The 57,671-nt window shown below is 60.4% G+C and carries 49 protein-coding genes (2 of these 49 cut by a window edge); 26 read left to right on the top strand and 23 right to left on the bottom strand.

From position 1 onward, the window contains the following. Positions 1 to 280: the 5' end (the start) of a helix-turn-helix domain-containing protein gene (locus tag AB3G88_RS11340; protein WP_480454057.1), read on the bottom strand. 605 nt of this gene lie to the left of the window's left edge; 280 of the gene's 885 nt are visible here — the first part of the coding sequence; the start codon lies at positions 278 to 280; its stop codon lies beyond the left edge, outside the window. A 245-nt stretch (positions 281 to 525) separates the two neighbouring features. Between AB3G88_RS11340 and AB3G88_RS11345 the strand changes: the two genes are divergently transcribed. Together AB3G88_RS11345 and AB3G88_RS11350 are read left to right on the top strand one after the other, a co-directional pair. Beyond that, complete coding sequence (locus tag AB3G88_RS11345) at positions 526 to 1,821, top strand: NAD(P)/FAD-dependent oxidoreductase (RefSeq protein WP_480454058.1); 1,296 nt, start codon at positions 526 to 528, stop codon at positions 1,819 to 1,821. Between the two features lie 55 nt (positions 1,822 to 1,876). Beyond that, positions 1,877 to 2,290, top strand: coding sequence for an SRPBCC family protein (locus AB3G88_RS11350; protein ID WP_480454059.1), 414 nt, complete (start codon positions 1,877 to 1,879; stop codon positions 2,288 to 2,290). 139 nt (positions 2,291 to 2,429) lie between these two features. Here the strand turns inward: AB3G88_RS11350 and AB3G88_RS11355 are convergent, their stop codons facing one another. Then, entirely contained in the window at positions 2,430 to 3,824 is a 1,395-nt protein-coding gene (locus AB3G88_RS11355) for a sensor histidine kinase (protein WP_099585122.1), read from the bottom strand. Further along, on the bottom strand, positions 3,802 to 4,485 hold the full coding sequence (locus tag AB3G88_RS11360; RefSeq protein WP_010564812.1) for a response regulator transcription factor: 684 nt from the start codon (positions 4,483 to 4,485) through the stop codon (positions 3,802 to 3,804). Before AB3G88_RS11360 ends, AB3G88_RS11355 begins: the two co-directional genes overlap by 23 nt. A gap of 288 nt (positions 4,486 to 4,773) precedes the next feature. On the opposite strand from AB3G88_RS11360, the gene AB3G88_RS11365 reads away from it, so the two are divergent. Beyond that, positions 4,774 to 5,679 carry a hypothetical protein gene (locus AB3G88_RS11365; RefSeq protein ID WP_112194933.1) on the top strand — a complete coding sequence of 302 codons (906 nt, stop codon included), beginning with the start codon at positions 4,774 to 4,776 and terminating at the stop codon, positions 5,677 to 5,679. 151 nt (positions 5,680 to 5,830) lie between these two features. Here AB3G88_RS11365 and AB3G88_RS11370 read toward each other — a convergent pair whose 3' ends face one another. Together AB3G88_RS11370 and AB3G88_RS11375 are read right to left on the bottom strand one after the other, a co-directional pair. Continuing rightward, complete coding sequence (locus AB3G88_RS11370; protein WP_480454061.1) at positions 5,831 to 6,739, bottom strand: MurR/RpiR family transcriptional regulator; 909 nt, start codon at positions 6,737 to 6,739, stop codon at positions 5,831 to 5,833. Between the two features lie 82 nt (positions 6,740 to 6,821). Then, positions 6,822 to 7,025: a hypothetical protein gene (locus AB3G88_RS11375; protein ID WP_480454063.1), complete on the bottom strand. Its 204-nt coding sequence runs from the start codon at positions 7,023 to 7,025 to the stop codon at positions 6,822 to 6,824. Between AB3G88_RS11375 and AB3G88_RS11380 the strand changes: the two genes are divergently transcribed. From AB3G88_RS11380 to AB3G88_RS11440, 13 genes are all read left to right on the top strand, one after another. Further along, positions 7,024 to 8,961 carry a bifunctional 5-dehydro-2-deoxygluconokinase/5-dehydro-2-deoxyphosphogluconate aldolase gene (locus AB3G88_RS11380; RefSeq protein ID WP_099585119.1) on the top strand — a complete coding sequence of 646 codons (1,938 nt, stop codon included), beginning with the start codon at positions 7,024 to 7,026 and terminating at the stop codon, positions 8,959 to 8,961. The two genes, AB3G88_RS11375 and AB3G88_RS11380, sit on opposite strands and share 2 nt — an antisense overlap. Before the next feature lie 100 nt (positions 8,962 to 9,061). Continuing rightward, on the top strand, positions 9,062 to 9,952 hold the full coding sequence (gene iolE, locus AB3G88_RS11385) for a myo-inosose-2 dehydratase (RefSeq protein WP_480454065.1): 891 nt from the start codon (positions 9,062 to 9,064) through the stop codon (positions 9,950 to 9,952). Beyond that, positions 9,952 to 10,740, top strand: coding sequence for a 5-deoxy-glucuronate isomerase (gene iolB, locus AB3G88_RS11390; RefSeq protein ID WP_099585117.1), 789 nt, complete (start codon positions 9,952 to 9,954; stop codon positions 10,738 to 10,740). Before iolE ends, iolB begins: the two co-directional genes overlap by 1 nt. Before the next feature lie 23 nt (positions 10,741 to 10,763). Further along, the gene (locus AB3G88_RS11395; RefSeq protein ID WP_480454066.1) at positions 10,764 to 11,579 is read left to right on the top strand and encodes a TIM barrel protein; all 816 of its coding nucleotides are present in this window, start codon (positions 10,764 to 10,766) and stop codon (positions 11,577 to 11,579) included. A gap of 10 nt (positions 11,580 to 11,589) precedes the next feature. Then, complete coding sequence (iolD, locus tag AB3G88_RS11400) at positions 11,590 to 13,521, top strand: 3D-(3,5/4)-trihydroxycyclohexane-1,2-dione acylhydrolase (decyclizing) (protein ID WP_099585115.1); 1,932 nt, start codon at positions 11,590 to 11,592, stop codon at positions 13,519 to 13,521. A 19-nt stretch (positions 13,522 to 13,540) separates the two neighbouring features. Further along, positions 13,541 to 14,551 (top strand): bifunctional inositol 2-dehydrogenase/D-chiro-inositol 1-dehydrogenase, encoded by a 1,011-nt coding sequence (gene iolG / locus AB3G88_RS11405; RefSeq protein ID WP_099585114.1) that lies wholly within the window; start codon positions 13,541 to 13,543, stop codon positions 14,549 to 14,551. A 210-nt stretch (positions 14,552 to 14,761) separates the two neighbouring features. Continuing rightward, on the top strand, positions 14,762 to 15,790 hold the full coding sequence (locus AB3G88_RS11410; RefSeq protein WP_191959482.1) for a Gfo/Idh/MocA family protein: 1,029 nt from the start codon (positions 14,762 to 14,764) through the stop codon (positions 15,788 to 15,790). A 128-nt stretch (positions 15,791 to 15,918) separates the two neighbouring features. Continuing rightward, positions 15,919 to 16,095, top strand: a complete 177-nt coding sequence (locus AB3G88_RS11415; RefSeq protein WP_012723783.1) for a hypothetical protein — start codon at positions 15,919 to 15,921, stop codon at positions 16,093 to 16,095. 48 nt (positions 16,096 to 16,143) lie between these two features. Next, entirely contained in the window at positions 16,144 to 17,073 is a 930-nt protein-coding gene (locus AB3G88_RS11420) for a sugar ABC transporter substrate-binding protein (protein WP_480454069.1), read from the top strand. A 65-nt stretch (positions 17,074 to 17,138) separates the two neighbouring features. After that, the gene (locus AB3G88_RS11425) at positions 17,139 to 18,692 is read left to right on the top strand and encodes a sugar ABC transporter ATP-binding protein (RefSeq protein ID WP_112194944.1); all 1,554 of its coding nucleotides are present in this window, start codon (positions 17,139 to 17,141) and stop codon (positions 18,690 to 18,692) included. Between the two features lie 31 nt (positions 18,693 to 18,723). Then, positions 18,724 to 19,746 (top strand): ABC transporter permease, encoded by a 1,023-nt coding sequence (locus AB3G88_RS11430; protein ID WP_024076018.1) that lies wholly within the window; start codon positions 18,724 to 18,726, stop codon positions 19,744 to 19,746. Between the two features lie 406 nt (positions 19,747 to 20,152). After that, positions 20,153 to 20,557 (top strand): TraR/DksA family transcriptional regulator, encoded by a 405-nt coding sequence (locus AB3G88_RS11435; protein WP_010564800.1) that lies wholly within the window; start codon positions 20,153 to 20,155, stop codon positions 20,555 to 20,557. A gap of 545 nt (positions 20,558 to 21,102) precedes the next feature. Further along, on the top strand, positions 21,103 to 22,335 hold the full coding sequence (locus tag AB3G88_RS11440) for a methyl-accepting chemotaxis protein (protein ID WP_371929522.1): 1,233 nt from the start codon (positions 21,103 to 21,105) through the stop codon (positions 22,333 to 22,335). 48 nt (positions 22,336 to 22,383) lie between these two features. Here the strand turns inward: AB3G88_RS11440 and AB3G88_RS11445 are convergent, their stop codons facing one another. Together AB3G88_RS11445 and AB3G88_RS11450 are read right to left on the bottom strand one after the other, a co-directional pair. Further along, positions 22,384 to 22,620, bottom strand: a complete 237-nt coding sequence (locus AB3G88_RS11445) for a DUF2789 domain-containing protein (protein WP_480454071.1) — start codon at positions 22,618 to 22,620, stop codon at positions 22,384 to 22,386. Between the two features lie 72 nt (positions 22,621 to 22,692). Then, entirely contained in the window at positions 22,693 to 22,923 is a 231-nt protein-coding gene (locus tag AB3G88_RS11450) for a hypothetical protein (protein ID WP_099585108.1), read from the bottom strand. Between the two features lie 798 nt (positions 22,924 to 23,721). On the opposite strand from AB3G88_RS11450, the gene AB3G88_RS11455 reads away from it, so the two are divergent. Then, entirely contained in the window at positions 23,722 to 24,171 is a 450-nt protein-coding gene (locus tag AB3G88_RS11455; RefSeq protein WP_177411611.1) for a hypothetical protein, read from the top strand. Positions 24,172 to 24,304: 133 nt separating this feature from the next. Continuing rightward, complete coding sequence (locus AB3G88_RS11460; protein WP_480454073.1) at positions 24,305 to 25,306, top strand: ABC transporter substrate-binding protein; 1,002 nt, start codon at positions 24,305 to 24,307, stop codon at positions 25,304 to 25,306. Positions 25,307 to 25,378: 72 nt separating this feature from the next. Here AB3G88_RS11460 and AB3G88_RS11465 read toward each other — a convergent pair whose 3' ends face one another. Further along, positions 25,379 to 27,505 (bottom strand): TonB-dependent receptor, encoded by a 2,127-nt coding sequence (locus AB3G88_RS11465; RefSeq protein ID WP_480454074.1) that lies wholly within the window; start codon positions 27,503 to 27,505, stop codon positions 25,379 to 25,381. Positions 27,506 to 27,600: 95 nt separating this feature from the next. Beyond that, positions 27,601 to 27,990, bottom strand: a complete 390-nt coding sequence (locus AB3G88_RS11470) for a DUF2946 domain-containing protein (protein WP_099585103.1) — start codon at positions 27,988 to 27,990, stop codon at positions 27,601 to 27,603. Positions 27,991 to 28,081: 91 nt separating this feature from the next. On the opposite strand from AB3G88_RS11470, the gene AB3G88_RS11475 reads away from it, so the two are divergent. Further along, positions 28,082 to 28,519, top strand: a complete 438-nt coding sequence (locus tag AB3G88_RS11475; RefSeq protein ID WP_112194952.1) for a DUF3995 domain-containing protein — start codon at positions 28,082 to 28,084, stop codon at positions 28,517 to 28,519. A 28-nt stretch (positions 28,520 to 28,547) separates the two neighbouring features. Here AB3G88_RS11475 and AB3G88_RS11480 read toward each other — a convergent pair whose 3' ends face one another. Beyond that, a complete protein-coding gene (locus AB3G88_RS11480) occupies positions 28,548 to 28,958 on the bottom strand; it encodes a DUF6896 domain-containing protein (RefSeq protein ID WP_400526858.1) in 411 nt (136 codons plus the stop codon). Continuing rightward, entirely contained in the window at positions 28,955 to 33,577 is a 4,623-nt protein-coding gene (locus tag AB3G88_RS11485; protein ID WP_480454076.1) for an RHS repeat-associated core domain-containing protein, read from the bottom strand. The genes AB3G88_RS11480 and AB3G88_RS11485 overlap by 4 nt, the downstream gene beginning before the upstream one ends. Positions 33,578 to 33,841: 264 nt before the next feature. Here AB3G88_RS11485 and AB3G88_RS11490 point away from each other — a divergent pair, with 264 nt between their 5' ends. Together AB3G88_RS11490 and AB3G88_RS11495 are read left to right on the top strand one after the other, a co-directional pair. Then, the gene (locus AB3G88_RS11490; protein ID WP_480454077.1) at positions 33,842 to 36,343 is read left to right on the top strand and encodes a TonB-dependent siderophore receptor; all 2,502 of its coding nucleotides are present in this window, start codon (positions 33,842 to 33,844) and stop codon (positions 36,341 to 36,343) included. 133 nt (positions 36,344 to 36,476) lie between these two features. Next, positions 36,477 to 36,806, top strand: coding sequence for a hypothetical protein (locus AB3G88_RS11495; protein ID WP_026139966.1), 330 nt, complete (start codon positions 36,477 to 36,479; stop codon positions 36,804 to 36,806). Here the strand turns inward: AB3G88_RS11495 and AB3G88_RS11500 are convergent, their stop codons facing one another. Further along, complete coding sequence (locus AB3G88_RS11500; protein WP_480454078.1) at positions 36,807 to 37,706, bottom strand: LysR family transcriptional regulator; 900 nt, start codon at positions 37,704 to 37,706, stop codon at positions 36,807 to 36,809. Between the two features lie 106 nt (positions 37,707 to 37,812). Here AB3G88_RS11500 and AB3G88_RS11505 point away from each other — a divergent pair, with 106 nt between their 5' ends. After that, positions 37,813 to 38,868: an AbrB family transcriptional regulator gene (locus AB3G88_RS11505; RefSeq protein WP_480454079.1), complete on the top strand. Its 1,056-nt coding sequence runs from the start codon at positions 37,813 to 37,815 to the stop codon at positions 38,866 to 38,868. Between the two features lie 267 nt (positions 38,869 to 39,135). Here the strand turns inward: AB3G88_RS11505 and AB3G88_RS11510 are convergent, their stop codons facing one another. Beyond that, a complete protein-coding gene (locus AB3G88_RS11510; RefSeq protein ID WP_099582766.1) occupies positions 39,136 to 40,080 on the bottom strand; it encodes a sensor domain-containing diguanylate cyclase in 945 nt (314 codons plus the stop codon). A gap of 137 nt (positions 40,081 to 40,217) precedes the next feature. Further along, positions 40,218 to 40,580 carry an NUDIX hydrolase gene (locus AB3G88_RS11515; RefSeq protein ID WP_191947851.1) on the bottom strand — a complete coding sequence of 121 codons (363 nt, stop codon included), beginning with the start codon at positions 40,578 to 40,580 and terminating at the stop codon, positions 40,218 to 40,220. Between the two features lie 127 nt (positions 40,581 to 40,707). Here AB3G88_RS11515 and AB3G88_RS11520 point away from each other — a divergent pair, with 127 nt between their 5' ends. After that, positions 40,708 to 41,688 carry a Gfo/Idh/MocA family protein gene (locus AB3G88_RS11520; protein WP_191947852.1) on the top strand — a complete coding sequence of 327 codons (981 nt, stop codon included), beginning with the start codon at positions 40,708 to 40,710 and terminating at the stop codon, positions 41,686 to 41,688. 35 nt (positions 41,689 to 41,723) lie between these two features. Beyond that, the gene (locus tag AB3G88_RS11525; protein WP_480454080.1) at positions 41,724 to 42,353 is read left to right on the top strand and encodes a ribonuclease T2 family protein; all 630 of its coding nucleotides are present in this window, start codon (positions 41,724 to 41,726) and stop codon (positions 42,351 to 42,353) included. Here the strand turns inward: AB3G88_RS11525 and AB3G88_RS11530 are convergent. Then, positions 42,350 to 42,787 carry an Rrf2 family transcriptional regulator gene (locus tag AB3G88_RS11530; RefSeq protein WP_099582770.1) on the bottom strand — a complete coding sequence of 146 codons (438 nt, stop codon included), beginning with the start codon at positions 42,785 to 42,787 and terminating at the stop codon, positions 42,350 to 42,352. The genes AB3G88_RS11525 and AB3G88_RS11530 overlap by 4 nt on opposite strands. A 145-nt stretch (positions 42,788 to 42,932) precedes the next feature. Between AB3G88_RS11530 and AB3G88_RS11535 the strand changes: the two genes are divergently transcribed. Both AB3G88_RS11535 and AB3G88_RS11540 read left to right on the top strand, forming a co-directional pair. After that, positions 42,933 to 43,814: an NAD(P)/FAD-dependent oxidoreductase gene (locus AB3G88_RS11535; protein ID WP_112194969.1), complete on the top strand. Its 882-nt coding sequence runs from the start codon at positions 42,933 to 42,935 to the stop codon at positions 43,812 to 43,814. Positions 43,815 to 43,943: 129 nt separating this feature from the next. Next, on the top strand, positions 43,944 to 44,531 hold the full coding sequence (locus tag AB3G88_RS11540; RefSeq protein WP_099582772.1) for a LysE family translocator: 588 nt from the start codon (positions 43,944 to 43,946) through the stop codon (positions 44,529 to 44,531). Here the strand turns inward: AB3G88_RS11540 and AB3G88_RS11545 are convergent. The 8 genes from AB3G88_RS11545 to AB3G88_RS11580 form a co-directional block, all read right to left on the bottom strand. After that, a complete protein-coding gene (locus AB3G88_RS11545) occupies positions 44,473 to 45,348 on the bottom strand; it encodes a helix-turn-helix transcriptional regulator (RefSeq protein WP_158876181.1) in 876 nt (291 codons plus the stop codon). The genes AB3G88_RS11540 and AB3G88_RS11545 overlap by 59 nt on opposite strands. A gap of 71 nt (positions 45,349 to 45,419) precedes the next feature. Next, positions 45,420 to 48,905, bottom strand: coding sequence for a hypothetical protein (locus tag AB3G88_RS11550; protein WP_480454082.1), 3,486 nt, complete (start codon positions 48,903 to 48,905; stop codon positions 45,420 to 45,422). A gap of 153 nt (positions 48,906 to 49,058) precedes the next feature. Beyond that, positions 49,059 to 50,660: an ABC transporter ATP-binding protein gene (locus AB3G88_RS11555; RefSeq protein WP_400526874.1), complete on the bottom strand. Its 1,602-nt coding sequence runs from the start codon at positions 50,658 to 50,660 to the stop codon at positions 49,059 to 49,061. A gap of 1 nt (position 50,661) precedes the next feature. Continuing rightward, the gene (locus tag AB3G88_RS11560; protein ID WP_032885814.1) at positions 50,662 to 51,681 is read right to left on the bottom strand and encodes an ABC transporter permease; all 1,020 of its coding nucleotides are present in this window, start codon (positions 51,679 to 51,681) and stop codon (positions 50,662 to 50,664) included. A gap of 1 nt (position 51,682) precedes the next feature. Next, positions 51,683 to 52,759 carry a microcin C ABC transporter permease YejB gene (locus AB3G88_RS11565; RefSeq protein WP_099582776.1) on the bottom strand — a complete coding sequence of 359 codons (1,077 nt, stop codon included), beginning with the start codon at positions 52,757 to 52,759 and terminating at the stop codon, positions 51,683 to 51,685. Beyond that, complete coding sequence (locus AB3G88_RS11570) at positions 52,760 to 54,598, bottom strand: extracellular solute-binding protein (RefSeq protein ID WP_480454083.1); 1,839 nt, start codon at positions 54,596 to 54,598, stop codon at positions 52,760 to 52,762. Then, positions 54,595 to 56,424 (bottom strand): extracellular solute-binding protein, encoded by a 1,830-nt coding sequence (locus AB3G88_RS11575; RefSeq protein WP_480454084.1) that lies wholly within the window; start codon positions 56,422 to 56,424, stop codon positions 54,595 to 54,597. The genes AB3G88_RS11570 and AB3G88_RS11575 overlap by 4 nt, the downstream gene beginning before the upstream one ends. Positions 56,425 to 56,636: 212 nt before the next feature. Further along, positions 56,637 to 57,671: the 3' portion of a lytic transglycosylase domain-containing protein gene (locus AB3G88_RS11580; protein WP_099582779.1), read on the bottom strand. 372 nt of this gene lie beyond the right edge of the window; only the last 1,035 of its 1,407 coding nucleotides appear in the window; its start codon lies beyond the right edge, outside the window; its stop codon occupies positions 56,637 to 56,639.

Genomic DNA, 57,671 nt, shown 5'->3' on the forward strand with positions numbered 1-57,671 from the left:
TATTGCGGCTTTCGCCATTGAGCAGGTACAGCGCGTTGTCACTGCCATCGAAACAGAACGCCAGCGAGCCCGGGGGGGCATTGAAATGCTGCTCGACGCGCGTATTCATGCACTCTTCGTACACCTGCACGCCCTGCAGATCGAGGTAGCGGATGCGCCCGGCAAAGTGCCCGGGGGACATCTGCTGGTACTGCTGCACCCAGCCAGGTGTTGCATTGCATTGGGCGGCCACATCACCAGTGGCGAAGGCCTGTACGCGCGAAGCGGTTGCCAGTGTCATGAAGAATCCGTGCGCACTCTATTGGTGCGTTGTGCTGCGTGCAAAGTGGATAGATGCCGTTCGAAGGCTGGCCCAAGATAGACCTCAATGCGTCTTGTGAACAAGCTTCTCCCGCTGGCCCTTGAATATCGCCTATTCGATTCCCAAGGAAGGCTCCAACCTGTGGTTCGAGCTGCTGGCGATTCCACCGACCCCGGCGACCATGCGCCTGATGACCGCGCCTGGAGCAAAGTGAAGGCCCATAAATGATCCAGTCCAACGACCACGCCCGCTCCTATTACCGGGCCACAGCCAATGCCATGCCTGAGCGGCCGAGCCTGGACGCCGACCTGAGTGCCGATGTGTGCGTAATCGGCGCCGGTTTTACTGGCATCAACACCGCCATCGAACTGGCTCAGCGCGGGCTCTCGGTGATTGTGCTGGAGGCCCGGCGCGTCGGTTGGGGCGCCAGCGGGCGCAATGGCGGGCAGTTGATCCGCGGGATCGGCCACGATGTGTCGGGGTTCGCCAAATACGTGGGGGAGGAGGGTGTGCATTACCTGCAGCGCGCGGGCATCGACTCGGTGGCGCTGGTGGGCGAGCGCATTCGTGAGCATGGCATCGACTGTGATCTGCGCTGGGGTTTCTGCGAGCTGGCCAACACCCCGGCGCAGTTCGCGGCGTTCAAGGCGGAGCAGGAGGGCCTTGGGCGATTGGGTTATACCCATGAAACCCGCCTGGTTGGGCCGCAGGATATGCCGCAGGTAGTGGGCTCGACCGTGTATGCCGGCGGCCTGGTGGACATGGGCTCCGGGCATTTGCACCCATTGAACCTGGTGCTGGGTGAAGCGCAGATGGCCGAGTCCCTCGGCGTGAAAATCTTCGAGCACACCGAAGTGCTGGAGCTGATCCACGGCGACACCGTGCACGTGCGCTGCGCCGCTGGCACGGTGCGCGCCGCCAGCCTGGTGCTGGCCTGCAATGCGCACCTCGAAGAGCTGGAACCGCGCTTGAGCGGGAAGGTGTTGCCGGCGGGCAGCTATATCATCGCCACCGAGCCGCTGTCGCAGGCGCTGGCCAACCAACTCATCCCGCAGAACCTGGCGCTGTGCGACCAGAAAGTCGGCCTGGATTACTACCGGATGTCGGCCGACCGTCGCCTGCTGTTCGGCGGTGCCTGCCATTATTCCGGGCGCGACCCGGCGGACATTGCCGCGTATATGCAGCCCAAGCTGCTCAAGGTGTTCCCGCAACTGGCTGACACCGCCGTCGCGTTTCAGTGGGGCGGCAAGATCGGCATCACCGCCAACCGTTTCCCTCAGGTCGGGCGGTTGCAGCAGTACCCGAATGTGTTCTACGCCCAAGGCTATTCCGGCCACGGGCTGAATGTGACCCACTGGTGCGCGCGACTGCTGGCCGAGGCGATTCATGCGGGTCACAGTCAGGGTCTGGATGTTTTCAGCCAGGTGCCGCATATGACCTTTCCCGGCGGCAAGGCGCTGCGTTCGCCGCTGCTGGCGTTGGGGATGTTGTGGTATCGACTGCGGGAATTGATGCATTGACCGGCTTTGCGTGGCAGGCTGAACGACGTTTTCCTACGACTTTTGGAGATTTACCGTGCCAACAGCATCTGCAGTGATTGAAATCCCGGTATCGGCCGACACGGTCTGGCAATGGGTAGGCGGCTTCAACAGCCTGCCGGACTGGTTGCCGCTGATCGCCAAGAGCGAACCGGGCGAAGGCGGCCGCTTGCGCCACCTGACCACCGCCGACGGTGGTTCGATCGTCGAGCGTTTGCAGACCTTTGATAACGTGGCGCGCACCTACAGCTACACCATTGAGGGGGCATCGCCATTTCCGGTGAAGGCCTACCTGGCGACGTTGCAGGTTGAGGCGTTGAGCGAATCGTCGGCGAAGGTGACATGGTCCGGTGTGTTTACGCCGTCGGCCGGCACTACGGATGCAGCGGTGGAAGAGCTGTTCGCTGGGTTGTACAAGGGAGGGGTTGAGGCGCTGCGGGCGAATTTCTGAGCTGAACAGGTCTATTAGGCACCGCAGGGCCAATGTGGGAGGGGGCTTGCCCCCGATGGCAGTTTTTCAGTTATTGATCAGGTGACTGACACACTGCTATCGGGGGCAAGCCCCCTCCCACATTTGGAACCCAGTCGCCTTAGGCTTCGGGCATCAGTTGCTGGCGGCACTCCAGCACCAGCCTCGCACCGCCTTGCTCGCTGGTGCCGACGTCCAACTTGAACCCGTGCAAATTGATAATCGCCGCCACAATCGACAAGCCCAAGCCGAACCCACCTTGCTGGTCGCTCTCATCCACGCGATAAAACCGCTGGAACACCGCTTTGCGTTCCGCCGCCGGTATGCCTGGCCCGGAGTCATGGACTTCGATGCGTGTGCTGCCGCCGTCGTTGACCCCGCGCAAAATCACTTCGCCGCCCGCCGGGGAGAACTTGATCGAGTTGCTCAGCAGGTTGGCCAGGGCTTCAAACAGCAACGCGCGGTCGCCGGTGATCCACGGCAGGGAGTCTGGCACTTGCAGTAAAAGCTGCAACTCGCCTTCTTCGGCCAGGGGCAGGTAGAAGTCGTGCAACTCGCGCAGCAATGGCAGCGGGTCCATCACCAGAAAGCCTGAGCGACGTTGGTGATCTTCCAGTTCCGAGATACGCAACAGCCCGCGAAAACGCGCCATCAGGGTGTCGGTTTCAGCAATGGCGTCGTCCAGTTGCAGCGCATGGGCCGACTCGGCTTCGGCCTGCTGCTTGATGCGGTACAACTGCGCCCGCAGACGGGTGAGCGGGGTGCGCAGGTCGTGGGCGATGTTGTCGCACACGCCCTTGACCTCGTTCATCAGCTTCTCGATGCGGTCGAGCATGGCGTTGACGATGGCCGCGAGCATGTCGAGCTCGTCACGCCGGTTGGACAGCGGCAAGCGATGGGTGAGGTCGCCGGCGACGATCGCTTCGGCACTGGCCTGGATCCCGCGAATCCGCCGCAGCGGACGTCGGCGCAGTAAATGCCAGCCAGCAGCGCCGGGGATGATCGTCAGTGACAGCGCCCACAGCAAGGCATGCCAGATGATCCGCGTCACACCAAACAACGAGCCATTGGCGCGCACCAGCACCAGCCAGCGGCCGTCGTCGGTGTGGGTGGCCACGGCGTCGCAGCTGTCCTTGGGCAGTTTGGGGTCGTCGGAGTCGACGCAGTTGGACAGGGCGTGGATCTTGCCGTCCAGCGGCAGGTCCGGCGGGATCGCACGGATCGGCCCGCTCAAAGGGCGAAATTGCTCGTCGAACAAGCCGTAGGCGTCCACGCCCTTCATGTCGAAGGTCATGCTGGTGGTCAACGCTTCCACCAGCTCTTCGCCGTCAAAGCGCTGGAACAGATGCTGGCGCTGCATCAGCGAATGGCGCGACAGGTCGCTCAGGTAACCGGACACTTCGTAATACAGCACCCCCATGAGGATGCAGCTCCAGGCTACGAACAGCGAGCTGTACAGCGCCAGCAAACGGCTGCTGGAAGAACGCCAGCCTTTAGAGGGGTTCAGCAATGACATAACCCGAACCTCGTACCGTGCGGATCAACGGCGTGAGGCCCGGTGGATCGATTTTCTTGCGCAGGCGACCGATGTGCACGTCGATCAGGTTGGTGCCCGGGTCGAAGTGATAGCCCCAGACTTCCTCGAAGATCATCATCCGCGACAGGATCTGCCCGGTGTTGCGCATCAGGAACTCCAGCAGTTTGTACTCGGTGGGCAACAGGCTCAGAGGCTGATCGGCGCGGCTGGCTTCGCGGCTGATCAGGTTGAGTTCGAGGTCGGCCACGCGCAGGGCGGTTTCGAATTCCTTGACCGTGCTTTTGCGCCGCAGCAGCACTTCGACGCGGGCGGCCATTTCATCGGAGGCGAATGGCTTGGTCAGGTAGTCATCACCGCCGGCGCGCAGGCCGCGCACGCGCTCGTCCACGTCGGAGAGGGCGCTGATCATCAGGATCGGCGTCGACACCCCGATGGTGCGCAAGGTGGTGACGATGGCCAGCCCATCCAGTTCGGGCAGCATGCGGTCGAGGGTGATCAGATCGTAATCACCACTCACGGCGCGGACCAGGCCTTCGCGGCCGTTGTCCACCCAGTCTACGTCCAGTCCATGGCTACTCAGCTCGGCGACGATCTCGCGGGCCGTTACGGCGTCATCCTCGATGGTCAAAATGCGGGTCATAGGATTACCTGGTGAGCGATTCACACTAGAAGTGGGGGCATTTTGCCAAGAAATGGCTGAACGCTTCCTAAATAAAACTTCATGTTGGCAAAACCGATACTTTTCCAGGGGAATGCATAACGCACGCCTTCCTGCCGCCGCTCTTGCAACTTGCATGGCTTGAGTAAGTTCAACTTATTTAAATTATTGAAATATATAGGTATTTATTTTTATGCCGACTGGCATGGTGCCTGCACTGTCCCTTTTGAGACTTGTAACACTATTTTTCCTGCCGGGAGCACAACAACAATGATCACATCATCATCCACGCTGCAAGCGTCGAGCACGCACTCCGGGGTTTCCTGGGGAGCGATCTTTGCCGGGGCCGCTGCGGCGGCTGCACTGTCGTTGATCCTGGTACTGCTGGGTTTCGGCCTGGGTTTTTCGGCGGTGTCGCCGTGGGCCGATAGCGGTATCAGCGCCAAGGGGCTTGGCATTTCCACTATTGTCTGGCTGGCGTTTACCCAGATCGTCGCATCCGGGTTGGGCGGTTATATCGCCGGACGCTTGCGAGTGAAGTGGTCCGGAATGCATGGCGACGAGGTGTACTTTCGTGACACGGCCCATGGCTTCCTGGCCTGGGCGGTCGCGACGTTGATTACCGCAGTGCTGGTGGTCGGCTCGGTCAGCAGTGTCGTGAGCGGTGGTGTGAAAGCCGGCGCCAGTGTCGCAGCGGGCGCCGCCAGCGGAATCACCCAAGCAGCGGGCAGTGCGGCCAAAGGCGTCAACGGCGGCGACTTCGACTATTACGTCGACAGCCTGTTCCGTGACGACCGCCCGGTTGCCGTCAGCGATGACGCGGCCCACGGCGTGGTAGCGCGCATCTTCACTCGCACCCTGAGCAACGATGGCCAACTGGCCGCTGAAGACCGTGCCTACCTGGCGCAGTTGATCAGCCAGCGCACCAACCTCAGCCAGGCCGAGGCCGAAGCGCGCATCGACAAGGTCTATGGCGATGCCCGTAAAGCTGTCGAAGACGCCAAGCTCAAAGCCAGGCAGGCCGCTGACACGGCCGCCAAAGTGGCTGCCTACACGTCGCTGTGGACGTTTGTTGCCCTGTTGATCGGTGCGTTCTTTGCCAGCTTCGCTGCGACCTTTGGTGGTCGTCGTCGCGATGCGGTGGTGTACGTCGAAACCGAAAACTACGTTCGTTAATTCAAGGAGAACACCATGCGCTCATTACTTCTGTGGTTCCTCGGCGTGCCAATTCCGGTGATCATCCTGATCGCAATTTTCATGCACTGATGCCGGTCCAGTGTGGGAGGGGGCAAGCCCCCTCCCACATTTGGTCTGCAGTGTCAGGAAGTCAGTCGTCGAACCCGACCTGCTCGTGAATCTCATCCACCTTTAATTCCAACCGATACGCCACCGCGATAAACAGCGCCTGGCACAGGCACAAGGTGGCGCTCAGCGAGCGGAAAGCAAACGACGAACCTTCATTCACCAACAACACCGCGTTCGCCCGCTTGGCCAGGGGCGACAGGTTGCTGTCGGTGATGATCAGGGTCTTGGCCTGATGGTGCTGGGCGATGCGCAGGCAGTGTTGGGTCTCCTTGCCATACGGCGTGAAGCTGATGGCGATCACCAGGTCATTGGCGCGTACGCTGCGCATCTGCTCGCGGTAGCTGCCGCCCAGGCCGGAAATCAAATGGATGCGCTTGTTGGTGTGCTGCAGGTTGTAGACCAGGTAGTCGGCCACCGCGAACGAACGGCGCACACCCACCACGTAGATATTGTCGGCGTTGACCACCAGGTCCACGGCCTTGTCGAACGCAACGTCATCCAGTTCCAGCCCCAGACGCTCGATGCCCGATAGCGTGGCGTTCACGCATTCGCGCGCCAGGTCGCCGCCGCTGGCCTTCTGCGACTTGTTGGCAATCATGCTGCGAATGCGCTGCTGGTAGTTCTGTACCGGCGTGGTCTTGTGGGTGTAGGCCTCGCGAAACAGCGCCTGCATCTCACTGAAACCACTGAAGCCGAAACGCTGGGAGAACCGCACAATGGCCGACGGATGCACTTCGCATTCACGGGCAATGTCGCTGATGCGGTCGACCATGATCCGGTCGCTCTGCTGGCTCATGTAGCTGGCGATGCGCTTGAGCTGGCGCGGCAGGCTTTCGTATTCGTCGGTGATCAGCTGCAACAGGCGTTCGGCATTGACCGGAGTGCTGGCGAGTGGGGCTTCCAGGGTGATCTCGGGATCGGTGCGGGACATGGGCAATCCTTCTGGCGTGTTCGTCTGATGCGCTGATGGGTGGCGCAAGTCTACAGGGTAGGCGCAAAAAAATACCCCGGCATCACGGCGCCCGTGGGCTGCTGAAACGATGCACGCGGGCTGGGGTGCCATTATGCTGGCTTATTGGAAAAATTATTCCACTAAAAATAATTTTGGAATAAATATTGATTGCGGCCGCCGGACGTTCTAGTCTGCTCTCACCAAGAGCGTGTGCCGTCACCACGGCGGCACCACGCAGGCTGATAAAAATAACAGGAGCCAGCATGGGCCAGACTCGTTTTGCCAGTGGGCGTCAATTGGATCTGATTTGCCTCGGGCGCCTGGGCGTCGACCTCTACGCACAGCAAGTAGGTGCGCGGCTTGAGGACGTGTCCAGCTTCGCCAAGTACCTCGGCGGTTCCTCCGCCAACATCGCCTTCGGCACTGCCCGGCTGGGCCTCAAGTCGGCGATGCTGAGCCGCGTGGGGGACGACCATATGGGTCGCTTCCTGGTGGAATCCCTGGCCCGCGAAGGCTGTGATGTCAGCGGCATCAAGGTCGACCCGGAACGGCTCACCGCCCTGGTGCTGCTGGGCCTCAAGGACCGCGAAACCTTCCCGTTGGTGTTCTACCGCGAAAACTGCGCCGACATGGCCCTGCGCGCCGAAGACATCAGCGAAGCCTTTATTGCCTCCAGCAAGGCGCTGCTGATCACCGGCACGCATTTCTCCACCGATGGCGTGTACAAGGCCAGCATCCAGGCGCTGGACTACGCGGCCAAGCACAACGTCAAGCGCGTGCTGGATATCGACTACCGCCCGGTGCTGTGGGGCCTGGCGGGCAAGGCGGATGGCGAGACGCGGTTTGTCGCCGACCAGAATGTCAGCCAGCATGTGCAGAAAATCCTGCCGCGTTTCGACCTGATCGTCGGCACCGAGGAAGAATTCCTGATCGCCGGTGGCAGTGAAGACCTGCTCACCGCACTGCGCACCGTGCGCGAACTCACGCCCGCCACCTTGGTGGTCAAGCTCGGCCCGCAGGGTTGCACGGTGATTCACGGTGCGATTCCTGCGCGCCTGGAAGACGGCGCGATCTACCCCGGCGTGCGCGTCGAAGTGCTCAATGTGCTGGGCGCCGGCGATGCGTTTATGTCGGGCTTTCTCAGCGGCTGGATCAACGACGCCAGCGATGAACGTTGCAGCCAACTGGCCAATGCCTGTGGCGGCCTGGTGGTCTCGCGCCACGCCTGCGCCCCGGCCATGCCGACGCCGGCCGAGTTGGATTACCTGTTCAACAGCCCGGTGCCGATCACCCGGCCGGACCAGGACGTGACCCTGCAACGCCTGCACCGCGTCAGCGTGCCGCGCAAGCAATGGAAGCAATTGTTCATCTTTGCCTTCGACCACCGCTGGCAATTGGTCGACCTGGCGCAGCGCGGCGGCCAGGATCCGGCGCGTATCAGCGACATCAAGCAACTGTTTATCCAGGCCATCGAACGGGTGGAAAAAAAGCTCGCCGAGCAGGGCGTTGCCGCCGATGTGGGCCTGTTGGCCGACCAGCGCTTCGGCCAGGACGCGCTCAACGCCGCCAGCGGTCGCGGCTGGTGGATCGCGCGCCCGGTGGAAGTGCAGAACTCGCGGCCCCTGGCCTTCGAACATGGGCGTTCGATTGGCAGCAACCTGATCGCCTGGCCCCAGGAACAGATCATCAAGTGCCTGGTGCAATTCCACCCGGATGACGAACCCTTGTTGCGCCTGGAACAGGAAGCCCAACTCAAGGCCGTGTATGACGCGTCCCTGGTCAGCGGCCATGAACTGCTGCTGGAAGTCATCCCGCCCAAGGATCACCCGTCCACCTACCCGGACGCGCTCTATCGCAGCCTCAAGCGCCTGTACAACCTGGGCATCTACCCGGCGTGGTGGAAGATCGAAGCGCAGTCGGCCGAGGACTGGAAAAAGCTCGATGCGCTGATCCAGGAGCGCGACCCGTACTGCCGTGGCGTGGTGTTGCTGGGCCTGAATGCCTCGGCACAGTTTCTCGCAGACGGCTTCCAGCAAGCACGCCTGAGCACCACCTGCCGTGGGTTTGCCGTGGGTCGCACAATTTTCCAGGAGCCGAGCAAGGCGTGGATGGCGGGGGAGATTGATGATGAAACCCTGATCCAGCAGGTACAGGCGACGTTCGAGCAACTGATCAATGCCTGGCGCAGTGCCCGAACCTGAACCCAGTTCTAATTTGAAAGGCAATCCAATGTGGGAGGGGCAAGCCCCTTCCCACATAAAGCAGATCTCAGTGATACCTGAAAATAATAAAGGTGCAGCCATGCCCGCAATCCGAATTGGCATCAACCCGATCTCCTGGAGCAACGACGACCTGCCAGCCCTGGGCGGTGAAACGCCGCTGAGCACCGCCTTGAGCGAGGGCAAGGAAATCGGCTACGAAGGTTTCGAACTCAACGGTAAATTCCCCAAGGACGCCAAGGGCGTCGGCGATGTACTGCGCCCTTATGACCTGGCGCTGGTCTCCGGCTGGTATTCCAGCCGCCTGGCCCGCCGCTCGGTGGCCGAAGAAATCGAAGCCATCACCGCTCACGTCGAATTACTGAAACAGAATGGCGCCAACGTGCTGGTTTACGGTGAGGTGGCCGATTCGATCCAGGGCTCGCGCATTCGCCTGATCGAACGCCCGCGTTTCCATAGCGAGCAGGCCTGGCAGGCGTACGCCGACAAGCTCACCGAGTTGGCGCGCTTCACCCTGTCCCAAGGCGTACGTCTTGCCTATCACCATCATATGGGCGCCTACGTCGAATCCCCGGAAGACATCGACCAGTTGATGAAAAGAACCGGCCCGGAAGTCGGCCTGCTGTTTGATTCGGGTCACTGCTATATGGGCGGCGGCGAACCGCTGGAGGTGCTGCGCAAGCACATCGACCGCGTCTGCCACGTGCATTTCAAGGACGTGCGCAAACCGGTGGTGCAACTGGCGCGCAACCAGATGTGGAGCTTCCCGGACTGCATCGTCAACGGCACGTTTACCGTGCCCGGCGATGGCGATATCGACTTTGCCGAGTTGCTCGATGTGCTGCTCGCGGCGAAATACGAGGGTTGGCTGGTGGTGGAAGCCGAGCAGGATCCGGCAGTGGCGCCCAGCTATATCTACGCGAAAAAGGGTTATGACACCCTGCGCGCTCTGCTCACAGAGAGGGCCCAGTGATGAGCCTGTTGGTCAAAAGCAGCAAACGCGGGCAAACCATGGTTGCCCTGGAAGAGGGCCGACTGGAATACGTCGGGTTCAAAGCCTACCGCCTGAGCCTGGGCGAAACCCTGCCGGTCAGCGCTGGTGATAAAGAGCTGTGCCTGGTGCTGCTCAGCGGTCGGGTGAACATCGAAGGCGAGGGCTTCAACTGGCAGAACCTCGGCGATCGCCAGTCGGTGTTCGAGGACAAGTCCCCGTTCGCCGCCTACCTGCCGCCGGGCGCCGACGCCCAGGTGACCGCCTTGAGCGACGTGCAGATTGCCGTCTGCGCCGCCCCAGGTGCCGGCGGTTACGAACCACGCCTGATCCGCCCCGAAGACTGCAAGCGCAGCGTGCGTGGCAAAGGTGCCAACACGCGCTATGTGTGCGACATCCTGCCCGACACTTCGCCGGCTCATTCGCTGCTGGTGGTGGAAGTGCGCACGCCGTCGGGGCATTCGTCGAGTTACCCGCCGCACAAGCACGACACCGACGACCTGCCGCACCAGAGCTTCCTGGAAGAAACCTACTACCACCAGATCAACCCGCCCCAGGGTTTTGTGTTCCAGCGGGTCTATACCGACGACCGCAGCATTGACCAGGCCATGGCCGTGGAAAACAGCGACCTGGTGGTGGTGCCCAAGGGCTATCACCCGGTCAGCGTGCCGTACGGCTACGAATCTTATTACCTGAACGTGATGGCGGGGCCCAAGCGCGCCTGGCATTTCCACAACGACCCGCAGCACAGTTGGCTGCTGGACCTTTAAGCGGTTTTGGACGGAGAACAACAATGAAGTCGCCTCTACGCTTTGCCCTGAACCGCATGGTCGCACCCAACCTGTCCCTGCCGGATTTCATCCAGTTGGCGGCCGCGCTCAAGTGCGATGCCATCGAAATTCGCAATGACCTGAAAAACCGTGAAATCGAGTACGGCACCCCGGCCAGCCGCGTGCGTGAGTTGTGCGCGGTGCAGGGCATTACCGTGCTGTCGATCAACGCGCTGTACCCCTTTGATGTGTGGAACGACGAGCGCCGCGCCCAGGCGATCAAACTCGCCACCTACGCCCGTGAATGCGGCGCCCAAGGGCTGGTGATGTGCCCGCTCAATGAGCCCGGCGACACGCGCAACGATGCCCAGCGCGCCGCCGGTTTGCGCACCGCGTTGAGCGAGTTGGCGCCGATCCTGCGCGAGTACGGGATTCTCGGTTTCGTCGAACCCCTGGGCTTCGAAGAATCCGCCCTGCGCCGCAAGCGTGTGGCGGTGGATGCGATCAAGTCCATCGGCGGCCTGGATGTGTTCCGTGTGGTGCACGACACCTTCCACCATCACCTGGCCAATGAGCACGAGTTCTTCCCGGAGCTGACCGGCCTGGTGCATATCTCCGGTGTGGAAGATGCCGACGCGCCGCTCAACTCGATTCGCGACGGCCACCGTGTGCTGGTGGGTGAGGGCGACATCCTCGGCAATGCCGCGCAGATCGACACCTTGCTCAGCACCGGTTACAGCGGCTACCTGTCGTTCGAGCCGTTTGCGACCAGCGTGCATGAGTTGGCGGATATCCAGCACGCGTTGGGGGCAAGCATTGCCCACCTGCAAAATCGTTAAGGGGCGCGACATGACCACCACCCGACTGACCATGGCCCAGGCCCTGGTGAAGTTCCTGGATAACCAATACATCGAAGTCGATGGCGTGCAGAGCAAATTTGTCGCCGGCGTTTTCACCATTTTCGGTCACGGCAATGTGCTGGGCCTGGGCCAGGCGCTGGAGCAGGACAGCGGCGACCTGGTGGTGCATCAGGGCCGCAACGAGCAGGGCATGGCCCACGCCGCCATCGGGTTTGCCAAGCAGCATCTGCGCCGCAAGATCTATGCGTGCACCGCCTCCGTCGGGCCCGGCGCCGCCAATATGTTGACCGCAGCGGCGACCGCCACGGCCAACCGTATTCCGTTGCTGCTGCTGCCCGGCGACGTGTACGCCAGCCGTCAGCCGGACCCGGTGCTGCAACAGATCGAGCAGTTCCATGACCTGAGCATCAGCACCAACGATGCATTCCGTTCGGTGAGCAAATACTGGGACCGTATCAACCGTCCCGAGCAACTGATGACCGCTGCGATCCATGCGATGCGCGTGCTCACCGACCCTGCGGAAACCGGCGCCGTGACCCTGGCGCTGCCTCAGGACGTGCAGGCCGAAGCCTGGGACTATCCCGACTATTTCCTGCAAAAACGTGTGCACCGACTCGACCGTCGTCCGGCCACTGCCGCGATGATCGGCGATGCATTGGCCGCTTTCCGGGACAAGCGCAAACCGTTGATCATCTGCGGCGGCGGCGTGAAGTACTCCGGCGCGAATGCGGCGTTGCAGGCGTTTGCCGAGCGTTTTGATATTCCGTTCGCGGAAACCCAGGCGGGCAAGAGCGCGGTGGTCTCCAGCCATCCGCTGAATGTCGGCGGCATCGGCGAAACCGGCTGCCTGGCGGCCAACCTGCTGGCGCCCGAGGCGGACCTGATCATTGGTATCGGCACCCGTTACACCGACTTCACCACCTCGTCGAAATCGCTGTTCAAGCATGGCGAGGTGAGGTTCCTCAACCTCAATATCAGCCCCGCCGACGCCTTGAAGCTGGACGGCGTGCAGGTGTTGGCCGATGCCAAGCTGGCCCTGGAAGCGCTGGCCGATGCCCTCGGCGATTACCGCTCTGGCTGGGGCGGGCAGGTTGCCGAGGCCAAGGCGCAGTTGGACGCCGAAGTGGACCGTGTGCACCAAGTGGAATACGAAGGTGACGGCTTCGTCCCCGAGGTCGACGACCACCTGGACCGCGCCGTACTGCGTGAATTTATCGAGTTGACCGGCTCCTGCCTGACCCAAAGCCGCGTGCTTGGCGTGCTCAACGAAACCCTGGCCGACGACGCGATCATCGTTGCCGCCGCCGGCAGCCTGCCGGGCGATTTGCAACGCGCCTGGCGCAGCAAGGGCGTGAATACCTACCACGTCGAATACGGCTACTCGTGCATGGGCTACGAGATCAACGCGGCCCTCGGCGTGAAGCTGGCCGAGCCGACCAAAGAGGTCTACGCGCTGGTCGGCGATGGCTCCTACATGATGCTGCATTCGGAGCTGGCCACCTCGATCCAGGAGCGGCGCAAGATCAACGTGGTGCTGCTGGACAACATGGCCTTCGGTTGCATCAACAACTTGCAGATTGGCAATGGCATGGACAGTTTCGGCACCGAGTTCCGCTACCGCAACCCCGAGAGCGGCAAGCTCGACGGCGGGTTGGTGCCGGTGGATTTCGCCATGAGTGCGGCGGCCTATGGCTGCAAGACCTACAAGGTCAGCACCGTGGAACAGCTTGAAGCGGCCCTGGCCGATGCGCGTACGCAAACCGTGTCGACCCTGATCGACATCAAAGTGCTGCCCAAGACCATGATCCACGGCTATCTGTCGTGGTGGCGGGTGGGGGTGGCGCAGGTGTCCACCAGCGAACGCACGAATGCCGCAGCGAAAAAACTCAATGAACACCTGGCGAAGGCCCGGCAGTACTAATAACAAGAGGAGTGTTTGTATGTCGTTGAAGCTTGGAGTGATCGGTACCGGTGCCATCGGCCGTGACCATATTCGTCGTTGCAGCCAGACCCTGCTTAACAGCCAGGTGGTGGCGGTCACCGATATCAACCTTGAGCAAGCCGCCAAGGTGGTTGCCGATTTGAAGCTGGACGCCGAGGTGTATCCGGACGGCCATGCGCTGATCAACTCGCCGCAGGTCGAGGCCGTTCTCGTGACTTCCTGGGGCCCGAGCCACGAAGAATTCGTGCTCGCCGCCATTGCCGCCGGCAAGCCGGTGTTCTGTGAAAAGCCCCTGGCGGTGACTGCCGAAGGCTGCCGCAAGATCGTCGAGGCCGAAGTCGCCCACGGCAAGCGCCTGGTGCAAGTGGGTTTCATGCGCCCGTACGACGAAGGCTATCGCGCCCTCAAGGCAGTGATCGACAGCGGCCAGATCGGCGAGCCGTTGATGCTGCACTGCGCGCACCGCAACCCGACGGTGGGCGAGAACTACAAGACCGACATGGCGATCACCGACACGCTGATCCACGAGCTGGACGTGCTGCGCTGGTTGCTCAATGACGACTACGTTTCCGTGCAAGTGGTGTTCCCGCGCAAAACCAGCAAGGCCCTGGCCCATCTGCGTGACCCGCAGATCGTGCTGCTGGAAACCGCCAAGGGCACGCGCATCGACGTGGAAGTGTTTGTGAACTGCCAGTACGGCTATGACATCCAGTGCGAAGTGGTAGGGGAGACCGGCATCGCCAAACTGCCGGAGCCTTCACAAGTGCAGATGCGCAGCGGCGCCAAGCTGTCGAACGCGATTCTGATGGACTGGAAGGATCGGTTTATCGGCGCCTATGACGTTGAGTTGCAGGCCTTTATCGACAGCGTGCGCGCCGGGCAAGTCGGCGGGCCGTCGGCGTGGGATGGGTTTGCAGCGGCAGTAGCGGCAGATGCGTGCATCCAGGCGCAGAGCAGCGAGCAGATCGTCAAGGTGAGCTTGCCGGATCGTCCGCACTTCTACGGCTGACACTCGGTCGAGGTTGGAGGGGGCATGGGTATCTACACAATTCTCAAAGGCTTACACATAACACTGTGGTGAGCGGGCTTGCCCGCTCACCACAACAGCCCATTGCCATAGATTCAACATCCACTCGAAGTTGTGTAGATACCTATGCTCATCGGGGGCAAGCCCCCTCCCACATTTGATTGGGTTTGCACTTTAAAGAAGGAGTGAATCATGCGAATCGGACTAGTCGGCTACGGCCATGGAGGGCGCTTTTTTCATGCGCCGCTGATTGCCACATTGCCCGGCGCCACGTTCGTTGGCGTCGTCACCCGTTCTCCTGAGCGGCGCCTACAGTTGAATACCGACCACCCAGGCGTCCAGGCTTTCAACTCCATCGGCCAGATTGTCGAAGCCGGTGTCGACGCGCTGGTCATCTCCACCACCCTCAAAGGCCGCCCGGCCCTGGTGCTGGAGGCCATTGAACACGGCGTCGCGGTGGTCAGCGACAAACCCTTTGCCGCCAACGCCGAACAGGCCCAGGCGCTGATCACGGCCGCCGAGCGCCATGAGGTGCTGCTGAGCGTTTACCAGAACCGCCGCTGGGACTCGGACTACCTGACCTTGCGCAAACTGATCGACGCCGGCGCCCTTGGCACCATCACCCGTTTCGAATCCCGCGTGGAACGCTACAGCCCCCAAGCGGTGGGCAATGCCAGTGGCGGCGGTTGGCTGCGTGATTTGGGCAGCCATTTGGTGGACCAGGCGCTGCAACTGTTCGGCCCGGTGGAGCGGGTGTTTGCGCAATTGCACTACACCGCCGAACACCCCAGCGTCGACCACGGTTTTTTTGTCTCCCTGACCCACGCCAACGGGGTGATTTCCCACCTCTGGGGCAACGCCCTGCAAAACAGCCAGGCCCCGCGTTTTCGCGTCAGTGGCAGTTTGGGTTGTTACACGGTGGACGGCCTCGATGGCCAGGAAGAAGCGCTGATGGCCGGCAAATCGCCGAAAACCGAAGGCGAGCACTGGGGCGCCGAGGAGCACCGACGCTGGGGTTGGTTCGAGCAAGGGGATGAGCGTGAACGGGTGCCATCGGAAAAGGGCTGCTGGACGCAGTTCTATCGTCAATTGCAAGCCGCCGTGCAAGGGCAGGGACCTTTACCGGTAGACGCCTATGAGGCGCTGGAAACCACCCGTATATTGGACGCCGCACGCCTGAGCGCCGAGCGCCAGCAGGTGGTTTCAACAAAAATAGAATAAAATTCTAAAACAGGTTGATATGGAAATTATTTTCCAATAAAGTCTTTTCCAGGTTGCATAAAGTACGTCTTGGGCTCGACCCCGGCGACTCAACAAAAACAAGATCAAAAACAACCAGGTACCGTCAGATGAAAATCTTCAACGCTGTACTGCGAGTTTTACGCCCTGCTCACACGCCACGCGGTCTGCCCCGCGCCCGGCCGTTCTACTTCTCCTTCCTTAATGTGCTGTGCGTCGAAAACAAAGGCGCGCTGGTCTGCTGCATTCCTGGCGCACCGGTCGTACGACTGCCCGCCGAGCTCTGATAAACGCAACGTCCAAAAAACCAACAAGAAAGTGGAGACAGACCGTTCATGAAGACCCCGATCCGTTTTACCGCGCTGGCCCTGTCCATGCTGCTCGCCAGCGGTGTTGCCTCGGCTGCTGATCTGAAGATAGGCGTGAGCATGTCCGCCTTCGATGACACCTTCCTCACCTACCTGCGCGAAGACATGGACAAGCAAGCCAAGTCCTACCCTAAAGGTGATGGCGTGCAGCTGCAGTTCGAAGACGCCCGCGCCGACGTGGTGAAGCAACTGAGCCAGGTCGAGAACTTTATCAGCCAGAAGGTCGACGCCATCATCGTCAACCCGGTGGACACTGCCTCTACGGCGAACATCATCAAGGCCGCTACCACCGCAAAAATTCCGCTGGTGTTCGTCAACCGCCGCCCCGACAGCCCAACGTTGGCGCCAGGCGTCGCGGCAGTGGTGTCCGATGACGTCGAGGCCGGCAAACTGCAAATGCAATACATCGCCGAAAAACTCGGCGGCAAGGGCAACGTCGTGATCCTGTTGGGTGACCTGGCGAACAACTCCACCACCAACCGCACCAAGGGCGTGAAGGAAGTCCTGACCAAGTACCCAGGCATCAAGATCGAGCAGGAACAGACCGGCATCTGGTTGCGTGACAGGGGCATGACCCTGGTCAACGACTGGTTGACTCAAGGCCGCGATTTCGACGCGGTGCTGGCCAACAACGATGAAATGGCGATTGGCGCGTCCATGGCGCTGAAATCGGCAGGCAAGAAAGGCGTGCTGATCGCAGGTGTCGACGGCACGCCGGACGGCCTCAACGCGATCACCAAGGGCGACATGACCGTGTCGGCCTTCCAGGATGCCAAGGGCCAGGCGGACAAATCGGTGGAGACGGCGCGCAAGATGGCCAAGAACGAACCCATCGAGCAGAACGTGGTGATCCCGTTCCAGTTGATCACCCCGGACAACGTCAAAGACTTCAAGTAGCCCTGACATAACAACAATAAACCGGCAGGGCGGTCGTGCCCGCCCTGCTGATGGAGTACCTCCCTATGCTCGCTCAAGCCGCTGTCTCGCAGCCCCCCGGTCTCCAGCCGCTGGCGCTGGAAGAACCCTACCTGCTGGAAATCGTCAACATCAGCAAAGGCTTTCCCGGCGTCGTGGCCCTGGCCGACGTGCAACTGCGTGTACGCCCTGGCACCGTACTGGCGCTGATGGGCGAGAACGGTGCAGGTAAGTCGACCTTGATGAAAATCATCGCCGGCATCTATCAGCCCGACGCCGGTGAAATCCGCCTGCGCGGCAAGCCCATCGTATTTGAAACGCCCCTGGCGGCCCAGAAGGCCGGGATCGCGATGATCCACCAGGAACTCAACCTGATGCCGCACATGAGCATCGCCGAGAACATCTGGATCGGCCGCGAGCAGCTCAACAGCCTGCACATGGTCAACCACCGCGAAATGCACCGCTGCACCGCCGAGTTGCTGGCGCGCCTGCGCATCAACCTCGACCCGGAAGAACACGTCGGCAACCTGAGCATCGCCGAGCGGCAGATGGTCGAGATTGCCAAGGCGGTGTCTTACGACTCCGACATCCTGATCATGGACGAACCGACGTCGGCCATTACCGAGAAGGAAGTGGCCCACCTGTTTTCGATCATTGCCGACCTCAAGTCACAGGGCAAAGGCATCGTCTACATCACCCATAAAATGAACGAAGTGTTTGCGATCGCCGATGAAGTGGCGGTGTTCCGTGACGGCCATTACATCGGCCTGCAACGTGCCGACAGCATGAACAGCGACAGCCTGATCTCGATGATGGTCGGGCGTGAGCTGAGCCAGTTGTTCCCGGTACGCGAAACGCCTATCGGCGAGCTGCTGATGTCGGTGCGCGACCTGACCCTGGACGGCGTGTTCAAGGACGTCTCCTTCGATCTGCATGCCGGCGAGATCCTCGGTATTGCCGGGCTGATGGGCTCTGGCCGCACCAACGTGGCGGAAACCATCTTTGGCATCACCCCCAGCAGCAGCGGCCAGATCACCCTGGACGGCGCACCGGTACGCATTACCGACCCGCACATGGCCATCGAGAAAGGCTTCGCGCTGCTGACCGAGGACCGCAAGCTCAGTGGGCTGTTCCCGTGCCTGTCGGTGCTGGAAAACATGGAGATGGCCGTTCTGCCGCATTATTCGGGCAACGGTTTTATCCAGCAGAAAGCCCTGCGCGCCTTGTGTGAGGAGATGTGCAAGAAGCTGCGGGTGAAGACCCCTTCGCTTGAGCAGTGCATCGACACCTTGTCCGGCGGCAACCAGCAGAAAGCCTTGCTCGCCCGTTGGCTGATGACCAATCCACGCTTGCTGATCCTGGATGAGCCGACTCGCGGTATCGACGTCGGCGCCAAGGCCGAGATCTATCGCTTGATCTCGTTCCTGGCCAGCGAAGGCATGGCGGTGATCATGATTTCCTCGGAGCTGCCTGAAGTGCTGGGCATGAGCGACCGGGTGATGGTGATGCACGAAGGTGAACTGATGGGCACCCTGGACCGTGCGGATGCGACCCAGGAAAAAGTCATGCAGTTGGCCTCCGGTATGTCCGTGGTCCACTGAAGAATTGCACAGAATAAGAAGGTGATTGGCTATGAACGCAATAACAGACAACAAGCCTGCCACGGCACCGGTCAAGCACCGGCGTCGACTGCCCACCGAGCTGAGCATCTTCCTGGTGCTGATCGGCATCGGCCTGGTGTTTGAGTTGTTCGGCTGGATCGTCCGGGACCAGAGCTTTTTGATGAACTCCCAGCGCCTGGTGCTGATGATCCTGCAGGTGTCGATCATCGGCCTGCTGGCCATCGGGGTGACCCAGGTAATCATTACCACGGGGATTGATTTGTCGTCCGGGTCGGTTTTGGCGCTGTCGGCGATGATCGCCGCCAGTTTGGCGCAGACCTCCGACTTTTCCCGAGCCGTGTTCCCAAGCCTGACCGATTTGCCGGTGTGGATCCCGGTAGCGATGGGGCTGGGTGTGGGACTGCTGGCGGGGGCGATCAACGGCAGCATCATTGCTGTCACCGGTATCCCGCCGTTTATCGCCACACTGGGCATGATGGTGTCGGCCCGTGGCCTGGCGCGTTACTACACTGAAGGCCAGCCGGTGAGCATGCTTTCGGACTCGTACACGGCCATCGGTCATGGCGCGATGCCGGTGATCATCTTCCTGGTGGTGGCGGTGATCTTCCATATCGCCCTGCGCTACACCAAGTACGGCAAGTACACCTACGCCATCGGCGGCAACATGCAGGCGGCGCGGACCTCGGGGATCAACGTCAAGCGCCACCTGATCATCGTCTACAGCATCGCGGGCCTGCTGGCTGGCCTGGCCGGTGTGGTGGCCTCGGCACGCGCTGCCACCGGGCAGGCGGGCATGGGCATGTCCTATGAGCTGGACGCGATTGCTGCGGCGGTCATCGGCGGCACCAGCCTGGCGGGCGGGGTAGGGCGCATCACCGGCACGGTGATCGGCGCGCTGATCCTCGGAGTGATGGCCAGCGGGTTTACGTTTGTGGGGGTGGATGCGTATATCCAGGACATCATCAAGGGCTTGATCATTGTGGTGGCGGTGGTCATCGACCAATACCGCAACAAGCGCAAACTCAAGCGCTGACGCAGTACAAAATGTGGGAGGGGGGCTTGCCCCCGATAGCGGAGTGTCGGCCAGCAGATTTATTTACTGACCCACCGCTATCGGGAGCAAGCCCCTACCACATTTGAAAATCACCAGGCAGATCTAACCGTTTGTCTTCTATATAGCTCCACAAACTTGAATTTCTTGCTATAAACGCACTCCGATAACCGTTCGCCAAGCCCGTTCTGGTGCCTTTTGGGGTTGTATCGGTAAAAATGCCTGTCTTTTCAGTTGCTGCGCCCTCAAGTCGGCCTTAGACTGCCGCCCCTCGTAAATTGAGTGCCGGGTGGCGCTTGGAATGGATGGCGCCCTTCCGAGACCTGCAGAGGTCGGCCGGAACGCTCCCTTATTCGCCTTAATGCACGTATTTTTTATAGAGAAATCAATGACAAAGGAAAAGTTGCTGGCCATGCCGGCGGATGACTACATGAATGCCGAACAGCACGCTTTTTTTGAGCAGTTGCTGCAAGACATGAAAGTGGAGCACCACGAGCGCATTGAACAGAACCGTATCGCCATTGAAAGCCTGGACACCCCGGCTGACCCGGCCGACGCTGCTTCCGTGGAAGAAGAGCGCACCTGGTTGGTAAACGCCATCGACCGCGACCAGCGCATGCTGCCGCAACTTGAGCGTGCACTGGAACGCATCAAGGAAGATTCCTTTGGCTGGTGCGATGACAGCGGCGAGCCTATCGGCCTCAAGCGCCTGCTGATCAGCCCGACCACCAAGTACTGCATCGAAGCGCAAGAGCGCCACGAGCAGATCGACAAGCACCAGCGTCAAGCCTGATGCGGTGAAGCTGGGGGCCGTGTAGGCGGCTCCCCAGAGAAAAACCCGTTACACCCCGTCTATTGATCTGCTGCAAGCCACCCCACTAAAGGCCCATGGATAATGGCCCGATAGTGGCGTTTAATGCAGGCACAATAACGACAAGCAGCGGGGTAACGAAGATGGCTGGAGACGGAACTCTGATGGGCGCAGCAGTGCCACCCGATGCGGTGGTGCGCGGGTTGCCCGGCTGGTTGATGCCGCTCTTGCAGAGCACCGCCCTGGTGCTGGTCCTGCTGGGCCTTGCGTTGGCCAGCCTGCCGCTGTATCTCTGCCTGCCATTGACCTTGCTGGTCATCTGGTTGCCCCGCCTCAAAAGTCCCAAGCCTGTGATTGCGCAGTCTGATGCCGCCGATGCGATGGGCGAGCTGACCCGCGATCTGTCCTATACCACCAGCCATAACGCATTGTCCGCCGCCGGCGTGGCCTATTCGGTCAAGCAACTGGCTGCGCGTGTGCAGTCGCAATTGAGCGCGGCCAAGCAGATTGTCAACAATGCCGAAGTGATGATCGGCACCGAGAAGATCACCTCCCAACTCAGCCGTGAGGCCTTGGCGGCCGCCAGCCAGGCCCATCAGCGCAGCACTGAAGGTCGTGAAGTGCTGGCCCAGTCGATCATCCGCATGCACCAGCTCAGCCAGCGCGCCAACGCCAGCCGCGAGCTGATCGAAGCCTTGAGTCAGCGCAGCGAAGAAATCCAGCGCGTCACCCTGGTGATCCAGTCCATCGCCAGCCAGACCAACTTGCTGGCGCTTAACGCCGCGATTGAAGCGGCGCGGGCCGGTGAGCATGGGCGCGGGTTTGCCGTGGTGGCGGACGAAGTGCGCGGGCTGGCCGGTCGTACCGCCACGGCCACCGATGAAGTCGGGGTGATGGTGGCGGACATCCAACAACGCACGGCTCAGGTGGTGGAGCAGATTCGCCAGTTGTCGGCGGATCTGCACACCGGCGTCGAGCAAGTGGAGCAAGCCGGCGAGCAACTGCACAGCATCGCCAGCCTGGCGGCGGATGTGGAAGGGCAGGTCAGTGAGATCGCCCAGGGTACCGACACCAACCGCGCCCAACTCGATAGCTTGTTCCACGCCGTTGAGCAGATGCGCAGCGACCTGGACGTGAGTGACCAGCAAACCCGCCAACTGGCCGACGCCGCCGTGCAAATGGAGGGGCAGGCAGAAACCATCAGCGAACGCCTGGCGGAGGTCGGGCTGGATGACTATCACCAGCGTGTCTACGACCTGGCGCGCGAAGGGGCCAGCCGCATTGCCGCGCAGTTCGAGGCAGACGTGCAGCAAAGCCGCATCAGCCTGGACGACTTGTTCGACCGCAGCTACACGCCAATCCCCAAAACCAGCCCGAGCAAGTATCACACGCGCTTCGACGGTTACACCGACCAGGTGTTGCCGGCGATTCAGGAGGCGCTGCTGCCGCGTCACGAAGGGCTGGTGTTTGCGATTGCCTGCACGCCCCAAGGCTATGTGCCGACCCACAACAAGGCGTTTTCCCAGGCGCTGACCGGAGATGCCCAGGTGGATGCGGTGCAGAATCGCACCAAGCGCAAGTTCGAGGACCGCACCGGGATTCGTTGTGGCAGCCATCAGCAAGCGGTGCTGTTACAGACCTATACCCGTGATACCGGCGAGCTGATGCACGACCTGTCGGTGCCGATCATGGTTCTGGGGCGGCATTGGGGTGGCTTGCGTCTGGGGTACAAGCCTGAGGGCGCGAAGGCTCTGCGTTAGGCGCTTGTGCAAGCGCCTGCGAGCTGCAGGCGGTTTGCGGCGACGGGGTTACCGAGGTTGATGCAGGCGCTGGTTGAGCTCATCCACGCAGATGGCCCATTCGGCGTCTTCACGCAGTTCTTCCTTGAGAAACTGAGCCTGTTGCGGCGTCCAGAACGGGGCGTCGATCAATTTGACGTCGTCACGCAGCGGGTGCGCGGCAATGAAAGCGTCGATGGCTTGCGGCGACGAGTCCAGGCCCAGTTGTTCAAATAACGTTTCGAGTGTAGGTAGTGGCGCGTCCATATCAGTCTCCCTGCGGGTTTTAGGATCGTTACGCATGGGAGGCTTGTGGCGCGGTAGAGTTCGATCGGATTGTCAGGAGGTCAGCGCCCCTGAATCCACTGCGGTCTTGAGCGCCAGGGCGGATTCCTTGCCAGCGATGGCAGCGGTATCCAGTGTCTTGAACCAACGGTCCTTTTCCACCTGGTGCGTGGTGACGGTGGTCAACGGTGGCTTGGCGCGCATCACGATCACTGCTTGAAACTCACCGTCTACTTCCCTTGCGTCGCCGTGGATGAAAAATTCGCCAATATCAAATTCCGTCACGTATAGCCTTCCCTTCGAGGTAACCAACTGCACTGATGAAACCTGACCCAAGCGGGGCCAATTTCAATGGACGGGCCAGTATGGCAGTTGTTGAGGGGCGACGGCGCAGTAAAGTCATCCGGGTGACGAAACGATCCCGTCGTGCAGGGAGGCCTCCAGCCGCTTGGCCAGTTCGCAGGCCTGGACATGGTCGCTGCGAAAGCCTTTGACCCTGCCGCTGGTGACTTCGCGGATATGAAAGAAGTTTCTTCCGGCCGGTACTACCTGGTAAAGAATAGAATTGGGGTACCCGTTGGGACTGTGCAAGCAGTAGTATTGGTGTTCGTCCTGAAACGATGAGCGAATTCGGGAAGACGTAGCGTCGTTTGGGCGTCGGTGCATGGTCGGCTCCTGTCGATCGATCTTTGTTGACCCAGCAGCAGCGTTACAGGTGGTTTTAACCCGCGTTGCTGTTTTAGTATTGTCGTCGGCAGCCGGCCGTTGGTTCCATGCCAGGCTGTCCTGGCTTGTTTGAATTGTCGGAAACTACGTTTTTTAAGGGCGTTATTCTCTGAAGCGGGTCGACCGGTATTCTCTGGTTATTGAACCTGTGATCTCCTGTGATGGCTGATGACCTTGCACAAGGCTCATTGTGTACGTCGGTACTAGTCTTCGGACGCAGCCGCGAGATCTTCTTCAGTTTTTCTATGAATGTGTTGTGTGATCGTGCCGAGATGGCCGTTTTTTTGTGCTGCCCGCTCTGGCGGACAGCGCTCTTTTCGATGTGGGGGCGTTTCCTTGGCAGTCAGTAATCTGGATATGCACGCGTTGTTCGTGCTGGGTGATTTGCGCGCAAAGTTGGTCAAGCAGTTTCAATCCCGTTTCGTTTACATCACTGAGCAGACGCCAGAAGGCATCTACGTTGCCGAAATCGACACCGAGGCAGCGATGGTCGTGGATGACAAACCGCGCCTGGAGCTCAAGGTGGGTGACCATTTTCGTGCTGCGGTACTGCCCAGTCGCGAAGGTGGGAAGTTTGAACTCAAGTTCCGCGATATCAAGTTGACGGTGTATGGCCTGGGCGACTACGCCTTTGTGTCGACGGCCGATGGCTACGGCATCGTCTTCAAGGAAGGCCACAGCGTGATGCTGGTATTTGCGGCCAACGAACAACTGCAGGAAGGCCTGACCAAAACCCTCAAGGCCGTGACCGGCAAGGCCGCCAAATGGCGCAAGGGTGAGCTGGTGACATTCAAGGCCAGCGAATAACCAGCAAATACAGCGAACATCTCCTATCTCCCGGAACCTCTACTACAGTTGAGTTGACTTAACTATTCAGAGGCTTCGCGCTTAGTCAGCAAAGCCGTCCGCTGTTTGCTGTGATATCGCGAGGTGCAAGGGCATGAAAGGATTGAGAACGCTGTTGGCGGCGTCGTTGACGGCCATGAGCCTGTCAGTGTCGGCCGCACAGGCGCCGGTACACTTTGCCGACCTGAACTGGGAAAGCGGCAGCCTGATCACCGAAATACTGCGGGTGATTGTCGAGAAGGGTTATGACCTGCCCACCGACACCTTGCCCGGCACCACCATTACGCTGGAAACCGCTCTGGCCAAGGACGACATCCAGGTCATCGGTGAGGAGTGGGCGGGACGCAGCCCGGTGTGGGTCAAGGCCGAAGCCGAGGGTAAGGTTGCGGGCTTGGGCGATACGGTCAAAGGTGCCACCGAGGGTTGGTGGGTGCCGGAATACGTGGTCAAGGGCGATCCCGCCAAAGGCATCAAGCCCCTGGCGCCGGACCTCAAGAGCGTGACGGACCTGGCCCGTTACAAGGATGTGTTCAAGGACCCGGAATCCCCAGGCAAGGGGCGCTTTCTCAACAGCCCCATCGGCTGGACCTCGGAAGTGGTCAACAAGCAGAAGCTCAAGGCTTATGGCCTTGACGACAGCTACGTGAACTTCCGCAGTGGTTCGGGGGCGGCGCTGGATGCCGAAATTGCCTCGTCGATCCGCCGGGGCAAGCCGGTGTTGTTTTACTACTGGTCGCCGACGCCCTTGATGGGCCGCTATAAGTTGATCCAGTTGGAAGAGCCGCCGTTCGATGCCGAAGCCTGGAAAACGCTGACGGATGCGGATAATCCCGATCCAAAGCCTACGCGCTCCCTGGCGTCCAAATTGAGCATTGGTGTGTCTACCCCGTTCCAGAAGGAACATCCGCAGATTGCGGCAGTTTTCGAGAAGGTCGAATTTCCGATAGAGCCGCTGAATAAAGCCTTGGCGAGCATGAGCGAGAAGCACACACCGCCACGGGAGGTGGCTCAGGTGTTCATGAAAGAGCACCCTGAAGTGTGGAAGGCCTGGTTACCGGAGGATGTGGCGGGGAAGGTGGAGGCAAGCTTGAAGTAAGTCTTGCTAGCTGCTGAAGGTCAAACTGTGGGAGCGAGCAAGTCCGCTCCCACAGTTGATTGCATTCCAGGTTTAGAAACGGGTTTGCAGCGCGACCTCGAAGGTTCTCGGCGAGCCCAGGTAATAAGCCGGCGACACATGGGCAAACTCGGCATACACCTCATTGGTCAAGTTACGCACCCGGCCAGTGACCGAAGTGTGAGCATCCACCTTGTAGCGCAGGAACGTGCCAAACAGGGTGTAGGCGGGCACGGTCATCGTATTGGCGTTATCCGCATACACCTCGGCGACATAACGTGCGTCCACGCCCCCTTGCCAGTCCTCGGCGAAATCATAAGTCAACCACAGGTTACCTACGCGCTTGGGCACGTTGGTCGGTGTATTGCCCTTGCGCGAAACCACCGCACCGCTGGCGATCTTCTCGTTGAACTCGTCGTACTCCGCATCCACCCAGGCGAAGTTGCCCTCTGCCAGTAACCTCGGTGTGAGGCGCAGCGAACTGGCCAGCTCGATGCCCCTGGACGACTGCGCGCCGACCGGGATACTGCTGGTCGGGTCCTGCGGGTCGGTGACGGCAAAATCCTTGCGCTCGATCCGGTACGCGGCCACGGTGGCTGAGCCACGCCCGTCCAGGTAGTCGAACTTGCTGCCCACTTCCCACTGCTTGCCAGTCGATACATCGAACACCTGCGTGGTGGTGTTCGGTTGCTCGGCGGCGGTGCTGTACTGCACGTAAACATTTGCTGATGGGACAAACTGATAGGTCAGGCCCACCCGGCCGGTCACCGGCTCCCAACGGCGCTTGAAGTGCTGCGGGTTGGTGGCCGTGACTGCGCGGTGGTTGGTCACATCCAGGTCGATGGCGTCATAACGCATGCCGGTCAGCAACGAGAGCTTGTCGGTGAGGCCCAGTCGGTTCTCCACGAACAGCGCTTTGGTGGTGACTTCATTGGTCTTGTCCTTACCGAACTTCTCCTGGGTTCGCGGTAGGTCGTAGAAGTGGCCGGGGTTGAAGGCGTTCGGATCCGCCGTGCTGTTGCCCGGCACATTCCAGGGCGTGTTAGTGGTGCTGTTGACCTTGTACTCAAAGCCGCCGGACCACGTGGTCGACAGGCCAAAGACACGGGCGTCATGGCGCAGCTCGAACTGGTTGCCGTTCTGTTCACCTTGATGGCGCACCTGGTAGGCGGTGGAGCGGTTCACCGCGCTGTTATTGGCGTTGTACTGGTAGGTCTCCAGGTTCCGGTAGTCGCGTTGGCTGTCGAGATGATAGAGGGTGTTTTTCAGGGTGGTGCTGTCGTTGATCCGGTAGTCGATGATCGAGCGTGCCCACAGCGTGCGCTGCTCATAACGACCGTCTGCAACGTTGTAGTTGTTGAAACGGTTATGTGTGTCGATTTTCAACTCGCCGGCCTTGGGGTTGAGCACGGGCGTGCCCCAATACGGGCTGTCTTCATGCTCATCCTGATATTCCAGGGCCAGGGTGTGGGACAGGTTGGGGGTGAGGTCGCTGAGCAGGGAAAACGCCAGGCTCCAGGCATCGCGTTGAGCGCGGTCGATGTAGCTGTGATTGGTGTTGCGGCTGACGTCCAGGCGCGCATAGTGCTGCACCTCGGCGCCCGGTTCGGTCAGGGCATGGTTCACGCCGAAGGCCATGCCGGCCGTGTCGTAGCTGCCATAGGTCAGTTGGCCTTCGGCAGCGTGTTCCTCACGGGTCGCCAACTTGGTCACGTAGTTCAGCGAGCCGCCCACGGAGCCGGCCCCGTTGATCAGGGAGGAAGGGCCGCCGACCAGTTCCACCCGATCATAGATCCACGCATCCACCGGCCGCGCCAGGCCGGTGGCAACGTTGATCCCATTGAACATCTGGGTGATCTGGCTGCTGGTAAATCCACGATAAGACACAAAACCTCCAAATCCCGGCGGAGCGCTGGCATTGACGCCAGGCAGGGTGTTGGCGGCATCACGGAAGGTCTTGGCGCCGTGGCGTTCAATATCGTTGCGATTGGCAATGGCTACTGACGCCGGGGTTTCCCGCACGCTCAATCCCAAGCGCGAAGCCACGCCGCTGGATTGCTCCAGGCTCAGGCCGGGTTCGGTTGTTGACTCGCCATCAATGGTGGTCGGGGCCAGCTCGATGGCCCAGGTGCAGACAGGCAGGCAGCCGAACAGGCCCGCCAACAGGGGTAAATGTTTCATGGTTGAATCCTGAAAAACTTGGCTTGAAAGCAACGCACAGCCTTGCGTATTTCCTTGGGGAAACGGTGGCCGGTGCAGATCGGAAAGCGAAGAGATCAGGTGAAGGCAGGCGGGGCACGCGGATTAGCCGTGGGCCAGGTGACGCGGGCGGGGGTGTCAGCGCGGGTGACGATTGCTGGCGGTGGTGCGTGAGGTTGTGGCAACACCGCCACATTCAGGCTGGAGCTGAGCGCCGGCCCCATACCCCCGGTGGAACACAGTGGGCAACCAAATGCCTTGGACAGCGTGGGCAGGTTTTCATCGGTGGAGTTGGACGGCTTGGGCGCCTGGGTACGCGGGTCCACGGTACAGAACTGACCGCCGATGCCATTGAGCTGCATCCCGACCATCTGCCCATGCCCAATACTGCAGACGAACACATTGAACAGGACGCAGCAATACAGCATCCAGGCAATGAGTGAGCGGTCGGCACGGGCAAGTTTCATGGGGCGGCACTTTACCATCAGCCGCCGACGAAATGCCTGCAAAAAATCCCTGGGCGACTATCCTGTTTCGCACCTTTGAGGAGAGCCAGCCATGAGCTTTGTCATCGCACGGTGGATCGTCGGCATTTTTACCTGCATCAGCATGGTCCACCTGTACTGGGCGGCGGGCGGCAAACTCGGCAGCCTGGCGGCCATCCCGCAGCTCCCGGGCGAATTCGCCAGCGGGCCTCGTCCTGCGTTCAAACCATCGGCTTTGGGCACATTTCTGGTGGCAATGGGGCTGGTCGCGATTGCACTGCTCGTCTGCCTGCGAGCCGGGCTGTATTTCTCGCCGGTATCCCACGGAGCATTGCAGTGGGGGATCAGTGCGATAGCGTTGGTGATGTTTGCCAGGGCGATTGGGGACTCGGAGTTGGTGGGGTTTTTCAAGAAGGTCGGCGGGTCGCGGTTTGCGAGGATGGATACGTGGGTTTATTCGCCGTTGTGTTTGGGGTTGGGGGTGGGGTTGTTGGTGGTGGCGTGGGGGTGAGGCCCGATCGTTTTTTTAGCTTCCTGGGTCATGGTTGAATGAAGTACAAGTTCGACATAGAGCCGGAAATTCTCTTGGCTTTTCCCAACTTAAGATATTCGTTGAAGTCATTCTCCAGAGACGCTTTGTTTGTGTATTTCTTGTATTTGTTCGGCACCTCACATGCGTACATATACAGCCGCCAAGGGTCGAAGCCGTCGATCCTCTCATCAGGGCCATAATCGAAATCGACACAAATGTTAGATAGATAAACACTGCAACCAACACCATGCAGCTCGTAGGTAATGTCTTCGGTAAGGAGCCCGCATTGCGGAATCTTTTTGGCGCGCCATAGCCCCAGAATATTTTTGGTTCCGAACGTGCACTCAAGTAGGTCTGTTGCTTTTTTTACCTGTGATAAATATTCGGTTATCAAGTTTTCCAGGGTTTGAGTTTTCATCTTCTTGGCCTTTCCAATCTATCGAGCCCGACTGCGTTTGAAGCATCTACCACATCTTTGGTGCTGTTAAATGAGCTTCTGTGGCTATCTAAATCTTTGATCAATCTTATGGTGACTGGCGTGCGTGTGCGCCTTGCTGCCGAAGCTCTATGGTGTCCATCAACAATATAACGCTGCTCGTTATGTTCAAGCACGTCGATGGGGTATTTTTTGTCGTATCCATTGGTTCGCATACTAAGGGAGATCTCTTCAACGCGTTTGGTTGAGCGTTTTCCCTCGATGCTATGTGTCCGATTCAGTGTTTCAGCGTTAACGCCGTGAACCAGAGGAATTGGTGGGGACCCGTCATCCACTCGCACTTTGTGGGTGAGGTCATCAGGACGTGTTTGTGGTTTGCAGCTGTCCTCTCCGGGGCAGGCATTCAAGCCTAGTGGATCCACCCACCCCGTAGGATTGGGCACGTACTGGTAGGCATTGATCCCACCCGCCAACTTCACCGGGTCCGGCGTCAGGTAGCGACCAACATTCGGATTGTAGTAGCGATGACGGTTGTAGTGCAGCCCGCTTTCCTGATCAAAGTACTGACCCTGAAAGCGCAGCGGGTTGTCGATTTTGTTTTTGTCGAGACGGCTGATCTGGCCGTAGGCGCGGTAGTGCGCGGACCAGACGATTTCGCCGTCTGGGTCGGTGAGTTCCTGTGGCGTGCCGAGGTGGTCGAGTTGGTAGTGGTAGGGCTGGGTGTCGGTTGGGCCGAAGCCGTCCAGCAGCGCCAAGGGTCGAAAGCTGTCGGGTTCGTAAAGGTAGCTGCGGTGGCGATCTGCATGGTGCTCGGCAATCAGCTTGTCGCCTTGCCAGAAAAACTCCGTGGTGATGCCGTCTACGGTTTTACTGATACGCCGTCCAAACGGGTCGTAGCGGTAGCTGGCGGTTTGCCCGTTGGGTTGTGTAATGCCGATCAACCGGTGCTGGCAGTCGTAGCGGTATTCGGTGACCAGTTGGTGACCTTTGCCTCTGCGTTCACCGATCAGGTTGCCGAAGGCGTCGTAGTCGTAGTGCCGGTCGCCCTGGATCATCAGGCGGTTGCCGGCGACGATGTCGGGGCCGGGGCGGTCTTGCATGAGCAAATTGCCCGCCGGGTTGTGGTCGAAGCGTTCTGGCAGGTCTTGGGAGTGGTCGGCTCGGGTCAGGCGGTTGAGCGGGTCGTAGTGGTAGTGGTGTTCGCCTTTGCGGGTGTCGTTGAGGCGGGTGAGGTTGCCGGATCTGTCGTAGTCGTAATGGCGCTGGTAGAAGTGGTCGTGTTGTTGAGTGATCGCGTGGGAGTGCAGGCGCTGCTGGTCGTCATAGTGGTAGTGGCTGAGTAGTTGGCCTTGTTGGCGCTGGTATTCTTGACCGGCCTTGAACTGGTGCGAGGTCAGCAGCGTGCCGTTTAACTCAACCGTGGCGAGGTGGCCGCCTTTCGCATGATTAAAAACCAGCCGGTTGTTGTCCGGCAGGCGCAGGTGTTGAAGCTGGCCACAGGCGTCATAACCGTAACGCAAGGTGCCCCAGCCTTGGTGTTCGGCGGTGAGGCGGTTCTGGACGTCATACTCGTAGGCCAGCGCCCAGTGGCCGTCGTCGACGCTGAGGAGATTGCCTTGGCGGTCGTAGGCGTAATCGACCTGGTTGCCGTCTGGCAGGATTTTTCGTACGAGACGACCGGCATGGTCGCGCTCATAGCGGGTAACCAACTGACTGCCGTCATCGCCGTGTTCAGTTTTTTCCTGCAGGTTGCCGTTGAGGTCATAGGCGTAGGCGGTGCGTTGCCCATCAAAACCAACTTCCTGCTGGATCAGGCCGTTGGCGTGGTAAGCCAGCCGATAGGTTTCGCCGACTTCGTTTTCAATCTCGGTCAGCAGCAACCGCACGTTGTCGTAGCGGTACTTGACCTGGCTGCCGTCGGCATTGATGCGACGGCTGATCAGGTGCAGGCCGTCGGCGTATTCGTAGCGGGTGACGTGGCCCCGTTCATCGCGTTCGGCGGTGATTTTCCCGTAGGGGTTGTAGCTATATTCCCGCGTTGCGCCGCCGGGCAGTACGAGGCGAGTCAGCCGACCGGCTGCATCCCACTGGTATTGGGTCAGCGCGCCTTGTTCATCCTCACGGGCAATCTGGCGGCCCAGGTCGTCGTAGCGATAGCGCTTGATGCCCCCGTTGGGCAGTTGCTCTTCAACCAACTGGCCGCGTTCATTCCACACCAGCCGCTGGCAACTGTGATCGGGGTACCACACCCCAATCAGTTGCCCGTATTTGTTGTAGCTGTAGTCGGTGATGTGACCGTCTGGATCGGTCCTACGCGTCACGTCGCCCTGATCGTTGCGCTCGTACTTCCAAACCGCTAAGCCCCGCCTTACAACCCGTACGAAACCGTTGTCATGCTCGTAGGATGTCGGCTCATCGTCCCCCGGAAACAACGCCACCAAGCGTCCGGCCTCGTCGTACTGATACGCTGTCACTGCCCCGAGTGGTTCCTGCTCGACCGTCAGCCGGCCTTTATCGTCGTAGGATCTAAAATGCTCGGCACCGTCCGGATCAATGCGCTGCACCAGCCGTGCGCGGTCATCGTGGACATACACTTCCTGGCTGCCATCGGCGTTGTGCACCACAACGCTGCCGTCATCCCCCCACACATACCGCGTATCCATCTGCGAAAAACTGGCCCAATGCCGGACACATCGCGCCGCTTTGCCAGACCGTTCCCACGCCCAAAAGAAACTCGCCCCACCGGCCAACCCACGTTCAAGAATCACGTGTTGCTCGTCGTAGCGATAAACCTCGCTTTCGCCGACGGCATTGGTTGCTGAGGCCAGTCGGCCCATGTTGTCGTAGACGTAGGAAACAACGCTGTGCTCTGTGATCCAAGCGTAAGGCGCATGTCCCTTGGCCCGCTGAACCTGATAGTCCACCGCCACAATGCGGCCCGACTCATAGCGTAAAAACAGCGCACAACCGGCACCGTTATCCAGCCGCTCAATGCGCCCTAAAACGTCCCGGGAAATCCTCAACCGGTTGTCATACGCATCACTGATTGAAACCAGCACCCCATCGCGAAAGTGATAAAACCGCGACGCCTGTACCAACACCAACTCATCCGGAAAATCCCCCAGATAAATCGCCGCTTCAGCCAGGCTATTGGTGATTGCAGGTCGAGCAACTGTCGGCAGTGGAAACTCAGTCGAGCGGTTCTCATGATCCGTCCACACCACCGAATTACCTGACACAACAAGCCGATGCGCCAGCGAATGACTCCACCCAAACCCCAGCCCGACATCCATTTCCACCGCACTGGTGCGATACAAACGTGTCCACTCAAACGGCAGAATTCCGTCTAAAACACCGTCAGTCAGCGTAAGTAATTCTTCGCCGGTGACCATCGACACCGGGCAGCCGTTGGTCACGGTCTTATCCGAAGAAGCCGCCACATCCCTGTTCGGGTTTTTCCCCGAAACAGGCGCATCGTCCACAGACTCTTTTTGCTTCAACACCGCGTTCTGCCGCGCCCGCCAGCGCATCTGCATCGTGCCCTGCTTAAGCCCGCCCACCACCCCGCGAACCGCCACCGCCTTATAGCGATCCACGGCCTGCATAAACCGGGTCAGAATCTTCAGCAGAGCCTCAACAAAACCCAGCGCCGCCTTCAGCATCTGCGCGCCGTACTTGACTAGCCGGACACTCAAATACGCCACACCCGCTGCGGGCAGGGCGATGGTCAGCACTGCGCCAATCACCAGGTCAATCAACAACGCCACTACAAAACCTGCGCCCACCTGTGCGATCTGGCCGGGCGGTAAGGCGTCCAGCCACAGCATCGCCGTGCGCACCAACAGAAACAGTGCCGCTTCGTCACTGGCGAGCAACATCGCCTGTTCCATGACCTTGGGCGCATCGGTAGCGATTTGCGCCAATTTGGCGGCTTCTGCTCCCAGCTGTTCAGCATATTTCAGCGGGTCTTCAAGGATCGCCTGAACCAGCTTGATGCTGTCCCACACGTCCATGATTGCGGCCCAACTGCCCGCCAACAGGCCATTGCCAATCGCACTGGCGGTGGACACCTCCCAATGGGGTTTAAAACCGGTCCATTGCGACCTAAGCCACTGCTCCAGGTCCGCCGTCAGCCCTGCGTAGGAGGCAAACAGCGCCTCCACCTGCTGTTCCGAAACACCGCCCTGCACCCGCACCTGATAGCGTCCACCGGCAGTGCAGTAGTGGGAACCTCTGCCGTGCTCATCAAGCATGACTACCGTGGAGCTACCGTCATCCAGCCCGATCACCTCGACCGGGATGCCACCAATCGGCACGTCATACGCCGACTCGAACTTGCTCTCGATCTTCAGCTCGCCACCCAACTGGCAGATGGCAACGCTGCCCATGAAATCCGGGTCGGCCATGCTCGCTGTGGCGTGCGAATCACCCATCCGCACCACCCGATCCATCCCCAGCAACGACGGCATATCCGCCGCATGGCTCACTGAGTCCAGCGCCCGCGAATACCAGGCCCCCATCTGCTGGCGATACACCGCCAGGCTCTGATGAAAGCCATCCAGCTCATGTTCGATAGCGGCAATGTGGGCAGCGTGGGTCATCCGTGACGTCTCGGCAGAGGGCAAGGCGTCGGAGTCTGCCGCAGGAAAAAGCGGCTGGATGAACGGTTTGGAAAATCAGAATGGGCTGACAAATGCTGGAGAAAAACCGCGTAAACCCACCTCAAAGGGCTACACAAAAAAGCGAGCCGACTGATTGCAGCAAGGCCCGGATAAACTATCTCAAATAAAAACCGCTCTCATCCTTGCCCGATTTGCGGACATGGCCGTCATGGTTAATAGAACCTCCATGACCCAGGATTTCCCATGTCGCGCCTCGCTCGTCCCCTGCATCCACTGGCCCTGTCAGCGGCGGTGGCTTTTGCCGCCGTGCCGTTGCTGAATGTCCAATCCGCCTATGCCCAAGCAAGCAGCAGCACCGTGCGCAGCTTCCAGATCCGGGCCGGTGACTTGAGCCAGGCCCTCAATAGCCTGGCCGAGCAGGCGGGGTTGGTGCTGGCGTTTGATGCAAGCTTGACCCGAGGCAAGGTCAGCAATGGCTTGAGCGGGCAATACGACACAGATGTGGCACTGAGCCAGCTGCTGGCCGGCAGCGGCTTGCAAGCCCTGAATATTTCCGCCGACCGTTACCGCTTGGAAGCCATCCCGGATAACGGCGGCGCCATGGAGTTGCAGGCCACCACGATCAGCGGCGCCTACCAGGCCGAAAGTCCCACCGGGCCGGTGTCCGGTTATGTGGCCACGCGCAGCCTGTCCGGGACCAAGACCGACACCGCGCTGATCGAAACGCCGCAGTCGATCTCCATCGTCACCAAGGACCAGATGCGTGCGCAGAACGCCGAGAGCCTTAACCAGATCCTGCGCTACAGCGCCGCCGTGGTCCCGGAAACCCGTGGCGCTACCGCTTCGCGCCTGGACCAACTGACCATCCGCGGCTTCGCTCCGGCCACTTATCTTGATGGCCTGCGCATGCCGTCGAGCCGTGACGCCTTGCCGCAAAAAGACGCCTTCGACCTGGAGCGCGTTGAAGTGCTGCGCGGCCCGGCGTCGGTGCTGTACGGCCAGGGCACGCCGAGCGGGGTGATCAACATGGTCACCAAGCGCCCGCTGGACACGCCGTTTCATGAAGTGGGCGTGGAATACGGCACCTTCAACAAGAAGCGCACCACCTTCGATTTGAGCGGGCCGATTGACGATCAGGGCGTGTATTCCTACCGCGTCGCCGGACTGTTCGACGACGCCGACGGCCAGGTCGAACACACCGAGACCCGTCGCCAGTCGCTGTCCAGCGCGTTCACCTGGCGCCCGGACGACGCCACGTCGCTGACCCTGCTTGGGCATTTCCAGAAGGACCCTAAAGGCGCGTCCTACGGCTCGGTGCCGGCCTGGGGCTCGGTGTTGCACAGCCCGACCGGGCGCAGCATCGATGTGGATTTCTATGATGGGGAAAAGAGTTTCGAGAAGAGCGACCGCGAGTACTATTCCATCGGCTACGCCTTCGAACATCACTTCGATGATGTGTGGACCGTGCGCCAGAACGCGCGTTACCTGCGCAGCGAAGGCCAGTACCGCAGCCTCTACAGCAACTACCTGATGACGGATTATCGGACCATCCGCCGTTCGACCATCGCCACCGATGTGGACATGGATGCGTATACCCTCGACAACCAGGTACAAGCCAGATTCGACACCGGCCCGGTGCAGCACACCTTGCTGATGGGGCTCGACTATCAGAACACCAGCACCGATACCCTGTCCGGTTCAGGCATCTACACTGCCGGGCCGACCCTGGATATTTTCAACCCGGTCTACGGCGCCGCCGTTGCGGTACCGGCGTACACCACCGACGGCACGTCGCGCAGCGAACAGACCGGCGTCTACCTGCAAGAACAGATGAAGTGGGACAAGTGGGTGTTGCTGCTGGGCGGTCGCTATGACTGGGCCAGCACTGACAGCACCACGAAGACCCTGCGTACGGCGACCAAGAGCCAGTCCTCGCTGGACAGCAAAGCCTTCACCGGGCGCGTCGGTCTGGTTTATCTGTTCGATAATGGCCTGGCGCCGTATGCCAGTTACTCGGAGTCGTTCAACCCCCAATCAGGCACTGGGTATGGTGGCTCGGTGTTCAAGCCGACCGAAGGCAAGCAGTATGAAATCGGCATCAAGTACCAGCCGCCGGGCAGCAATAGCTTTATCACCGCGGCAATCTTTGACCTGCGCCAGAGCAACGTCCTGACAACCGATCCGGACCCTACGCACCTGTGCGGCACCGGACGCTGCCAGAGCCAGGATGGCGAAGTGCAATCCCGTGGGTTTGAACTGGAAGGCAAGGCCAGCCTCAATGACAACCTGGACATCACTGCGGCCTACGCGTACCTGGACAATCGCATCAGCAAGTCCAACAACACCGTGCGTTATGCGCCCATCAGCGACATCGGCGTAGGCCCGGCGATCAATGCCGAGGGCACCACCACCTACGCGGTTCCGCGCCATACGGCCTCGGCGTGGGCGGATTACACCTTCCATGACGGCAACCTCAAGGGGTTTGGGGCAGGGGCAGGGGCGCGTTATGTCGGTTCCTCGTGGGGCGATACGGCTAACACTCTGAAAGTACCGGGCTACACCTTGTTCGATGCGGCGGTGCACTACGACATCAAGAACATCGTCAACCTCAAGGACAACCTGCGCCTGGCGCTGAACGCCACTAACCTGGCGAATAAAGAGTATGTCGCGTCGTGCTATTCGTACTCGTGGTGCTGGTATGGCTCGCAGCGTACGGTGCAGGCGAGTGCGACTTATCAGTGGTAAACGCCTGAACTTCCTGGGTGAGGGGCTTAATTGTGGCCATAAAGTTTTGTCGATAAGGCAATTTAATGGCCCCTTTGTAACAAAATCCTCGCCAGAATCGCTTTTATTTTCAGGCGGTTAGGTGGGGATGCAAATGCGCAATGTTGGAATCATGCTGATCGCCTGCTCCCTGGCCGGCGGCGCGGCTGCCGTGCAGGCTCGGGAACTGCGCGAGGGTGACAAGTACATGTGCAGTTGGGGCGCCGGCACCGCCGCCAGGGCCCAGGAACTCAAGCTTTCAGGGGTATCGCTGTACGCTGCGCGGCAGAAGATCCAGACGATCAAGTTCAACAAGTCGTGGATGCGCATGATGGCCATGGGCATCACCGAGCAGACCTACGACAGCCGTTCACGCCTCAAGCCCGAGGCGATCCGCCAAAGCTTCTATCAGGACTGTGTTCGCTACAAAGTCGCACGCAAGTGATCATCGCGACAGCGGCGAGCCGGCATCTTCCTGAAAGAACAACTTGGCCGTTTCAATAAACCGTCGATTGGCCTGGGACAGGTACTCACTGGCGCGCCAGCACAGGTTGAAGTGCATGAACTGGGCGGGCTTGAAAGACACGCCGGCGATTCCCGGTTCTTGCTCCTGGACCGAACGCAGCAGGGTGGAGACGCCCATTCCGCTGCGGGTAGCGGCAATCACCAGCGGCACGAAGTTACTCTCCAGGGCGATATTGAAACGCACGCGGGCATTGCTGCAAAAGGTGTCCAGCAGGTGGCGTTGCAGGAAGGTGTTGTCGAACACCAGCATTGCTTCGTCCTGCAACTGGGGCGCCGAAATCGACGCCGCTCGCGCCAGCCGGTGCTGCTCAGCCATGCACAACACCATTTCATCGCTGCCAAGCAACACCGACTCCCAGCCCGGATCGACGCGCCGCGACTCCAGCAGCGCGACATCAATGTCCCGTGTGGCCAGGCGCTCGCTGATGTCATCGGCGCTGCCTTCCACGACATGCATCGCGATGCCGGGGTAGCGGGCACGGAACTGCATCAGCAACTCGGGAATATGGCGGATGCCATACATGGGCGGCACGCCGACGCGGATCTCGCCGCTGTGCAATTGGGTCAAGTCTTGCAGTTCGCGCCGCGCGCCTTGCAACCCCTGCAGGCAGGCTTCAGCACGCGCCAGAAACAACTGGCCTTCTGCCGTGACACTGATCTGTCGCGTGGCCCGGTTGAACAGGGCCACCCCCAACTCATCCTCCAGCCGACCCACCGCCATGCTCAACGCCGGTTGCGCCACATGCAGGGCCTGAGCAGCTTTGGTGAAGCTGCCTTGACGGGCGATTTCGACGCAATATTCCAAGGCTTTCAAGTTCATAAAAGCTCGCATAACAAAGAGTGATGAGTTGCTTAACAAATGGATATTTTCTGTGATGAGGTCGAGTCTATAACCTGTCGGCACTCTTCTCCATGCCGGATTTATCATGTTCCTCACTCTTCGCCCGTATTGGCTTATCACTCTGATCATTGGAGCCTTGGGCGCCAGCCTCGCCAGTTGGGCGGGATGGCCGTTGCCATGGGTCATTGGCTCGCTGCTTGCGGTGCTGATAACCCGTTGCACCGGCGGCCCAGCCCCTGAAATCCCCCACGGCCGCCAAGCCGGGCAATTGATCGTGGCGGTCGCCATCGGCTGCCATTTCACCTTGCCGGTGATGCAGCAAGTGGCGGCCCATCTTGGATTGATCGTCACGGCGGTGTTGCTGACCCTGGTGTTGGCACTGTGTTCGGTGTTGATCCTTAATCGCTGGGGTGCGCCGTTCGGCACGGCGTTCTTCGCACTGATGCCGGCCAATTCCAGCGAGATGGTCCACTTGGGCCGTCAACGCCAGGCGGACCCCGGTTTTATCGCGGCTGCCCACAGTGTCCGCTTGTTGCTGATCCTGCTGGCCGTGCCAGCTATCGCGACCTTTGGCCTATCGCCTGGGGTTGCACAGGCCCCTTTGCCGGTGATTTGGCCCTGGCTGGTTTTCATCCTGGCCATGGGCTGGTTGGCGGCGCTGGGTTTCAAACACTGCAACGTGCCTAACCCGTGGACATTCGGGCCGTTCGTGATCTGTGCGGTGGGGGTGGGCTGCAATAACTTGTCGATGAGCATGCCGGGATGGCTGAGCGGCGCGGGTCAGCTCTTGATTGGCTGCGCTCTGGGCGCTGCGTTTGACAGAGGTTTTTTCCGTCGTGCGCCGGGCTTTCTACTGAAGGTAGTGGTGTTGATTGCAGGTTCGGTGATTGCCACCGGGTTGGCCGCTTGGGGGCTGGGGACGTGGCTGGGCCTGTCGTGGCTGTCGCTGGCCCTAGGCATGATGCCGGGCAGCGCCCCGGAAATGAGCCTGACTGCCGAGGCGCTGGGGCTGGCGGTCACGTTGGTGACGGCGATGCAAGTGATCCGCATGCTATTGATCCAGGCCGCGTGCCTGCCGTTGTATCGTCTATTGAACCAAGTGCCTGATGAACGAACTTCAAAGCGTGCAGCGTTGTGGTAGTCAATAACCCCTTTTTATAAGTGGAAATATGCCCGGTAGTTGCACCAAAAAGTGGCACTGGAATTTCTCACCACCTTAAAAAACATGTGGTTATTGAAGGACTTACGCAACTTTTTAATCCGACGAATGGATTGAAATAGTCTTGTTACACGTTTTTACAATCGTTACTATAGCCGGGCGTTCACCTCCCACGGTTTATGCATTTTTAAATCCCAAGTTTCCATCAGCTACTTGGGATTTTTTTTGCCTGGAATTTGACCGCCAGCGTCAAACTTCACCCTCTGCAAACTCCGCGCGCATCCGTCCATTGCGTTTGGCTTGATAAAGCAATTTGTCGACATCCTCGACAAAACCCAGCATCGGGCTGTCGGGTGTGACGATACGTGTACCGACGCCCAGGCTCAGGGTCAGCAGGTTCGACACTGCCGAAAAACCATGCTCGATCTGCTGCTGGCAGATCAGGTGCAGGCAACGCCGCGCCACCTGTTTGGCTGATGCCGCGTCGGTCTCCGGTAGCAGCCATACAAACTCTTCACCGCCTATACGCGCAATGAAATCCCTGGGTCGATTGGCCGCCTGGGACAGCGTGCGTGCGACCTGGCGCAGGCATTCATCACCCTTGATATGGCCGTAGTGATCGTTGTACTGCTTGAAGAAATCGATATCCAGGATGAGCAACGATAGCGGCAACTGGCTGCGCAGGGCGCTGGCCCATTCGCGCTCAAGCACGGTGTCGAACATGCGCCGGTTGGCGATGCCGGTGAGACCGTCCTGATAGGAATATTCCTCAAGTTGTTTTTGCAGGCGTATCAAGTGCTCTTCGGTTTTCTTGCGTTCGCTGATATCGAACATAAAGCCGATCAGGGCTTCGACCTCGCCATCCTTGCGCACCACGTGCACCACATCACGAATCCACACGTAGTCGCCGTTGACCGTGAGCGCTCGGTAATCCGCCTCGTGGTCCACGCCGGCGCGGGACTGCGACACACAGAAATTCACCACGTATTCCCGGTCATCCGGGTGCATGCGCTCGACCCAGTCGTCCACGCTGACCCAGCTTTGCGGGGTCCAGCCCAGCAATGTCTCGATCTGCGGGCCGATATAGCTGAAGGTCATGGTCTGCCAGTCGATGCGCCAGGGGATGGCTTTGGTCGACTCCAGCAGCGTTCGGTACACGTCACTGTCGGGCTGGCTCGGGGGATCGATGCTCATGGGCGTGCTCGGGGATGATGGCGAATAGCCAAGAGCCTCTTTTGATTGACACCTTGAGTCAAGCGTAAGCAGGGGCAGCAGACGAGAGGTCGTGACAGGCGCTTTTTGGCGCCAAGATGTCGGCCAACCACCGGGGGTTACAGGCGACGCAGAAAGGATTTGACGATGTGTCTGGTGGCATCGGTGGTGTCCAACTGGTCCAGTGCGCCAAAGGCGTACCACTGGCAATCGGCGATCTCGTTGCACGGCCGCGCCTGCGCAATATTCACCACTGACGCTTCGAACACGTGATGCAGCGTGTCGCGGGCCTTCAGTTCCTGCAGGTACAGCAGGCCATCCACGTTCAACCCGGTTTCTTCTTCCAACTCGCGTTCGGCGGCGCCCACCGGGCGTTCGTCACGCTCGACCTTGCCGCCGGGCAAGGCCCATTTTGATCTGGCCTTGCGCACGAAGAGGATATGCCCCTCGTGTTCGCAAATGACCGTTGCCCTGATTTTCATCGTCTGTGCCCCCGCCCCGGGATGATTGTCATAAAAGTGTAATGCAATTGTCATGCTAACTGTTTATGGCGTGTCGGCGCAGCTATGTGGATACTGCCCGACTGAACAAAACGCACGAGGGAAAGAGATGAGCACCGTACGTTGGGGCATGATCGGTTGTGGCAGTGTCACTGAATTGAAGAGTGGACCCGCTTTCTACAAAGCGCCAGGTTCGGCCCTGGTGGCCGTGATGGGGCGCCGCGAAGCCGCCGTGCGCGATTATGCGACACGCCATGGGATTGCCCGTTTTTATACCGACGCCCAGGCGCTGATCAACGACCCCGAAGTGGACGCGGTGTACATCGCCACTCCGCCCGACAGCCACCTCGAATACAGCCTGATGGTGGCTGCGGCCGGCAAGCACTGTTGCGTCGAAAAACCTATGGCACTGAATGCCGAGCAAAGTGCGTTGATGCAACGCACCTTCGAGCGCGCCGGGCTGCATCTGTTTGTCTCCTACTACCGCCGTTCGCTGCCGCGCTTTGTGCAAGTACGCGACTGGTTGCGCGACGGTCGCATCGGCGAACTGCGCCAGCTCACCTGGACCCTGTGCAAACCACCGGCTGCCGAGGACGCCAGCGCCGCCAATTGGCGTACCGACCCGCTGGTCGCTGGTGGCGGTTACTTTGCCGACCTGGCCAGCCATGGGTTTGACCTGTTCCAGTACCTGGCCGGCGATATCGTCGAGGTGTCGGGCTTTAGCGCACGTCAGGCCGGGCGCTATGTGGCCGAGGACGCGGTTACCGCCTGCTGGACCTTCAGCTCGGGCGCATTGGGCATGGGGTGCTGGAACTTTGTTGCCGACCGCCGGGAAGACAAGGTCGAGCTGATCGGCAGCAGGGGCCGCATCACGTTTGCGGTCTTCGAAGACCAACCGCTGCATCTCGAAGGTGAGATCAACCAAGTGCTGGACGTGCCGTGCCACACGCATATCCAGTGGCACCACGTGTTGGCCATGAACGCGCATATACGTGGTGAAGCCGAGCATCCGTCGCTGGCCATCGAGGCGTTGAAGACCGACCGGATCCTGGACAAGGTGCTACAACGCAACCCCCATCATCCCGGCTAGGCGCGATATACCTGCTTTTTCAAGGAAATAGACGGATGAAATACTGGATAACGTTGTGCCTCGTGTTCGCTACAGGTGCTATGGCGGCCCCACGGAGTCAGGGGACGCCTGGAGAGTTTGATTTTTATGTGTTGTCGCTGTCATGGTCGCCGACGTTTTGCCTGACGCACCCGGACAATGAGCAGTGTTCGGGCAAAGGCTACGGATTTGTGCTGCACGGCCTGTGGCCGCAATACGCCAAGGGCGGGTGGCCGGCGTCCTGTAACCCGCAGTCGTCCTTGTCCCGCGAAGAGCTGGACAAGGGCGCCGCATTGTTCCCCACCCGTTCGCTGCTCAAGCACGAGTGGGCCAAGCACGGCACTTGCAGCGGGCTTGAACCGCTGGCCTACCTGGAGAAAACCGACGCGGCACTGGGCGTTGTTGCCATCCCAACGCAACTGCAGCCGTTCAATACACCGCCATCGTTGCCTGCCTCTGAGATCGAGGCGTTGTTTCGCGAGAGCAACCCGCGCATGGGCAATCATGGGGTGGCCGTGATTTGCAAAGGCAAGGTGCTGTCGGAAGTGCGCGTGTGCCTGACCAAGGACCTGGCGTTCGCCGGCTGCCCGCGCAGTGTGAAAACCCAATGCCGCGAGGGCGATATCCGCATTCCTGCGCAGCGCTAGGGCAGCATTGCCAGTCGATAACGCTCGTCAAAGTCTTCGGCCAATTGTGCCAGTGTCACCTTGCCCAGACGCTTCAAGAGCAGCGCCTGGGCCTGTTCGAAAGCGTCGGTAAGGGCAGCATTCACTGCTTGTTCCACCAGGCACTCCGGGTGATCGGTCGAGAGGCCGATCGCGAAGATCGATGGCGTGCCCAGCGCGCTGTGAATATCCAGCAGGGTAATCTCACTCAGGGGTTTACCCAAGCTCCAGCCGCCCTGGTGGCCCTTTTCCGAGCGCACATAGCCTTTCTCCTTGAGCCGGCCGAGGGTGCGCCGCACCACCACCGGGTTGGTGCCGAGCATTTGCGCAATCGTCTGCGACGTGGCGCGTTCCTCGTGGCGCCCCATGTGGATCAACACGTGCAGCATGCGCGAAAGCCGGGTGTCATTTCTCATCGATAAACCTCAGGTTGAGCCGGCGCAAAGTATCGTTCGTAACCCGATAAGTTGCGAGACACTTGACGGCGTATTTTTACGTAACTTATGGTGTGTCGTGAAAGCGCGCGGATAACCGCGTGCGTATCACATGAGGTCACCTTCCATGATGCATGACGTCATTATCATAGGCGGCAGCTATTCCGGCCTGTCTGCGGGCCTGCAACTGGCGCGGGCGCGGCGCAAGGTGCTGGTGATTGATGCGGGGCAACGGCGTAACCGGTTTGCAGCCACCTCCCATGGCTTTCTTGGCCAGGACGGCCAACCGCCGCAGGTCATCGCCGCCGAAGGGCGCAGCCAGTTGATGGAGTACCCGACGGTCACATGGGTGCAGGACAGTGTGGTTCAGGCCAGCGGGCACTTGGACGGATTCAGCGTGCGCACCCCATGCAACGGAGCGTTCAAGGCCAGGCGCCTGATCCTGGCTACCGGCGTGGTCGATGAGTTGCCAGCGATCCCGGGCTTGAAAGAACGCTGGGGCAAACGGGTGTTCCATTGCCCGTACTGCCATGGCTACGAGCTTGAGCAGGGCCGCATCGGCGTCCTGGCGACTTCGCCCTTGGCGATGCACCATGCGCTGATGTTGCCCGATTGGGGCACCACCACCTTGTTCACCAATGGCGTATTCACGCCGGATGCCGAGCAAAAGCTCCAGCTGGATCGGCGCGCAGTCCGTGTGGAAAGCACCGCCGTCAGCGCTATCAGCGGTGAACGTGCAGACCTGGAGTTGGTTGACGGTCGCGTCATTGCGTTGGATGGCGTGTTCACGATGTCTCGCACACAGATCAGTCCGCTGGTGGAACACCTGGGCTGTGAGTTGGCCGACGGCCCCACGGGCCCTTATGTGCACACCAACGAAACCCGCCAAACCTCGGTGCCCGGTGTGTTTGCCTGTGGTGATACGTCCCTTGCCGCCGGTTCGGTAGCGCTGGCGGTGGGCGAGGGCGTACGTGCTGGCGTGGGTGCGCATTTTTCCTTGATCATGTGAAGGCCAGGGAGCGTGAGCTGTTTGTGAAGCAGTCCCGTGCGTTGCCAGGGTGATTTTGTTCAATACCGTTTCGGCGCGGCCTTATACCGTGGAACCCTCTTTATGCATCACCATAAAAAGGGAACCGCAATGAGCTTGATTATTTCCATGGCCGCCTTCGCCCTGGCCACTTCCATCACACCGGGACCGGTCAATGTCGTGGCGCTGAGTTCTGGTGCGCGCTTCGGCTTTGTCGCCAGTCAGAAACACGTGTTTGGCGCTGCCGTCGGCTTCACTTTGCTGCTGGTGCTGATCGGTCTGGGCTTGCATGAAGTGCTGCTGCGCTGGCCGGTCCTGACCCAGTTGATCCAATGGGGCGGCGTGGCCTTTTTGCTGTACATGGCCTGGAAACTGGCCGTCGATGATGGTCGCCTGGACGCCGTTGGCACGGCCACTGCACCGTCGATGCTCTACGGCGCGATCATGCAATGGCTCAACCCCAAGGCCTGGTTGGCCTGCGTGGCGGGGATGGGGCTGTTTGTGGCCGATGGCGACGCCGGGCAAGTGTGGCTGTTTGCGAGCCTCTACCTGGTGATCTGCTATCTGTCGGTGGCGTGCTGGGCTTACGCGGGCACCTTTCTGCGCCGCTACCTGAGCAACCCTCAAGGCGTGCGTGTGTTCAACCGCTCAATGGCCGCGTTGCTGGTGGCCAGTGTGGGTTATTTGCTGATGGCTTGAGACGGTCGCGGTACTGCCCCGGGGTGGCGGCAAAATGCAGTTTGAAGGCACGCTGAAAATGCGCCTGGTCGGCAAAGCCTGCGGCAAGCGCTACATCAGCGATCAGACCGCCCTCACGCAGTTGGCTGCGGGCAAACTGGATACGCTGGTTGACCAAAAACGCATGGGGCGTCAGCCCGTAATACTGCTTGAATGCTCGGATCAGGTACGACGGCGACAACTCGGCCGCCAGGCAGATGTCTTCCAGTTTCAATGCCAGCGTGCAGTGCGCTCGGATGTACTCGGCAGCGCGCTCCAGCTTGTAGTTGACCTCGCGCAAAGGCGTATCGGACGGGTTCAGGCGTTGCTGTACATCGCTGAAGTAACTGACCAGCGCGCTTTGCTTGTGCAGGTGCTCGGCCTGTTCATCGACGACGATGCGGTACAGCTCCAGCAAACCCTCGTAGAGCACCGGATCACGGCTGTACGGCGTACTGAACGGGCGAAAACCCTGATCGGCGCTGAAGCCCAACTGGTGCTGCAGATCGGTCAGCCAAGGCGTGTCGATGTACAGCATCTGGTACGACCACGGCTCGTTTTCGATCGGATTGCAGGCGTGGACATCGCCGGGGTTCATCAGCACCAGCGTGCCGGCGCTGATTTCGAAAGTCTGCGCGCCGTAGTGGTAATAACTGCGGCCTGCCGTGACCGCACCGATGGAGAAATGTTCGTGGGCATGCCGCGTGTAAGTGACCTTGCGCCCGTCGGCGATGCTGCGCGCTTCGAGAAACGCGAGCGCCGGATCACGCCAGAACAGCGGAGCGGTAGAGGCGGGCATGGAGGCAACTCCCTGACGTGAACGAATGAGCAAGCCTGCAGCCTTATACAAACGCGGCGATTGTTCAAGCTTCAGCCGGACTTCAGCGCCATGCTGCGCAGGAAGTCAGCCCAGGGATCGTGCTCGCTCACGGCCGCTTCCAGCGTGATCGGCAGCCTGGCCTTTTCGCTCAAAGCCTGACTGTCTTCCAACTGATGGGCGAGGATCGCGTCTGCCACGGCGTGGGAGCGCGCTGAATCAAGGGTGCGCGGCACACGGCGGCCCAGCATGTCCGGTGGCGCAATCTCATCCGGTTCGGGTAGCTCGTTCCCCAGCGCCTGGATGACCACCTCGGTGTTCTCCGGCAGCAGGGCAGGTTCCACCGGCCAACTACCCTTTGCATAGGCCGTCCAGTCAAAACGCATCCACGGCTGCCGTGTGGCCGTATCGACGGCACGCCTGAGTTGCTCGTCGTCAATGTCGCGACGCGTCATTATCACTAGCTGACAGGGGAAGCACTCATAAAAATCCAGCTGGCTCAGATAGGCGACACGCATTAGAACACCAAAGCGACCGACGCTGAGTGGCGTGCCTTGCGCGGTGGCTGGCCGAACCAGACGGAAGAACCGCACTCGGCCATTTTCCAGGGCCTCACGCTGAGGCAGCGTGAGTTGCGACAGCCAATAGCAAATGGACTCCCGGTAAGCGGCCTTGAGCTGCTGGAGTTTCTGGTCGAACGCCTGGGAAAATACGTTGAAAATGCGTCCCAGCAGATGAAAACGCCTGGTCATCTGCTGGTATTTGATCTCGGCTTGTGACGAGTGCCATTTGGTTTCGGTGACGTCGAGGCGGTCGGCCATGTGCAGGTCGATGAACGAGTATTTGGGGCCGTTATACACATTCTCGAAGCGACCGCTTTCGGAGAACGGGGAGTTTTCCGGCAGCCACATCAGAATCCGCGCGTCGAGCCAGGGATTGTCCGGGTAGACCCTGCGCAGATCATTGCGCGCAGTCTCGCGCAGGCTCACCACGGGTTCGGCGAATGCTTCGAGGGTGGAACGCAAGCGCGCGCATTGCGTGTTGAGGGCGTCTACTGCCGTATTCACCGCAAACGTGCCGTAGCGTGACTGGGGCTGCAGAATGCCATTGACCACTGCCCAGTCGATGATCGGCACGGCCGCGTGGGCGCTTGCGAGGAAAGTTTTCCAGGCACCCTCTGGTGGCAGATTGGCAAGAGACATGATCTGGGCGTAGGTCAGTTGGCGCGAGGCACCCGGCAGCAGCCGTTCGAGGTACATCACGTATTGGCGAAACAACACCCACGTATGGGAACTCAGGTGTGCGGCGGCGTCGTGAATCTCGCGCACCAGCATATGTGGACCTTTCCCACTGAGAATCAAGTGTGCCGCCAGTGCAGCAACCGGCTTGTCCAAACTGGGCAGGACGCTTTCGAGGTAGTCCCGCACGAACGTGATGGGTTCCCCCCAAAAATAGTCATCCTGCCAGTCGAGGTAGACGAGGCGCGTGGGGTGCGCGTCGAAGTGTGGGTCGATGCTCAGGATCAAGGCTGCTGCTATCAGCGCTGTCCGGCTGCCACGCTCCGAGCTGTCGCGGGCATGGCTGTCGTGCCAGTGCAGGGTGTCCGACAATGTTTCGCCCAACGCCTGGGCCAGCGGCGAATCGAGCACGCGCACCAGCAGGTAATCGGCCTCTGCGCGCACCTCGGCCGTCGACTTGCCGGCCAGCCAGGGTTGGCACAGGCAGGTGAACAGTGCGTCGCTGCGGCCTGCGATGAAAGCGTCACTCAATTCCACGATCTGTTGGCGTTGCCGCGGCGTCAGGACCCCGGCCGATGGTTGCGTGCCGACGGGCGTCAGTGCGCGCCAGTAAGAGCCATGGCTGGCGGGCAAGGGCAGTGGAGTTTCCAGGCGCTGCACCAGCGTGCGTACCTGGGCCAGCGTTTCCGGCAAGCCAAACTGATAAAGCCGCAACCCTTGTGCAAGGCTCACCGCACCGTTGGTGCGCAACTGTCCACCGGTTTTGGCGGCCAGTTTCATCAACGCCAGTTTCAGCGCAAACAGGTGGTCGTTGGCAGTGACGGCGCGCTCCAGGGATTTCCAGCTGCCATCCATGGCGTACGCACCGATCTCACCGGAAACCGACAGCAACACGTGGCTGGCCGGGTCAATCCCTTCGCGTGTGCGCAGGCTCACGAAGGCCGGGTCGTCGGTCAACTGGCGCAGGTGAACATAGGCCTTGTTGACGAACGGCTGCAGGCCGTCCGGGTCGACGGCGATGATGCGGTCAAGGCCTTCAGGTCCATGCAGCTTGCCGTCGGCGATCACCTCTGAGAGCACGGTGCAAAGCGTGTAGCGATCATTCAACTGACCGACCAGGCGCCGATAGCGCAGCAACTGCTTGTACGAGTGCTTCGTGTGCAGGATCGACGGTGCAGCGGGGACTTCCCAATCGCGCAGGCGTTGAATCAGGGCACGGATCTCTGCCCGCCCCGATGGGCGCTCAAAGCCGTAAGCCTTCAACACGGCCGCGAGGCTCACGCTGTGGCCGGGATAAAGGTGTGTGCGCAGTTGCGTACCCAGCAAAGTCAGGCGCTCCCAGCGCGTATCAGGTGACTCGTGGGCCCAGGTGCTTTGCTCCTGCTCACTGCCGTGGGCCAGCACGCAGATGCGATTGCGCTGCGCGTCGAAATGCGCACGGGTTGGCGCATCGGCCGGACCGGCGAGATCGTTCTCGTTGATAACTGCCTGCAACAGCATGGCTGCTTCGCGCAGGCTTCTGGCCAATTTGGAGTCTGAGTTCAGTTGCAGGCTGGTGAGGTAGATGTCCCGTGTAAACAGCAACCTTCCACCGCTGATCAGCGATTCCAGGGCCTCGGCCAACTGTTGGAAGTCGCGCTGTTGGTGAGTCAGTTCCGCCTCGATGATAGACGTGCTGCGTCCGTTGTCGTCGAATACCGGGAACCCTCGCAGGGCTTGCAGCTCCTCGACCATGCTCCACGCGGTAAAGCGATTGGCTGGCAGCGGATAACCATGGAAGGCCAGAACCAGGTTCAGCGGCAACGTGAATGCATCGTCATCGGCGAGGGGGGCGAGGTAGTGAACGCCCAGGTCCGAGGGGTCGACCATATGGCTGATGGCAATAATGGGGTTGGCCACTGACCACCACGCTGACGTATCGCCCAGGGTGTAGACCTTGGGCTGTCCGCGAGCGCTGACGCGGAGTGTGCTGGTACACACGCTCAGGGTCTTGAGGTCAACGTTCCGATCGGCGGCCCAGGCCTTGAAGTGGCTGGCATGGATCGCCTTGCTGAACAGCCCGGTCCACTGTCCCAACAATGAAGATGCGGCAACCCGCACAGGCTGCGCGGGCGTTGGCAACGGCGCCTCTGCCCCGTCGGAGAACAGGCCGATCAATTGCCTGATCAAGGCGTTGTCGCCCACGGCGTGCAACGCCTGGGGCTCACTCAAAGACGCGTGCATCGGGCCGGGGGTGATTGACTCTGCGGTATTGTGCGGCAACGTGTCCCACATCAGGCCGAAGCTAGTGGAGTCTTCCATGAACGTATGTCCGAGTTAAGGGGAACCCGGATCATCGACGCCCATGGCGCTGGCGCAGTAGCAGGCGCTTCCTGGAATGCCGTGGCGTGTGTCGATCACGGCGGCAGGCCATTGGCCTGCGGTCAGAAGTCCCAGCGGGTGGCCAGCATGCATTCAGGCCGGTACGAGGAACGCAGCCTCAAGCAACTGCCGGGTATACGCATGCTGCGGGTCGGCAAAAATCGCCCGTGCATCGCCCTGTTCCACTACCTGCCCATGCTTGACCACCATCAGTTGATGACTCAGTGCTTTCACCACCGCCAAGTCATGGCTGATAAACAAGTAAGTCAGGTTGTACTTGGCCTGCAGGCTGCGCAGCAGTTCGACCACCTGGCGTTGCACCGTGCGGTCCAGGGCCGAAGTGGGTTCGTCGAGTAAAATCAGGCGCGGCTTGAGCACCAGTGCACGGGCAATGGCGATGCGCTGACGTTGGCCGCCGGAGAACTCATGGGGGTAGCGATGCCGGGATTCCGGGTCCAGGCCCACTTCCTTGAGCGCGGCGATAATCGCTGCTTCCTGCTCGGCCGGTGTACCCATTTTGTGAATGCGCAAACCTTCGCCAACGATCTCACTGACGCACATGCGCGGGCTCAGGCTGCCGAACGGGTCCTGGAACACCACCTGCATTTCCCGGCGCAGCGGGCGTACCTGTTGCTGCGTCAGGCGGTCAAGCTGTTGGCCTTCGAAGCAGATGCCGCCCTTGCTGCCGATCAAGCGCAGGATCGCCAAACCGAGGGTGGATTTGCCCGAGCCGCTTTCGCCAACGATGCCCAGGGTTTGCCCTTGGGGCAGGCTGAAGTTGATGCCATCCACCGCTTTGACGTAATCGACGGTGTTGCGCAAAAAGCCTTTCTTGATCGGGAACCACACCTTGAGATCATCGACCACCAGCAGCGGCGGCCCCACTACGTTATTGGCCGGACCTCCGCTGGGCTCGGCCGCCAGCAGTTCTTGGGTGTAAGGGTGTTGCGGCGACTGGAACAGCGTCTCGCACTCGGCCTGCTCGACGATGCAACCTTTCTGCATCACGCACACACGATGGGCAATGCGCCGCACCAGGTTCAGGTCGTGGCTGATCAGCAGCAAGGCCATGCCCAAGCGCGCCTGCAATTCCTTGAGCAGTTCGAGAATCTTCAACTGCACCGTCACGTCGAGCGCCGTGGTCGGCTCGTCGGCGATCAACAACTCCGGCTCGTTGGCCAATGCCATGGCAATCATCACCCGCTGGCGCTGGCCGCCGGACAATTCATGGGGCAGGGCCTTGAGGCGTTTGTGCGGTTCGGGAATGCCGACCAGTTCCAGCAATTCCAGGGTGCGCTGGGTGGCAACCTTGCCGGTCAGCCCCTTATGCAGGCCGAGCACTTCGTTGATCTGTTTCTCGATATTGTGCAGCGGGTTCAACGAGGTCATCGGCTCCTGGAAGATCATCGCGATCCGGTTGCCGCGAATGTGCCGCAGGGTCTTTTCCTTGAGGGTCAGCAGGTCTTGCCCGGCGTACTCGATGGTGCCGCTCGGATGCCGCGCCAGCGGGTAGGGCAGCAGGCGCAGGATCGAATGGGCGGTCACCGATTTGCCGGAGCCGCTTTCGCCGACCAGTGCGATGGTTTCGCCACGCTTGATGTCGAAGCTGACGTTGTTGACCACGCGGTGGTGATGCTCGCCAGTGACGAACTCGACGCTGAGGTCGCGGATTTCGATCAGATTGTCCTGATTCATCTCATTTCCTCGGGTCGAAGGCATCGCGAGCGGACTCGCCGATAAACACCAGCAGGCTCAACATGATCGCGAGCACGGCGAACGCACTCATGCCCAGCCACGGCGCTTGCAGGTTGGATTTGCCCTGGGCCACCAGTTCGCCCAGGGACGGCGAGCCGGCGGGTAAACCAAAGCCGAGGAAGTCCAGGGCGGTAAGGGTGCCGATGGCGCCGGTGAGGATGAACGGCATGAAGGTCATGGTCGAGACCATGGCGTTGGGCAGGATATGGCGGAACATGATCGCGCCGTTCTGCATGCCCAAGGCGCGGGCTGCACGCACGTATTCAAGGTTGCGCCCGCGCAGGAACTCGGCGCGCACCACGTCCACCAGGCTCATCCACGAAAACAGCAACATGATGCCCAGCAGCCACCAGAAGTTGGGCTGCACAAAACTCGCGAGGATGATCAACAGATACAACACCGGCAGCCCGGACCAGATTTCCAGGAAACGCTGCCCGGCCAGGTCGACCCAGCCGCCGTAGAATCCCTGCAAGGCCCCGGCGATCACGCCAATGATCGAGCTGAGGATGGTCAGGGTCAGGGCAAACAGCACCGACACCCGAAAACCGTAGATCACCCGCGCCAGTACATCGCGGCCCTGGTCATCGGTGCCCAGCAAGTTCACGGATGACGGCGGCGCCGGGGCTGGCACTTTGAGGTCGTAGTTGATGCTCTGGTAGCTGAACGGGATCGGCGCCCACAAGGTCCAGGCGTCCTTGGCCTTGAGCAGCTCCTGGATATACGGGCTCTTGTAGTTGGCTTCCAGCGGGAACTCGCCGCCGAAGGTGGTCTCCGGGTAGCGCTTGAGCGCCGGGAAATACCAGTCGCCGTCGTAGTGCACGGCCAGCGGTTTGTCGTTGGCGATCAGCTCCGCGCCCAGGCTCAGCCCGAACAGGATCAGGAACAGCCACAGCGACCACCAGCCACGTTTGTTGGCTTTGAAACGCTCGAACCGGCGACGATTGAGGGGGGACAGATTCATCTCAATGCTCCCGGCTGGCGAAGTCGATACGCGGATCGACCAGGGTGTAGGTGAGGTCACCGATCAGTTTCACGATCAGCCCCAGCAGGGTGAAGATAAACAGCGTGCCGAACACCACCGGGTAGTCACGGTTGATCGCCGCTTCAAAGCTCATCAGGCCCAGGCCGTCGAGGGAGAAGATCACTTCCACCAGCAATGAGCCAGTGAAGAAGATGCCGATAAACGCCGAGGGGAAACCGGCGATCACCAGTAGCATCGCGTTACGGAACACATGGCCGTAAAGCACGCGGTGGTTGGTCAGGCCCTTGGCCTTGGCGGTGACCACGTACTGCTTGTTGATCTCGTCGAGAAAGCTGTTTTTGGTGAGCAGCGTCATGGTCGCGAAGTTGCCGATGACCAGCGCGGTGATCGGCAACGCCAAGTGCCAGAAGTAGTCGAGGATCTTGCCGCCCCAGCTCAGCTCGTCAAAGTTGTTGGAGGTGAGCCCGCGCAACGGGAACCAGTCCAAGTAACTGCCGCCGGCGAATACCACGATCAACAGGATCGCGAACAGGAACGCCGGGATCGCATAGCCGACGATGATCGCCGAACTGGTCCACACGTCGAAATGGCTGCCATGGCGCGTAGCCTTGGCGATCCCCAGGGGGATCGACACCAGGTACATGATCAGCGTGCTCCATAACCCGAGGGAGATGGACACCGGCATCTTTTCCTTGATCAGGTCGATGACCTTGGCGTCACGGAAGAAGCTGTCGCCAAAATCCAGCTGGGCGTAGTTCTTGACCATGATCCACAAGCGTTCCGGCGCCGACTTGTCGAAGCCGTACATCTTTTCGATTTCCTTGATCAGCGCCGGGTCCAGGCCCTGGGCGCCGCGATAGCTGCTGGAGCCGGCCACCGAGACTTCGGCGCCGCCGCCGGCAATGCGGCTGGTGGCGCCTTCAAAGCCCTCAAGCTTGGCGATCATCTGTTCCACCGGGCCACCGGGGGCGGCCTGGATGATGATGAAGTTGATCAGCAGGATCCCGAACAATGTGGGGATGATGAGTAACAGGCGGCGAACAATATAGGCCAGCATTCAATCGCCTCCGCTCGCCGGATCGGCGGTCGTGTCTGTGTTCAGGGGGACGGCAGGTTTGACATTGGGTTTGCTCCACCAGGTGGCGGTGCCCACGTCGTAGCGCGGCGGTACCTTAGGGTGGCCCAGGTGATCCCAATACGCCACGCGGAACGTCTTGATGTGCCAGTTGGGAATCACGTAGTAGCCAAACTGCAACACGCGATCCAGGGCTTTGGCATGGGCCACCAGGCTTTTGCGCGAATCGGAGTCGATCAGTTCCTCTACCAATTGGTCAACCGCCGGGTCCTTGAGGCCCATGTAGTTGCGGCTGCCGGGTTTATCGGCGCTGGAGGATTTCCAGAATTCGCGCTGTTCGTTACCGGGCGAGGTGGACTGCGGGAAGCTGCCCACCAGCATGTCGAAGTCCCGCGAGCGGATACGATTGACGAACTGCGAGACGTCGACGCGGCGGATCACCAGGTCGATACCCAGGTCGGCCAGGTTACGCTTGAAGGGCAGCAGGATGCGTTCGAATTCAGTCTGGGCCAGCAGGAATTCGATCTTCACCGGTTTGCCGGTGGGGTCGACCATCTTGTCATCGACGATACGCCAACCGGCTTCCTGCAGCAGTTGGTAGGCTTCGCGTTGCTGGGTGCGGATCATGCCGCTGCCGTCGGTCTTGGCCGGTTCGAAAGCCTGGGTGAAGACTTCGGGAGGGATCTTGTCGCGCAGCGGTTCGAGGATTTTCAGCTCATCAGGGCCGGGCAGGCCAGTGGCCGCCATCTCCGAGTTTTCGAAGTAGCTGCGGGTACGGGTGTAGGCGCCGTTGAACAGCTGCTTGTTGCTCCATTCGAAATCCAGCAACAGGCTGATGGCCTTGCGCACGCGCACGTCTTCGAACATGGGTTTGCGCATGTTGAACACAAAACCTTGCATCCCGGTGGGGTTACCGTTGGGAATCTCTTCCTTGATCAAGCGGCCTTCGGTCACGGCCGGGATGTTGTAGGCGTTGGCCCAGTTCTTGGCGCTGAATTCCAGCCAATAGTCGAACTGCCCAGCCTTCAAGGCTTCCAGGGAGACGGTGCTGTCGCGATAGTAGTCGGTGATGCGGTTATCGAAATTGTAGAAACCCTTGGTGACCGGCAGGTCCTTGGCCCAGTAGTCCTTGACCCGCTCGTAGCGGATCATGCGCCCGGCCTTGACCTCGGCGACCTTGTACGGCCCGCTGCCCAACGGCACTTCAAGGTTGCCCTTGGCGAAGTCGCGGGTCGCCCACCAATGCTTGGGCAACACCGGCAGTTGCCCGAGGATCAGCGGTAATTCGCGGTTGTTGGTGCGCTTGAACTTGAACAGCACTTTCAGCGGATCTTCGGCAATGACTTCGTCGACGTCGGCGTAATAGGTGCGGTAGATCGGCGAGCCTTCCTTGATCAGTTCCTGGAAGGTAAACACCACGTCTTCGGCACGGATCGGGTGGCCATCATGGAAGCGCGCTTCGGGGCGCAGGTAGAAACGCACCCAACTGTTGTCCGGGGCTTTTTCGATCTTGCCGGCGACCAGGCCGTATTCGGTGATGGGTTCATCCAGGCTTTGCATGGCCAGGGTGTCGTAGATCAGGCCAAGGTTGTCCGCCGGCACGCCTTTGGCAATGTAGGGGTTGAGGCTGTCGAAGCCGCCCATGGCCGACTCGCGGAACGTGCCGCCCTTGGGGGCATCCGGGTTCACATAGTCGAAGTGCTTGAAGTCGGCCGGGTATTTCGGCGGCTCGTTGTACAGCGTCAGCGCATGCTGCGGCGCCGCGTGGGCCGCGCAGCTCAGCAACAAGCCGGCAAACAGTGAAGAACGCAAAGACATCATTGGGCTTTCTCCGACGCTTTGAGCCACCACGCGCTCAGGCCCAGGCTGTAGGGCGGCGTGGCGACAAAGGCGAACCGGTTGCGGTACGCCAGGCGATGATAGTTGAGGTACCAGTTTGGAATGCTGTAGTGCTGCCACAGCAGCACCCGGTCGAGGGCGCGGCCGGCGGCCAGTTGTTCTTCGCGAGTCTGGGCGGCCAGCAGTTGTTCCAGCAGGTGATCGACGATCGGGTTGGCGATGCCTGCGTAGTTCTTGCTGCCCTTGATCGCGGCCTGGCTGGAGTGGAAGTACTGCCACTGCTCAAGGCCGGGGCTCAGGGTCTGGTTGAGGGTGATCAGGATCATGTCGAAGTCGAATTGATCCAGGCGCTGCTTGTACTGCGCGCGGTCGACGGTGCGCAGGCGCGCGTCGATGCCGATGCTGATCAGGTTCTCCACATAGGGTTGCAGGATGCGCTCCAGGTTCGGGTTGACCAGCAGCATCTCAAAGCGCAGCGGCTGCCCATCTTTGTTGAGCAAGCGCTGGCCCGAGAGTTTCCAGCCAGCCTCGCCCAGCAGTGCCAGGGCGCGGCGCATGTTCTCGCGGGGGATGCCGCGCCCGTCGGTCTGCGGCAGGCTGAAGGCTTGGGTAAACAGGTTCGCCGGCAATTGCTCGCGGTACGGCGAGAGCATCAGCCATTCGTGGCCCACGGGTACGCCGCTGGCGGCGAACTCGCTGTTGGGGTAGTAGCTCAAGGTGCGTTTGTAGGCGTTGCTGAACAGGGTGCGGTTGGTCCACTCGAAGTCGAACATCAGCCCCAGGGCTTCACGCACCTTGGCCTGGCTGAAGGTCGGTCGGCGGGTGTTCATGAACAGGCCCTGGCTTTGGGTGGGGATCTGGTGGGCGATCTGCGCCTTGATCACCTCACCCCGGTTCACCGCAGGGAAGTTGTAGCCATTGGCCCAGTTCTTGGCTTGGTGCTCGATGTAGATGTCGAATTCGCCGGCCTTGAAGGCCTCGAAGGCCACGTCGCTGTCGCGGTAGAACTCCACTTCGACCTTGTCGTAATTGTAGAAACCCCGGTTGACCGGCAGGTCCTTGCCCCAGTAATCCTTGACCCGCTCAAACACCAGCTGGCGTCCCGGGGTGACCTTGCTGATACGGTACGGTCCGCTGCCCAGCGGCGGTTCGAAGGTGGTGGCCTTGAAGTCGCGGTTTTTCCAATAGTGCTGGGGCAATACCGGCAGCTCGCCCAGGCGCAGAATCAGCAGCGGGTTGCCAGCGCGCTTGAACACAAACCGGATGCGGTGAGGATTGAGGACGTCTACCCGCGCCACTTCCTGCAGGTTGGTGCGGTATTGCGGATGGCCCTCGGTCAGCAGGGTGCGATAGGAAAAGGCCACGTCATCGGCGGTGATCGGCTTGCCATCATGAAAGCGCGCTTCCGGGCGCAAATTGAACACCACCCAGCTGCGGTCCTCGCTGTACTCGACCGATTGGGCAATCAATCCGTAGCTAGAGGTGGGCTCATCACCGGACGGCGCGTACTGGCCGGTGCCGGCCATCAACGGCTCATTGAGCTCGTTGACGCCGTATTGCAGGAAATTGGGGGTGGAAACCGGGCTGGAGCCCTTGAAGGTATAGGGGTTGAGCGTATCGAAGGTGCCAAATGCCATGACCCGCAAAGTCCCGCCTTTCGGCGCTGCAGGGTTGACCCAGTCGAAGTGGGTGAATTTGGCCGGGTACTTGAGCCTGCCGAACTGCGTATAACCGTGGCTCTCGGTAATCGTCGCGTTCGCACCAAAGCTCAAGGCCAGACTTATTAGTAGAAGGAGGGGACGCTTCAAGTCAGAGATCCGATCCAGGCGGCTTGGGCTTTATGGTCGGTACAGTAACAGCTTGTTCCGGTTGGAAAAAGCCAGTCCCAGACACTGGAGAACCAATGTGGGAGGGGGCTTGCCCCCGATAGCAGGCTGTCAGCTACCAGATTCACTGGTTGACACACCGCTATCGGGGGTAAGCCCCCTCCCACAATTAGATCCGTAGTGTTCCCGAGTTATCAGCGCGGCCCGGAAACCACCAGCATCTGCCCCGGCTTCAATGCCTGGCCAGTACGCGGGTTCCAACGCTTGAGATGTTGCATCTCGACGTTGAATCGCTTGGCAACGATGTACAGCGAGTCGCCTTTCTTGACCTTGTACTGCACCGGCTTCTTGCTGCTGGCCACCGCGCGGCGGGTGTCCTGCATCACCAATGTCTGACCGACCTTCAGTGCCTGGCCATTAAGCTGGTTCCAGCGCTGCAGGTCGTGCACATCGACCTTGTTGGCCTTGGCGATCAGCGTGAGGTTGTCGCCGCTGCGCACCTTGTAGCTGCGGCTGCGGCCGGCCACGCGTGCGGTCTCGACTTCGTCGAACACCTGTTTTTTCGGGCGCATCGCCAGCAATTCTTCCGGCTTCATCGTCGAAAGGGTGCTGGTCAGCAACTGCGCCTTGGAGCTCGGTACCAACAGATGTTGCGGGCCGTCCAGGGTGGTGCGTTGTTTCAGGGCCGGGTTGAGTTGGAACAGCTCGTCTTCGTCGATTTCAGCCAGCGCGGCGACCCGTGACAGGTCCATGCTTTGCTTGACTTCAACCACTTCGAAGTACGGCGTGTTGGCAATCGGGTTCAGGTTGACGCCGTAGGCCTCGGGGGCCAGCACCACTTGGGAGAGCGCCAGGAACTTGGGCACGTAGTCCTTGGTTTCCTGGGGCAGGGGCAGGTTCCAGTAGTCGGTCGGCAGGCCGAGCTTTTCGTTGCGCTCGATGGCGCGGCTCACGGTGCCTTCGCCGGCATTGTAGGCGGCCAGCGCCAACAGCCAGTCGCCGTTGAACATGTCATGCAGGCGTGTCAGGTAGTCGAGGGCGGCGGTGGTGGAGGCGGTGATGTCGCGTCGGCCGTCGTAGGCGCGGGTCTGGCGCAGGTTGAAGTAGCGCCCGGTGGAGGGGATGAACTGCCACAGGCCCACCGCATCGCTGCGTGAATAGGCCATCGGGTTGTAGGCACTTTCGATCACCGGCAGTAGCGCCAGCTCCAGGGGCATGTTGCGTTCTTC

It is taken from the genome of Pseudomonas arvensis (assembly GCF_056688935.1).

Bases quoted from the DNA above. Each gene is read 5' to 3' on its own strand.
- AB3G88_RS11345 (WP_480454058.1), top strand. From the start codon at position 526: ATGATCCAGTCCAACGACCACGCCCGCTCCTATTACCGGGCCACAGCC.
- AB3G88_RS11355 (WP_099585122.1), bottom strand. From the start codon at position 3,824: ATGTCATTGCTGAACCCCTCTAAAGGCTGGCGTTCTTCCAGCAGCCGT.
- AB3G88_RS11360 (WP_010564812.1), bottom strand. From the start codon at position 4,485: ATGACCCGCATTTTGACCATCGAGGATGACGCCGTAACGGCCCGCGAG.
- AB3G88_RS11365 (WP_112194933.1), top strand. From the start codon at position 4,774: ATGATCACATCATCATCCACGCTGCAAGCGTCGAGCACGCACTCCGGG.
- AB3G88_RS11370 (WP_480454061.1), bottom strand. From the start codon at position 6,739: ATGTCCCGCACCGATCCCGAGATCACCCTGGAAGCCCCACTCGCCAGC.
- AB3G88_RS11380 (WP_099585119.1), top strand. From the start codon at position 7,024: ATGGGCCAGACTCGTTTTGCCAGTGGGCGTCAATTGGATCTGATTTGC.
- AB3G88_RS11375 (WP_480454063.1), bottom strand. From the start codon at position 7,025: ATGCTGGCTCCTGTTATTTTTATCAGCCTGCGTGGTGCCGCCGTGGTG.
- iolE (WP_480454065.1), top strand. From the start codon at position 9,062: ATGCCCGCAATCCGAATTGGCATCAACCCGATCTCCTGGAGCAACGAC.
- iolB (WP_099585117.1), top strand. From the start codon at position 9,952: ATGAGCCTGTTGGTCAAAAGCAGCAAACGCGGGCAAACCATGGTTGCC.
- AB3G88_RS11395 (WP_480454066.1), top strand. From the start codon at position 10,764: ATGAAGTCGCCTCTACGCTTTGCCCTGAACCGCATGGTCGCACCCAAC.
- iolD (WP_099585115.1), top strand. From the start codon at position 11,590: ATGACCACCACCCGACTGACCATGGCCCAGGCCCTGGTGAAGTTCCTG.
- iolG (WP_099585114.1), top strand. From the start codon at position 13,541: ATGTCGTTGAAGCTTGGAGTGATCGGTACCGGTGCCATCGGCCGTGAC.
- AB3G88_RS11410 (WP_191959482.1), top strand. From the start codon at position 14,762: ATGCGAATCGGACTAGTCGGCTACGGCCATGGAGGGCGCTTTTTTCAT.
- AB3G88_RS11415 (WP_012723783.1), top strand. From the start codon at position 15,919: ATGAAAATCTTCAACGCTGTACTGCGAGTTTTACGCCCTGCTCACACG.
- AB3G88_RS11420 (WP_480454069.1), top strand. From the start codon at position 16,144: ATGAAGACCCCGATCCGTTTTACCGCGCTGGCCCTGTCCATGCTGCTC.
- AB3G88_RS11425 (WP_112194944.1), top strand. From the start codon at position 17,139: ATGCTCGCTCAAGCCGCTGTCTCGCAGCCCCCCGGTCTCCAGCCGCTG.
- AB3G88_RS11430 (WP_024076018.1), top strand. From the start codon at position 18,724: ATGAACGCAATAACAGACAACAAGCCTGCCACGGCACCGGTCAAGCAC.
- AB3G88_RS11435 (WP_010564800.1), top strand. From the start codon at position 20,153: ATGACAAAGGAAAAGTTGCTGGCCATGCCGGCGGATGACTACATGAAT.
- AB3G88_RS11440 (WP_371929522.1), top strand. From the start codon at position 21,103: ATGATCGGCACCGAGAAGATCACCTCCCAACTCAGCCGTGAGGCCTTG.
- AB3G88_RS11445 (WP_480454071.1), bottom strand. From the start codon at position 22,620: ATGGACGCGCCACTACCTACACTCGAAACGTTATTTGAACAACTGGGC.
- AB3G88_RS11455 (WP_177411611.1), top strand. From the start codon at position 23,722: ATGCACGCGTTGTTCGTGCTGGGTGATTTGCGCGCAAAGTTGGTCAAG.
- AB3G88_RS11460 (WP_480454073.1), top strand. From the start codon at position 24,305: ATGAAAGGATTGAGAACGCTGTTGGCGGCGTCGTTGACGGCCATGAGC.
- AB3G88_RS11465 (WP_480454074.1), bottom strand. From the start codon at position 27,505: ATGAAACATTTACCCCTGTTGGCGGGCCTGTTCGGCTGCCTGCCTGTC.
- AB3G88_RS11470 (WP_099585103.1), bottom strand. From the start codon at position 27,990: ATGAAACTTGCCCGTGCCGACCGCTCACTCATTGCCTGGATGCTGTAT.
- AB3G88_RS11475 (WP_112194952.1), top strand. From the start codon at position 28,082: ATGAGCTTTGTCATCGCACGGTGGATCGTCGGCATTTTTACCTGCATC.
- AB3G88_RS11480 (WP_400526858.1), bottom strand. From the start codon at position 28,958: ATGAAAACTCAAACCCTGGAAAACTTGATAACCGAATATTTATCACAG.
- AB3G88_RS11485 (WP_480454076.1), bottom strand. From the start codon at position 33,577: ATGACCCACGCTGCCCACATTGCCGCTATCGAACATGAGCTGGATGGC.
- AB3G88_RS11490 (WP_480454077.1), top strand. From the start codon at position 33,842: ATGTCGCGCCTCGCTCGTCCCCTGCATCCACTGGCCCTGTCAGCGGCG.
- AB3G88_RS11495 (WP_026139966.1), top strand. From the start codon at position 36,477: ATGCGCAATGTTGGAATCATGCTGATCGCCTGCTCCCTGGCCGGCGGC.
- AB3G88_RS11500 (WP_480454078.1), bottom strand. From the start codon at position 37,706: ATGAACTTGAAAGCCTTGGAATATTGCGTCGAAATCGCCCGTCAAGGC.
- AB3G88_RS11505 (WP_480454079.1), top strand. From the start codon at position 37,813: ATGTTCCTCACTCTTCGCCCGTATTGGCTTATCACTCTGATCATTGGA.
- AB3G88_RS11510 (WP_099582766.1), bottom strand. From the start codon at position 40,080: ATGAGCATCGATCCCCCGAGCCAGCCCGACAGTGACGTGTACCGAACG.
- AB3G88_RS11515 (WP_191947851.1), bottom strand. From the start codon at position 40,580: ATGAAAATCAGGGCAACGGTCATTTGCGAACACGAGGGGCATATCCTC.
- AB3G88_RS11520 (WP_191947852.1), top strand. From the start codon at position 40,708: ATGAGCACCGTACGTTGGGGCATGATCGGTTGTGGCAGTGTCACTGAA.
- AB3G88_RS11525 (WP_480454080.1), top strand. From the start codon at position 41,724: ATGAAATACTGGATAACGTTGTGCCTCGTGTTCGCTACAGGTGCTATG.
- AB3G88_RS11530 (WP_099582770.1), bottom strand. From the start codon at position 42,787: ATGAGAAATGACACCCGGCTTTCGCGCATGCTGCACGTGTTGATCCAC.
- AB3G88_RS11535 (WP_112194969.1), top strand. From the start codon at position 42,933: ATGATGCATGACGTCATTATCATAGGCGGCAGCTATTCCGGCCTGTCT.
- AB3G88_RS11540 (WP_099582772.1), top strand. From the start codon at position 43,944: ATGAGCTTGATTATTTCCATGGCCGCCTTCGCCCTGGCCACTTCCATC.
- AB3G88_RS11545 (WP_158876181.1), bottom strand. From the start codon at position 45,348: ATGCCCGCCTCTACCGCTCCGCTGTTCTGGCGTGATCCGGCGCTCGCG.
- AB3G88_RS11550 (WP_480454082.1), bottom strand. From the start codon at position 48,905: ATGGAAGACTCCACTAGCTTCGGCCTGATGTGGGACACGTTGCCGCAC.
- AB3G88_RS11555 (WP_400526874.1), bottom strand. From the start codon at position 50,660: ATGAATCAGGACAATCTGATCGAAATCCGCGACCTCAGCGTCGAGTTC.
- AB3G88_RS11560 (WP_032885814.1), bottom strand. From the start codon at position 51,681: ATGAATCTGTCCCCCCTCAATCGTCGCCGGTTCGAGCGTTTCAAAGCC.
- AB3G88_RS11565 (WP_099582776.1), bottom strand. From the start codon at position 52,759: ATGCTGGCCTATATTGTTCGCCGCCTGTTACTCATCATCCCCACATTG.
- AB3G88_RS11570 (WP_480454083.1), bottom strand. From the start codon at position 54,598: ATGATGTCTTTGCGTTCTTCACTGTTTGCCGGCTTGTTGCTGAGCTGC.